The 56,317-nt window shown below is 61.3% G+C and carries 54 protein-coding genes, 1 tRNA gene, 1 pseudogene and 1 riboswitch (1 of these 57 cut by a window edge); of the genes and pseudogenes, 33 read left to right on the top strand and 23 right to left on the bottom strand.

The features are described 5' to 3' along the window. Positions 1-9 precede the first annotated feature (9 nt). The 3 genes from EEB13_RS24940 to EEB13_RS24930 all read left to right on the top strand — a co-directional run bounded on the left by EEB13_RS24940 (position 10) and on the right by EEB13_RS24930 (position 2,361). Positions 10-594 carry a class I SAM-dependent methyltransferase gene (locus EEB13_RS24940; protein WP_033232274.1) on the top strand — a complete coding sequence of 195 codons (585 nt, stop codon included), beginning with the start codon at positions 10-12 and terminating at the stop codon, positions 592-594. A gap of 178 nt (positions 595-772) precedes the next feature. Further along, the gene (locus EEB13_RS24935) at positions 773-2,119 is read left to right on the top strand and encodes a lysine N(6)-hydroxylase/L-ornithine N(5)-oxygenase family protein (RefSeq protein WP_045068727.1); all 1,347 of its coding nucleotides are present in this window, start codon (positions 773-775) and stop codon (positions 2,117-2,119) included. Further along, entirely contained in the window at positions 2,116-2,361 is a 246-nt protein-coding gene (locus EEB13_RS24930; RefSeq protein ID WP_033232272.1) for an MbtH family protein, read from the top strand. Before EEB13_RS24935 ends, EEB13_RS24930 begins: the two co-directional genes overlap by 4 nt. A gap of 70 nt (positions 2,362-2,431) precedes the next feature. Here EEB13_RS24930 and EEB13_RS24925 read toward each other — a convergent pair whose 3' ends face one another. After that, entirely contained in the window at positions 2,432-3,859 is a 1,428-nt protein-coding gene (locus tag EEB13_RS24925) for a threonine/serine exporter ThrE family protein (RefSeq protein ID WP_033232271.1), read from the bottom strand. A gap of 138 nt (positions 3,860-3,997) precedes the next feature. On the opposite strand from EEB13_RS24925, the gene EEB13_RS24920 reads away from it, so the two are divergent. After that, positions 3,998-4,072, top strand: a tRNA-Thr gene (locus EEB13_RS24920). Positions 4,073-4,128: 56 nt separating this feature from the next. Here EEB13_RS24920 and EEB13_RS24915 read toward each other — a convergent pair. From EEB13_RS24915 to EEB13_RS24905, 3 genes are all read right to left on the bottom strand, one after another. Further along, positions 4,129-4,941, bottom strand: coding sequence for a GAF and ANTAR domain-containing protein (locus EEB13_RS24915; RefSeq protein WP_052683578.1), 813 nt, complete (start codon positions 4,939-4,941; stop codon positions 4,129-4,131). A 501-nt stretch (positions 4,942-5,442) separates the two neighbouring features. Continuing rightward, entirely contained in the window at positions 5,443-6,258 is an 816-nt protein-coding gene (locus EEB13_RS24910; RefSeq protein WP_092806344.1) for an ABC transporter, read from the bottom strand. A 67-nt stretch (positions 6,259-6,325) separates the two neighbouring features. Continuing rightward, entirely contained in the window at positions 6,326-6,640 is a 315-nt protein-coding gene (locus EEB13_RS24905; RefSeq protein ID WP_033232602.1) for a DMT family transporter, read from the bottom strand. Positions 6,641-6,651: 11 nt separating this feature from the next. Then, a riboswitch (guanidine-III (ykkC-III) riboswitch) is annotated at positions 6,652-6,714 on the bottom strand. A gap of 130 nt (positions 6,715-6,844) precedes the next feature. Between EEB13_RS24905 and EEB13_RS24900 the strand changes: the two genes are divergently transcribed. Both EEB13_RS24900 and EEB13_RS24895 read left to right on the top strand, forming a co-directional pair. Beyond that, a complete protein-coding gene (locus EEB13_RS24900) occupies positions 6,845-7,552 on the top strand; it encodes a response regulator transcription factor (protein WP_141486705.1) in 708 nt (235 codons plus the stop codon). After that, positions 7,549-9,000, top strand: coding sequence for a sensor histidine kinase (locus EEB13_RS24895; protein ID WP_141486494.1), 1,452 nt, complete (start codon positions 7,549-7,551; stop codon positions 8,998-9,000). The genes EEB13_RS24900 and EEB13_RS24895 overlap by 4 nt, the downstream gene beginning before the upstream one ends. A gap of 283 nt (positions 9,001-9,283) precedes the next feature. On the opposite strand, the gene EEB13_RS24890 is transcribed toward EEB13_RS24895, so the two are convergent. Together EEB13_RS24890 and EEB13_RS24885 are read right to left on the bottom strand one after the other, a co-directional pair. Then, entirely contained in the window at positions 9,284-9,919 is a 636-nt protein-coding gene (locus EEB13_RS24890; RefSeq protein WP_033232267.1) for a ScbR family autoregulator-binding transcription factor, read from the bottom strand. 212 nt (positions 9,920-10,131) lie between these two features. Next, a complete protein-coding gene (locus EEB13_RS24885) occupies positions 10,132-10,560 on the bottom strand; it encodes an HIT family protein (protein ID WP_033232265.1) in 429 nt (142 codons plus the stop codon). 140 nt (positions 10,561-10,700) lie between these two features. Here EEB13_RS24885 and EEB13_RS24880 point away from each other — a divergent pair, with 140 nt between their 5' ends. The 4 genes from EEB13_RS24880 (at position 10,701) to EEB13_RS24865 (ending at position 17,224) form a co-directional block, all read left to right on the top strand. Further along, positions 10,701-11,942 carry a bifunctional glycosyltransferase family 2/GtrA family protein gene (locus EEB13_RS24880; RefSeq protein ID WP_141486493.1) on the top strand — a complete coding sequence of 414 codons (1,242 nt, stop codon included), beginning with the start codon at positions 10,701-10,703 and terminating at the stop codon, positions 11,940-11,942. Next, a complete protein-coding gene (locus tag EEB13_RS24875) occupies positions 11,939-14,017 on the top strand; it encodes a glycosyltransferase family 39 protein (protein ID WP_141486492.1) in 2,079 nt (692 codons plus the stop codon). The genes EEB13_RS24880 and EEB13_RS24875 overlap by 4 nt, the downstream gene beginning before the upstream one ends. Before the next feature lie 134 nt (positions 14,018-14,151). Continuing rightward, positions 14,152-15,408 (top strand): phosphoribosylamine--glycine ligase, encoded by a 1,257-nt coding sequence (purD, locus tag EEB13_RS24870; RefSeq protein WP_045068740.1) that lies wholly within the window; start codon positions 14,152-14,154, stop codon positions 15,406-15,408. Positions 15,409-15,565: 157 nt separating this feature from the next. Further along, positions 15,566-17,224: a GMC oxidoreductase gene (locus EEB13_RS24865; protein ID WP_033232261.1), complete on the top strand. Its 1,659-nt coding sequence runs from the start codon at positions 15,566-15,568 to the stop codon at positions 17,222-17,224. 55 nt (positions 17,225-17,279) lie between these two features. Here the strand turns inward: EEB13_RS24865 and EEB13_RS24860 are convergent, their stop codons facing one another. The 3 genes from EEB13_RS24860 to EEB13_RS24850 form a co-directional block, all read right to left on the bottom strand. After that, on the bottom strand, positions 17,280-18,518 hold the full coding sequence (locus tag EEB13_RS24860; RefSeq protein ID WP_141486491.1) for an HNH endonuclease signature motif containing protein: 1,239 nt from the start codon (positions 18,516-18,518) through the stop codon (positions 17,280-17,282). A 167-nt stretch (positions 18,519-18,685) separates the two neighbouring features. After that, positions 18,686-19,642 carry an esterase/lipase family protein gene (locus EEB13_RS24855; RefSeq protein WP_052683579.1) on the bottom strand — a complete coding sequence of 319 codons (957 nt, stop codon included), beginning with the start codon at positions 19,640-19,642 and terminating at the stop codon, positions 18,686-18,688. Between the two features lie 215 nt (positions 19,643-19,857). Next, entirely contained in the window at positions 19,858-20,469 is a 612-nt protein-coding gene (locus EEB13_RS24850; RefSeq protein WP_162487754.1) for a TetR/AcrR family transcriptional regulator, read from the bottom strand. Positions 20,470-20,587: 118 nt separating this feature from the next. Here EEB13_RS24850 and EEB13_RS24845 point away from each other — a divergent pair, with 118 nt between their 5' ends. The 4 genes from EEB13_RS24845 (at position 20,588) to EEB13_RS24830 (ending at position 26,076) form a co-directional block, all read left to right on the top strand. Beyond that, positions 20,588-21,790: a CaiB/BaiF CoA transferase family protein gene (locus EEB13_RS24845; RefSeq protein ID WP_141486490.1), complete on the top strand. Its 1,203-nt coding sequence runs from the start codon at positions 20,588-20,590 to the stop codon at positions 21,788-21,790. 55 nt (positions 21,791-21,845) lie between these two features. Then, a complete protein-coding gene (locus EEB13_RS24840) occupies positions 21,846-23,306 on the top strand; it encodes an aldehyde dehydrogenase family protein (protein WP_141486489.1) in 1,461 nt (486 codons plus the stop codon). A gap of 35 nt (positions 23,307-23,341) precedes the next feature. Next, positions 23,342-24,388, top strand: coding sequence for a zinc-binding dehydrogenase (locus EEB13_RS24835; protein ID WP_095888289.1), 1,047 nt, complete (start codon positions 23,342-23,344; stop codon positions 24,386-24,388). A gap of 77 nt (positions 24,389-24,465) precedes the next feature. Further along, positions 24,466-26,076: an ABC transporter substrate-binding protein gene (locus EEB13_RS24830; RefSeq protein WP_141486488.1), complete on the top strand. Its 1,611-nt coding sequence runs from the start codon at positions 24,466-24,468 to the stop codon at positions 26,074-26,076. Between the two features lie 223 nt (positions 26,077-26,299). On the opposite strand, the gene EEB13_RS24825 is transcribed toward EEB13_RS24830, so the two are convergent. Next, positions 26,300-27,133 carry a phosphatase PAP2 family protein gene (locus EEB13_RS24825; protein ID WP_141486487.1) on the bottom strand — a complete coding sequence of 278 codons (834 nt, stop codon included), beginning with the start codon at positions 27,131-27,133 and terminating at the stop codon, positions 26,300-26,302. A gap of 106 nt (positions 27,134-27,239) precedes the next feature. Here EEB13_RS24825 and EEB13_RS24820 point away from each other — a divergent pair, with 106 nt between their 5' ends. Continuing rightward, positions 27,240-27,917 carry a response regulator transcription factor gene (locus EEB13_RS24820; protein WP_033234324.1) on the top strand — a complete coding sequence of 226 codons (678 nt, stop codon included), beginning with the start codon at positions 27,240-27,242 and terminating at the stop codon, positions 27,915-27,917. A gap of 3 nt (positions 27,918-27,920) precedes the next feature. On the opposite strand, the gene EEB13_RS24815 is transcribed toward EEB13_RS24820, so the two are convergent. Then, a complete protein-coding gene (locus EEB13_RS24815; protein ID WP_045068756.1) occupies positions 27,921-29,306 on the bottom strand; it encodes a sensor histidine kinase in 1,386 nt (461 codons plus the stop codon). Positions 29,307-29,427: 121 nt separating this feature from the next. Here EEB13_RS24815 and EEB13_RS24810 point away from each other — a divergent pair, with 121 nt between their 5' ends. Then, entirely contained in the window at positions 29,428-29,955 is a 528-nt protein-coding gene (locus tag EEB13_RS24810; RefSeq protein ID WP_162487755.1) for a hypothetical protein, read from the top strand. A 43-nt stretch (positions 29,956-29,998) separates the two neighbouring features. Here EEB13_RS24810 and EEB13_RS24805 read toward each other — a convergent pair whose 3' ends face one another. After that, positions 29,999-30,541 (bottom strand): putative immunity protein, encoded by a 543-nt coding sequence (locus tag EEB13_RS24805; RefSeq protein WP_141486486.1) that lies wholly within the window; start codon positions 30,539-30,541, stop codon positions 29,999-30,001. Between the two features lie 93 nt (positions 30,542-30,634). Here EEB13_RS24805 and EEB13_RS24800 point away from each other — a divergent pair, with 93 nt between their 5' ends. The 5 genes from EEB13_RS24800 (at position 30,635) to EEB13_RS24780 (ending at position 35,366) form a co-directional block, all read left to right on the top strand. Next, the gene (locus EEB13_RS24800) at positions 30,635-31,795 is read left to right on the top strand and encodes a pyridoxal phosphate-dependent aminotransferase (protein ID WP_033233918.1); all 1,161 of its coding nucleotides are present in this window, start codon (positions 30,635-30,637) and stop codon (positions 31,793-31,795) included. A gap of 64 nt (positions 31,796-31,859) precedes the next feature. Then, positions 31,860-32,465: a TetR/AcrR family transcriptional regulator gene (locus EEB13_RS24795; protein WP_141486485.1), complete on the top strand. Its 606-nt coding sequence runs from the start codon at positions 31,860-31,862 to the stop codon at positions 32,463-32,465. A gap of 40 nt (positions 32,466-32,505) precedes the next feature. Further along, positions 32,506-33,927, top strand: a complete 1,422-nt coding sequence (purB, locus tag EEB13_RS24790) for an adenylosuccinate lyase (protein WP_116102244.1) — start codon at positions 32,506-32,508, stop codon at positions 33,925-33,927. 66 nt (positions 33,928-33,993) lie between these two features. Beyond that, the gene (locus EEB13_RS24785) at positions 33,994-34,410 is read left to right on the top strand and encodes an HIT family protein (protein WP_033233921.1); all 417 of its coding nucleotides are present in this window, start codon (positions 33,994-33,996) and stop codon (positions 34,408-34,410) included. 296 nt (positions 34,411-34,706) lie between these two features. Further along, positions 34,707-35,366: a response regulator transcription factor gene (locus tag EEB13_RS24780; RefSeq protein ID WP_141486484.1), complete on the top strand. Its 660-nt coding sequence runs from the start codon at positions 34,707-34,709 to the stop codon at positions 35,364-35,366. A 55-nt stretch (positions 35,367-35,421) separates the two neighbouring features. Here the strand turns inward: EEB13_RS24780 and EEB13_RS24775 are convergent, their stop codons facing one another. After that, on the bottom strand, positions 35,422-36,339 hold the full coding sequence (locus tag EEB13_RS24775) for a tyrosine-protein phosphatase (protein ID WP_092806376.1): 918 nt from the start codon (positions 36,337-36,339) through the stop codon (positions 35,422-35,424). Positions 36,340-36,632: 293 nt separating this feature from the next. Between EEB13_RS24775 and EEB13_RS24770 the strand changes: the two genes are divergently transcribed. Then, complete coding sequence (locus tag EEB13_RS24770) at positions 36,633-37,526, top strand: phosphoribosylaminoimidazolesuccinocarboxamide synthase (protein WP_045068766.1); 894 nt, start codon at positions 36,633-36,635, stop codon at positions 37,524-37,526. Further along, positions 37,523-39,640 carry a S9 family peptidase gene (locus EEB13_RS24765; protein WP_033233925.1) on the top strand — a complete coding sequence of 706 codons (2,118 nt, stop codon included), beginning with the start codon at positions 37,523-37,525 and terminating at the stop codon, positions 39,638-39,640. The genes EEB13_RS24770 and EEB13_RS24765 overlap by 4 nt, the downstream gene beginning before the upstream one ends. Here the strand turns inward: EEB13_RS24765 and EEB13_RS24760 are convergent. Then, positions 39,637-40,326, bottom strand: coding sequence for a response regulator (locus EEB13_RS24760; RefSeq protein ID WP_033233926.1), 690 nt, complete (start codon positions 40,324-40,326; stop codon positions 39,637-39,639). The two genes, EEB13_RS24765 and EEB13_RS24760, sit on opposite strands and share 4 nt — an antisense overlap. Continuing rightward, complete coding sequence (locus tag EEB13_RS24755; RefSeq protein WP_141486483.1) at positions 40,323-41,903, bottom strand: sensor histidine kinase; 1,581 nt, start codon at positions 41,901-41,903, stop codon at positions 40,323-40,325. Before EEB13_RS24755 ends, EEB13_RS24760 begins: the two co-directional genes overlap by 4 nt. Before the next feature lie 117 nt (positions 41,904-42,020). Between EEB13_RS24755 and EEB13_RS24750 the strand changes: the two genes are divergently transcribed. Together EEB13_RS24750 and EEB13_RS24745 are read left to right on the top strand one after the other, a co-directional pair. After that, a complete protein-coding gene (locus EEB13_RS24750) occupies positions 42,021-43,433 on the top strand; it encodes a cation:dicarboxylate symporter family transporter (protein ID WP_033233928.1) in 1,413 nt (470 codons plus the stop codon). A gap of 273 nt (positions 43,434-43,706) precedes the next feature. Continuing rightward, positions 43,707-44,246, top strand: coding sequence for a hypothetical protein (locus EEB13_RS24745; RefSeq protein ID WP_261984643.1), 540 nt, complete (start codon positions 43,707-43,709; stop codon positions 44,244-44,246). Positions 44,247-44,437: 191 nt separating this feature from the next. Here the strand turns inward: EEB13_RS24745 and EEB13_RS24740 are convergent, their stop codons facing one another. After that, positions 44,438-45,310 (bottom strand): pentapeptide repeat-containing protein, encoded by an 873-nt coding sequence (locus EEB13_RS24740; protein ID WP_141486481.1) that lies wholly within the window; start codon positions 45,308-45,310, stop codon positions 44,438-44,440. Between the two features lie 285 nt (positions 45,311-45,595). Between EEB13_RS24740 and EEB13_RS24735 the strand changes: the two genes are divergently transcribed. The 3 genes from EEB13_RS24735 (at position 45,596) to EEB13_RS24725 (ending at position 48,465) form a co-directional block, all read left to right on the top strand. Beyond that, complete coding sequence (locus EEB13_RS24735) at positions 45,596-46,093, top strand: glutathione peroxidase (RefSeq protein WP_141486480.1); 498 nt, start codon at positions 45,596-45,598, stop codon at positions 46,091-46,093. Positions 46,094-46,163: 70 nt separating this feature from the next. After that, positions 46,164-46,868 (top strand): DUF2334 domain-containing protein, encoded by a 705-nt coding sequence (locus EEB13_RS24730; RefSeq protein WP_033233929.1) that lies wholly within the window; start codon positions 46,164-46,166, stop codon positions 46,866-46,868. 229 nt (positions 46,869-47,097) lie between these two features. Further along, positions 47,098-48,465 (top strand): Ig-like domain-containing protein, encoded by a 1,368-nt coding sequence (locus EEB13_RS24725; protein ID WP_141486479.1) that lies wholly within the window; start codon positions 47,098-47,100, stop codon positions 48,463-48,465. A 26-nt stretch (positions 48,466-48,491) separates the two neighbouring features. Here the strand turns inward: EEB13_RS24725 and EEB13_RS24720 are convergent, their stop codons facing one another. Further along, positions 48,492-49,139: an MBL fold metallo-hydrolase gene (locus EEB13_RS24720; RefSeq protein ID WP_033233931.1), complete on the bottom strand. Its 648-nt coding sequence runs from the start codon at positions 49,137-49,139 to the stop codon at positions 48,492-48,494. Positions 49,140-49,278: 139 nt separating this feature from the next. Here EEB13_RS24720 and purS point away from each other — a divergent pair, with 139 nt between their 5' ends. Continuing rightward, complete coding sequence (gene purS, locus EEB13_RS24715; protein WP_003945817.1) at positions 49,279-49,518, top strand: phosphoribosylformylglycinamidine synthase subunit PurS; 240 nt, start codon at positions 49,279-49,281, stop codon at positions 49,516-49,518. Beyond that, entirely contained in the window at positions 49,515-50,192 is a 678-nt protein-coding gene (gene purQ / locus EEB13_RS24710; RefSeq protein WP_033233932.1) for a phosphoribosylformylglycinamidine synthase subunit PurQ, read from the top strand. Before purS ends, purQ begins: the two co-directional genes overlap by 4 nt. Positions 50,193-50,248: 56 nt before the next feature. On the opposite strand, the gene EEB13_RS24705 is transcribed toward purQ, so the two are convergent. After that, positions 50,249-51,337 (bottom strand): sensor histidine kinase, encoded by a 1,089-nt coding sequence (locus tag EEB13_RS24705; RefSeq protein WP_141486478.1) that lies wholly within the window; start codon positions 51,335-51,337, stop codon positions 50,249-50,251. Continuing rightward, positions 51,334-52,053 (bottom strand): response regulator transcription factor, encoded by a 720-nt coding sequence (locus EEB13_RS24700; RefSeq protein WP_033233934.1) that lies wholly within the window; start codon positions 52,051-52,053, stop codon positions 51,334-51,336. Before EEB13_RS24700 ends, EEB13_RS24705 begins: the two co-directional genes overlap by 4 nt. A gap of 210 nt (positions 52,054-52,263) precedes the next feature. On the opposite strand from EEB13_RS24700, the gene EEB13_RS24695 reads away from it, so the two are divergent. Both EEB13_RS24695 and EEB13_RS24680 read left to right on the top strand, forming a co-directional pair. Continuing rightward, entirely contained in the window at positions 52,264-52,905 is a 642-nt protein-coding gene (locus tag EEB13_RS24695; protein WP_116102232.1) for a DUF305 domain-containing protein, read from the top strand. A 364-nt stretch (positions 52,906-53,269) separates the two neighbouring features. Continuing rightward, positions 53,270-53,638: pseudogene (locus EEB13_RS24680) on the top strand (heavy metal translocating P-type ATPase); the annotation flags it as partial. Here the strand turns inward: EEB13_RS24680 and EEB13_RS24675 are convergent. Beyond that, entirely contained in the window at positions 53,622-53,912 is a 291-nt protein-coding gene (locus EEB13_RS24675; RefSeq protein WP_033233936.1) for a YiaA/YiaB family inner membrane protein, read from the bottom strand. The pseudogene EEB13_RS24680 and the gene EEB13_RS24675 sit on opposite strands and share 17 nt — an antisense overlap. Positions 53,913-54,217: 305 nt before the next feature. On the opposite strand from EEB13_RS24675, the gene EEB13_RS24670 reads away from it, so the two are divergent. Beyond that, positions 54,218-54,655: a hypothetical protein gene (locus EEB13_RS24670; protein WP_033233937.1), complete on the top strand. Its 438-nt coding sequence runs from the start codon at positions 54,218-54,220 to the stop codon at positions 54,653-54,655. A 10-nt stretch (positions 54,656-54,665) separates the two neighbouring features. On the opposite strand, the gene EEB13_RS24665 is transcribed toward EEB13_RS24670, so the two are convergent. The 3 genes in view from EEB13_RS24665 to EEB13_RS24655 are tightly spaced (at most 29 nt apart) and all read right to left on the bottom strand, a layout consistent with a single transcriptional unit that may run on beyond the window. Further along, a complete protein-coding gene (locus tag EEB13_RS24665; protein ID WP_033233938.1) occupies positions 54,666-55,076 on the bottom strand; it encodes an arsenate reductase ArsC in 411 nt (136 codons plus the stop codon). A 29-nt stretch (positions 55,077-55,105) separates the two neighbouring features. Continuing rightward, complete coding sequence (gene arsB, locus EEB13_RS24660; protein WP_033233939.1) at positions 55,106-56,215, bottom strand: ACR3 family arsenite efflux transporter; 1,110 nt, start codon at positions 56,213-56,215, stop codon at positions 55,106-55,108. Beyond that, positions 56,212-56,317: the final stretch of an ArsR/SmtB family transcription factor gene (locus tag EEB13_RS24655; RefSeq protein ID WP_033233940.1), read on the bottom strand. It continues 272 nt past the right edge of the window; the window shows 106 of its 378 coding nt (coding positions 273-378); its start codon lies off the right edge, out of view; it ends in the stop codon at positions 56,212-56,214. Before EEB13_RS24655 ends, arsB begins: the two co-directional genes overlap by 4 nt.

Genomic DNA, 56,317 nt, shown 5'->3' with positions numbered 1-56,317 from the left:
GAGACGCGCATGGATGCATCGGATTGGGACGAGCGGTACAGAGCAGTGACGCAGCCGTGGGGGATCGACCCGGCCGGAACGGTGGCTACGCGTGTGGCCGACCTGGACCCGGGAACTGCCGTCGACCTGGCGTGCGGCGACGGGCGTCATGCCCGCTGGCTGGCGGAGCACGGTTGGTCGGTGACCGGTGTCGACTACTCGTCGGTGGCGATCGACCGTGCGCGGTCGGCGGACGTGGACAGTGCCGTCAAATGGGAAGTCGGTGATGCGACGTCATGGACAACGGAAAGTGACGTTGACCTGGTTCTGGTGAGCTTTCTGCATCTTCCGCTCGCTGAACTTGTCGACACTTTGCGACGCGTCGCCGGGTGGGTCGCGCCGGGTGGGCGAGTGATGTACCTCGGGCATTCGATCGAGAACTATCACCGAGGGGTCGGCGGTCCGCCTGAGCCGGACATCCTGCCGGGCATTTCCGATCTAGCGCGAGCTGCCGAAGGCTTCCGCGTCTATGCGCTCGAACATGTGGTGCGTGCCCAAGATGACGGCTTTGCGATAGATATTCTGCTCGAGTTCGGTCCGTGGGACCGGCGCTGAACAGGCGATTCGCACCCTGGCCGACAAACTATGACGTGCGTCGCATTGTGGCAGGGCGCCAAGCGCTATGCGATGGGTCGACATGTTGATACCCTCACCTAATTAAGGATAGCCTTTGCTTCTGACTTGGGATCGATGATCGGCCGCCTGGTCGTGATGTCGGGGATGGACAACCTGTATGAGTGAATCACCGAGTGACTTCAGTGCTGCATCTCTCACTGTCGATATTGTCGGAATCGGGTTCGGCCCCGCCAACCTCGCCTTGGCAATCGCAATCGAGGAACACAACGCAAACTGTGCAGCAGTTGATCGTGTCACCGCACGATTCTTCGAGAAGCAGGACGAGTTCGCCTGGCACCCGGGAATGCTCCTCGACGGAGCCACTATGCAAATTGCCTTCCCCAAGGATTTGGTGACGTTCCGCAATCCCCAGAGCGGATACAGCTTCTTCTCCTACCTTCACGAGCACGGGCGCCTCGTCGATTTTGTCAATCACCAGACTTTCTTCCCGACGCGTCACGAGTTCAACGATTACCTGTGCTGGGCCGCTTGTCGGGTTGATGCAGACGTGAGTTTCGGAACCGCGGTCGAAGCAGTCGACGGAAATCGAAACGGCGACGGCATTGTCGACCGTTTCGACGTTCGGCTAGACGATGGGACCGTGGTCACTGCGCGAAACGTCGTGGTCGCTGCTGGTCTGGTGGAGCGGATTCCCGACTGGGCGCAACTGTCCTCCCGCTGTTTCCACAACCATCAGTTCCTGTTCCATCTCGACGCGATGCCGGCACCGACACACAACCGGTTTGTTGTCCTCGGCGCAGGCCAGAGTGCCGCGGAGATCGTCGACTACCTGCATTCCCACTACCCGAACGCAGAAGTGCACAGTGTCTTTTCTCGTTACGGATACAGCCCCGCCGACGACAGTCCGTATGCCAACCGCATCTTCGATCCGGAAGCCGTCGACGCTCTGCACGGTGCAAGTGCCGCCGAGCGTGAGCGGATTCTGGCGCTGCACCGCAGTACCAATTACTCGGTTGTCGACATCGAATTGATCAACAGCCTCTATGCCACCGAGTATCAGGAAATGGTCCGCGGTCCGCGCCGGTTGTTCATGCACAAGGCGTCGGAGATCACGAGTGCCACCGAATCCGAATCCGGCATCGAACTGACCGTTCGTAGCAATCTCGACGGACTCACCGAGACACTCGAGTGCGACGCACTGGTCCTCGCTACCGGCTTCACTGCGGCCCCGCTGGATACGTTGTTGGGCGATCTCGTGTCTGATTCGTCCGTTCCGCGTACCGTAAGTCGGGACTATCGTATGGCTGTAACGGATGACGTGACGGGCGGTATCTACCTGCAGGGTGGTACGGAACGGACACACGGACTGACGTCGTCGCTGTTGTCGAACGTCGCGGTACGTGCAGGCGAGATTCTGGCGTCCGTTCTGAGCAACCAGAAGACGACCGGTGCGCTTGCTAGTCTGAGCGCACAAGAAACGTACGTAACAAGTGAGGCGAGATGAGCACTAATCCTTTCGATGACGAAGACGGACGCTTCTACGTGCTGGTGAACGACGAGGACCAGCATTCGCTGTGGCCCACGTTCTCCGAGGTCCCTGCGGGCTGGCGTGTGGTGTTCGGCGAAGAGAGCCGGGCAGCGTGCCTCGAGTACGTGGAGAAGAACTGGACCGACATGCGTCCCAAGAGTCTGCGCGAGGCGATGGAAGCAGACCAGGCTGCAGCAGGACGCAGCTCGGAGAGCTGATCCGTTCCTGGAACACGCGACAAAAGCTGGGCACCGACATAGGTGCCCAGCTTTTCGCGTTCGGCTAGTTCTACCTGCTGGCTGCCGGCGTGCGGCGTTTCCGCTTTCGGACCATGGGACGACGCAGTGAGTCCACACGCATGAGAATCCGGGGGCGTCGTAGCGTACGGGCCACCCACTCGCCGAGTGTGACGCCCGCGGCCAATGCGCAACCGATACCGAAGGCCGACAACAGGGCAGTCAACCCGACCAGCACCTGATCGTTGAGCAACGAATAGAGCCCCTTGTACAGCGAGAGACCGGGAAGCAGTGGCGTAATGCCTGCGACGGCCACGACAAGCGGCGGAGTCAGTGCCCGGCGCGCCATCAAACCACCGGCGAGGCCGACGACCGTCGCTGCGATTGCAGCCGCGATGACTGGCCCGACGTCGAGTGTCTGCACGTAGATCGAGACACCACTGCCCGCCGCGCCGCCGAGGAAGGCGGCTGTCAACGCTCGCCTTTCCGCATAACAGGCAAGTGCGTAGAACACCGACGCGAATGCGCCGGAGAGCATCAGCACCGGAAGCTGGGTGATCGGGGAGGCTTCGACGTTGATCGGTGGCAACGTCGAGCCCAACATTCCGGTGACGCGCAACGAGATCGCGACGCCGGCGATGATGCCGCCCGTCATCATCACGACTTCGAAGAAACGTGCCACTGCGGTGATGGGCGCGCCCATGATTGCGTCCTGCACCGAGCCGACCAACGACAGCCCCGAGAGCAGAACCACCACCCCGGCCGCGATGATCAGCGACGGTCTGATGCTGATCCCCAACTGTTCCTGAAAGGTGTACAGGGTTGCGGCCGGGGCAGCGGCGATCAGGCCGCCCATCACCTGCTGGAAGAAGAACGGCAATCCGAAACGGTTGAGAACCCGGTTAACTCGGTCGATCACCATCGTCGTCAGGAATGACACCGTGGCAACCAGGAGTCCGCCGCCGAGGAGCACGGACACCGACGCGGCCATCGCAGACCACGCCAGAGTTGCGGTCCAGCGACTGTACGGATGGGGCGCGGTTGTGATCGTCGTCAGTGCCTCGTGGGCCTGATTCGGGGTGATGGCCTCGCGTCTGATGCGACGCGTCAGACGGTCCACCGCAGCGAGGCGGGTGAAGTCCATCGAGCGGTAGTGGACGATACGCATCGTGCTGGCCGGCGGGCGGGTCGGTCCTCGATACGCGGACAGAACGATCGAGTTGTACGTGACATCGACATCGCACTGAGCCAAACCGTAGGTCGCTGCGATGAACTGAACCTGTTCGGCGGTGTCCATCGCCGCCGTTCCCGATGCGAGGAGCACCTCGCCGACCCGAACTGCCAGGTCGAGGACTTCGGCCACCACTGCGTCGTCGGTCAGGTCGATCGGTTGTAGAGGCGCGGGTGCCGACGTGACCGTGTCCAGCGTGGCCTGGCGGTGGCCGGTCAAACGGTCGAGGGCCTCGGCGAGTTTCGACATCAAGGGCGGCGCGTCGGTGGTCGACTCTGCGGGGTGCTCATGGGGCCCACGGTATCTAATGTGACCCGCGCGCGGCCACCGTGACGGCTTGGATATGATGGCTCCGCAAAGATCGTTCGCGGCGACGCGTGCGACTTCGCCTCCTTAGCTCAGTGGTAGAGCACTCGCCTTGTAAGCGAAAGGTCGTCGGTTCAATCCCGACAGGAGGCTCCAATACAGAGGGCGTCCACCCGGCAATCAGCCGAGGGGCGCCCTTTTTGGTGGTGGACCTAGTTGGCGGACGGCCTGGTGTCGTGGGTATCCGCGTTGGCCTGGCTCGGGTTGATCGCAGCGGCGATGTGTTGTTGCGCGACTACACGAAGTTTGATGTTGCTCGTCTGGGATTCTTGGATGAGGAGCGAGAAGGCGTCGTCGGCGGTGACGTGTCTGGTGCCCATGATGATGCCTTTTGCCTGCTCGATCACGCCTCGGGATTCGAGGGCGAGTTCGAGGTCCCTCGTGCGTGCTCGGGCAAGCTCGAGTCGATGCGAACTGCGCAACGCGAAGTACGCCGTGAGGGCAAAGAGTTCGATGATTGCAGCGTCGGCATCGGTGAATCCGTACTGGTCGCGGCTGTACAGATTCAGTGTCCCGAGCGGTTGCCCCTGTCCGGGGAGTGGTGCGGAGAGGAAGCTCGATACTCCGGCACGCCGCGCCTCACCGGCAAATTGCGGCCAGCGACGGTTGGCTTCGCTGGAGTGTGCGTGCACGACACATGAGGCGTGGGCGGATTCCACGGCGGGCCCGACTCCGAGCTGAAATTGCAGCTCGTCGACCGAGTGGACGAGATCGTCGGTCGCGGCGACGGTGCGATGGGTGGAGTCGGACTCGGCGACGGTGATGCCGGCATGGTGGGCGCTGTCGATAATGTCCACGGCATGGTTGCAGATTTGCTCGAGGAAGTGCCCGTCATCTGTGTGCTTATCGGGTTGCGCATAGAGTGAGCGCAGGGCGTCGGTGGTTGCCCTCAATCGGGCTGGAAGTACGAAAGTGCCTGCACTGTAACCGGTTCCATGGCAAATATCGGCGTGTGGCGGCGTCATAACTTGCACACCCTTCTTCCAGGCCCGCAAATTCGGGTGATTTGTCCCATTCTCGCACCTGGATACCTGGTCTGCAGTCTGTTTAGTCGCGGAACGAGTGGATTGCCGTCGGATTCGTTACCTTTGTCACGAATCAGACATCGAGCATATTGGCTGGTGACGTTTGGCGACGCGCAGAAATGGGTATGCGCCAGTTCGCTCTAAATCTGTTGTGCTGCAACACATCCGTAAGAAGTTGCGACTGTAGTACAAGATTCTTCGTCAAGTCCCCGGATGCTCCGTGCATGGCCTATTCTCAGCGCCAGCGCACAAACTTGTACGTGTAACCCGAAGACAGTGAAGGGGATACGACAATGAATGGACTTATTGCCGCATTGAACAGCGGATTCACCCTCGGCCTGGCGAACACGATCCTGACTTTCGGCGGAATTATCGTCAATCTCAATATCGTGATCAATAACTGACTCCGCGAAACTACTCTGTTATGCAGGTAAGAACCCGTTATGCGGGTTCGATGCCTACATCGGATATCGGCCGCTCGCTCTTGCCTTTGAGCCATCGGTTGGGGAGCTTTCCGGCAAGTTCTCCGAGTGGGCCCACCGCAGCACTCAGTACCGCGACGGTGTCCTGAAGTATCTCGATGCTCGCACTCATGCGTTCGAGGTTGGGGGCCAATGACGTCAGAGTGTCGGAAAGGGCAACAATCTGATCGAGTGGACCACCCTCGGCGATAAGTCTTTCGAATGCGCCGTTCTCTGCGAGCAGCGTTTCGAGGATTCCGTTTTCTGCCAGTGCGCGATCGATGACGCCGTTCTTTGCGGTGAGGCGCTCCACCGCGCCGTCCTGGGCCGTCAATCTTTCCAATGGGCCGTCTTCGGCCGTCATCCGGTCGAGTAGCCCACCGGGTGCAAGCAGTCGCTCCAACGCGCCGTCCTCGGCGAGCACTCGGTCCAGCGGGCCGCCCGGCGCGAGCACGCGTTCGAGCGGGCCACCTGGAGCTAGAAGGCGTTCAAGTGTTCCGTCCGGTGCAGTCAACTTGTCGACAGGACCGCCGGGGGCCAACAGTCGATCGAGTGGCCCGCCGGCGGCGAGAGCCTGCCCGATGGGACGGTCGTCCGCTGTCAGTGACGACAACTGTTGAATCATCTGCAACGGCCCGCGCGGATTTGCCAGAGATGCCGCGCCGACCGTCGCGGCGCTTGGGTTCGAGATGACAACTCGTACGGTTGTCACTGTCAGTTCGGCAATACCCAGGCTGATTTCTGCGGCGGCGATGCCCGCGCGCACGGGTAGCGTGAGTATCTCGACCAGTCTCATTGAATAACTGTAACCGGTCACACACAAATACTCGCCCGGATAATGCGAGCGTCAGTGCAGAAGAACGTCAGTGCAGAACCTTGAGGCCGACCACCGCTCCGATGATGACCAGAATCAACAGGACTTTGACGATCGACGAGGACTCGGTACCCGTGATCATGGCGTATCCGACGGTCAGCGCGGCGCCGATGCCGACCCAGATTGCGTACGCAGTGCCGATCGGAAGCGTCCGCATTGCGTACGCAAGACCGGCCATGCTGACGATCAGACCGAGTATGAACACGATGGTGGGTGACAGCTTGCTGAATCCATCGGATTTGCCCAGTGCGGTGGCCCACACAGCTTCGAAGATTCCGGAAATTACGAGCACGATCCATGCCATGACGAACACTCCTAACACCGTCTTGTCGCTGGCCGGGTACGGTGTGCTCGTCCGGATGTCGTTACCGACTTACTTCACGATAGCAACGGAACGCAGGTCGAAGGCTGATTCGGGCGGTCAGACCAGTCACATCCGAAACCGTTCACAGGAACTTCCCAGGGAACACGCAGCGTGAATCCAGTAGGAGGGGAGAAGATCGTTTTTGTGATCGATAAGCCAAGTGAAGCCCGCATCCTCGTTGTCGACGACGAGCCCACCATCGTGGAGTTGCTCTCCGTGAGCCTCCGTTTTCAAGGTTTTGAGGTTGCCACCGCATCCAGTGGTGCCGAAGGTCTCGACGTGGCGCGAACATTCCGTCCCGACGCGATCATCTTGGACGTCATGATGCCCGGAATGGATGGCTTCGGACTGCTGCGACGGTTGCGTGCGGACGGCGTCGACGCACCGGTGCTTTTTCTGACAGCGAAGGACGCGTTGGACGACAAGATTACCGGCCTCACGTTGGGTGCTGATGATTACGTGACCAAGCCGTTCAGCCTCGAGGAAGTGGTGACGCGGTTGCGCGTCATACTGCGCCGAGCAGGGCGCGGAGTTGCGCCGGAGCAGTCCCCTCGGGTTACGTTCGCGGACATCGAACTTGACGACGACACGCGTGAAGTGTGGAAGAACGGAGAGTTGGTATCGCTGTCTCCGACGGAGTTCACTCTGCTGCGGTACTTCATGGTCAATGCCGGCACTGTCCTGAGCAAGCCGCGCATCCTCGATCACGTCTGGAACTACGACTTCGGCGGCGAGGTGGGTGTGGTCGAGTCCTATGTTTCCTACCTTCGACGCAAAGTCGACACGGGTGAGACTCCGTTGATCCACACGTTGCGTGGCGTCGGGTACGTGATGCGCGAACCTCGGCGATGACTTCGCAGTCGCAGACCGAAAAGCCTTCCTCGGGAGGGCGATTCCGTGTGCATGCGCTTCCGCTCCGATTCACGCTTGTAGCCGCGCTACTCATTCTGGCTGGAATGGGTTTGCTCGCATCCGGAGTGGCGGTGACGTCTGCGCTCGAGAACTCGCTGACGCAGCGTACCGATCGGACTCTGTACGAGGCCATCGACGGTTGGGCAAAGCCGCATTCGCGAGATGTCCAGCCGCCCAGCGCCGTCGGCCCGAATACCCGTCCGCCGAGCCCGTTCTTCGTGCGCACGGTGACTGCGGACGGAAAAATCATCACCCTGAACGACCAATCGTCGTCGACCACGCCGGACCTGTCTGTCGACGCGACGAACGGGCCGGTCACGACAGGTTCGACGGACGGTTCGGATGTGAAGTGGCGCGTGCTCTCCACTGTTCGAGACGGAACAACCACCACAATCGGCGTCCGCATGACGGATATCGAGCAGACTGTCGACGACCTGATCGGTCTCCAGTTCGGGATCGGTGTGGTGGTGTTACTCATACTCGGCGGTGCAGCCTACTTCGTCGTCCGTCGTAGTCTTCGGCCTTTGGTAGAAGTTGAGGAAACTGCAGCAGCCATTGCCGCGGGCGATCTCCACCGACGTGTTCCAGAAAGGGACGATCGTACCGAAATCGGTCGATTGTCGGTGGCGCTCAACGGAATGCTGGCCCAGATTCAGCGGGCCTTTGCTGCAACGGAGGCGTCAGAAGAATCGGCACGCCGCTCGGAAGAGCGTATGCGACGTTTTGTCGGCGATGCGAGCCATGAATTGCGCACTCCGCTGACTACCATCCGCGGGTTCTCGGAACTGTATCGCCAAGGTGCCATGACGGATACGGCCACACTGATGAATCGCATCGAAGGGGAAGCGTCGAGGATGGGCTTGCTGGTCGAAGACCTCCTGATGCTCGCGCGACTCGACGAGCAACGTCCACTGGACAACAAGACGGTGGATCTCCTTGCCGTTGTGGCAGATTCGATTCAAGCGGCGCGGGCCATCGCGCCCGATCGGAGCGTCACACTGGCGATGACGGGTGGGCCGGGGACCCCCGAGGTTGTCGGGGATCAGGCCCGCCTGCGCCAAGTAGTCGCGAACCTGGTCGGAAATGCAGTCAAGCACACTCCGCCGGACGCTGAGATCGTCATTCGATTGGGGACTACCGAAGACACTGTGGTCATCGAGGTTTCGGATACCGGCCAAGGGCTCAGTGAGGAAGACGCGGCACGAATTTTCGAAAGGTTCTATCGCGCGGACACGTCCCGCACGAGGGAAACCGGCGGTGCGGGTCTCGGTCTGTCGATCGTGTCCGCGTTGGTCGCTGCGCACCACGGAACCGTCTCGGTGACCAGCGCGCCCGGCGAGGGTGCGACCTTCCGGGTCGAACTGCCTCGCGAGCCCCACGAAGACTGACCTGGAGAGAAAACTGTGTAGCATCCACTGCGCAACACCACTCGAACGTTGTTGGCGCCAGACCGGTCACGAGGTAGTTCCGGGGCGACAAGATCGTGAAAACTGCTGCCGCCGAAGGTGAAAAAAGAACGATTACCTGCGTTATCTTCGAACAAGTCCAGCGACAGGCACTTCTCGACGAACTTGCACGCTTGTACGAGACAAGTGGTAATCGACGTTCGGCGTGTCGAGTGCCACACGCGGAGTGCGCGACCCACCGCTGCCGAGTTCGAGGAAAGTCCGGTCAGGCGACGTAGGACTCGAGGCGGGTTCTCACCAGGGTGTCGATGTCGCCGCGACGCTTCTCCGAGACCACACCGGCAAGGAGCAGTACGAACAACTCGTCGATGCGCTCCGAGAGATCCGCTCGACGCGTCAGCACGTTCGAGACCATTTGCACGCCCGTGAATGTCGCCGTGACAACACGACCTACGGATTCGGGTGTGACGTCTTGCCGGATATCGCCTTCTTGCTGCGCGATGTCGGCCAGCCTTTGAAGTTCTCGAATCCAGGTGAGATAGGGCTCGAAGGGGCCGTCGGCAGTATTGAGCTCCAAGGTGAGTCGGATGCCGGCGCGAACGACTGGATCGGAGATCAATTGTCGAGCGATCTCGTTGCAGACCATGATGACCTGCTCCAATGCCGGGGCGCCGGTAGACGCAGCTGCAGAGAACGATGCCAGGGAAATGCGATGCTGCTCGTCGATGACGGCCTGGGCAAGTTCGTCTTTGGAGGAGAAGTGAAAGTAAACCGCGCCCTTGGTCATCCGTGACGCGGACACGATGTCATTCATGCTGGTGCTGCCGTACCCAGAGATTTCGAAACGGTCAGCCGCGCCGCGGAGAATCTGCTGGCGACTGATTTTGGCGCGTTCCTGCATTGCTTCCGTTCCTCCGAATGGTCCCAACTGGTGTGTCCCGTTGGGCGCTGGTCCTGCGACCAGCGCTCAACGGTAGCAGCGAAACTCGTTGTTGTGCGACAACGTAAACGGACTGTTCGGAATGTGGAAGTGCAGGTCACCGTCAATAAACGGAATAAAGTGGACGGCCGCAACACTGGATCGGACATTGCGGCAACTCTCACAGTTAACCGTCAGCGCGCTGAAACGTTGCTCGTATGTCCGATTTCGCGAAGTGCTGCCTTCAGACGTGCTTGGGCGTCTTCGAGAGATTCAGGCGACGGCGACGGATCGGCGCCACTGATGTCGAAATTTCCCATTGTGTATGCGGGAAAAACATGGACGTGCAGATGCGGCACTTCCAAACCGGCGATCAGGAGCCCGGCGCGCGGCGCGTCGAACGCTTTGCGTACGGCCTGTCCCATCGTGCGTGCAACTGTGGTCACTTTGGCAAAAAGTTCGGGATCGACGTCCTGCCACTGATCTACCTCGGTACGAGGAACTACCAGTACATGGCCCTGTGTCACCGGCGCGATAGTAAGGAAGGCAACGACGTCGTCGTCCTCCCACACAAAACGGCCAGGTAGGTCCCCGTTGATGATGGCGCTGAATACTGAAGGCATAGGTCAAAGGCTATCCCGCACAGTGTTTGGCAGGAAACCCGTCGGTTGGCAGGAAAGCTCGTCGACTGGGAATCTGGTTGCCAGGAAACTCCCAGCCCGTGTCCAGAGTGATCACGGCGTAGCGGGCGATTCTGAGACGCATGACGACAGAAGCCATGCAGACCGTGGGCGCCACGGACGCTGGGGGACGTTCCACGACGGCGGTAGTGCTGGACGTGGTGGTCCCGGTGTACAACGAGGAAGCCGGCCTCGCCACGTGCGTTCGGCGGTTGCGCCACCACCTACGAACCCACGTTCCCTATCCGGCGCGGATAACAATCGCCGACAACGCCAGTGTCGACGGAACATTGGCAATCGGACGCTCTCTCGCCGAGGAATTCGACGACGTCCGAGTTGTGCACCTGGACGAGAAGGGGCGGGGTCGGGCGCTGCGGCAGGTATGGAGTGCGTCCGACGCCGACATTGTCGCGTACATGGACGTGGATCTCTCCACCGATCTCAATGCATTGATGCCGCTGATCGCACCGTTGGTGTCCGGGCATTCGGATATCGCGATCGGATCCCGGTTGGCACGTTCGTCGCGGGTCGTTCGCGGCCCCAAACGTGAGTTCATCTCACGCAGTTACAACCTCATTCTGCGCAGCGCACTGCACGCCCGGTTCTCCGACGCCCAGTGCGGATTCAAGGCGATGCGCCTCGATGTTGCGCGCCAACTGCTTCCGTTGGTGGAGGACACAGGATGGTTCTTCGACACGGAACTGCTCGTATTGGCCGAGCGGTCCGGGATGCGAATCCACGAGGTACCGGTGGACTGGGTCGACGACCCCGACAGCCGAGTCGACATCGTTGCCACCGCAGTTGCCGATATCAAAGGAGTAGTGCGCGTGGGCCGAGCACTGTCGAGCGGATCTCTGCCGCTGGCGGACCTTCGGGCAAGCTTCGGACGGGAGCCGCTGGTTCCCGGTGTGCCACGCGGGATGGTCGGGCAGTTGGCCAGGTTTGCCGTTGTCGGTGTTGTCTCGACCCTGGCCTACGCACTCCTGTACCTCGCACTGCACTCGGTGATGGGTGCCCAGTGGGCAAACGCAGTTGCACTGCTGGTGACTGCGGTATTCAACACCACGGCCAATCGTGCCTTCACCTTCGGTATCCGAGGTTCGGAAGGTTCCGGGCGCCATCAGGCACAAGGTCTGCTGGTATTCGCGTTCGGGCTCCTTCTCACCAGTGGATCGTTGTTCGTGCTGCATTCCGCGGCCCCTGGCGCATCCAAACATATCGAGTTGGCCGTCCTGGTCATCGCCAATCTTGTTGCCACAGTGAGTCGATTTGTTGCACTTCGCTGGGTATTCCGTTCCGCACAACCTGTAGGAGTTACTCGATGACCGCCACTGTCGAACAGGAGAGTGTCGTCGCGCCTCTTCCCGAACCGCCACGTTCCGTGCGCTGGGAGCCGTGGGCTTTGGGTGCGCTTCTTGTGGGTACCGGTGTTGCCTACATCTGGGGGTTGGGAGCTTCCGGTTGGGCGAACTCGTTCTATGCCGCTGCGGTGCAAGCTGGTTCGGTGTCGTGGAAGGCTTTCTTCTTCGGCTCTTCGGACGCGGCCAACTCGATTACCGTCGACAAGCCGCCGATGTCGCTGTGGCTCATGTCGTTGTCCGTGCGCATCTTCGGGCTCAGTTCGTGGGCGATGTTGGTGCCGCAGGCGTTGCTCGGTGTCGGTTCGGTCGCGCTGTTGTGGGCTACCGTTCGCCGGTACTTCGGCGCCGCCGCGGGACTCCTCGCTGGGCTGGTTCTGGCGCTCACTCCTGTTGCCGCACTGATGTTCCGGTTCAACAACCCCGACGCGCTGCTGGTTCTCCTCATGATCGCGGCAGTATGGGCGATGATGAGAGCCGTCGAAGACGGCCGAACCCGGTGGCTCGTGCTGGTCGGTGTGTTCTGTGGCTTCGGCTTCCTGACCAAGCAGTTGCAAGTCATGCTTGTCGTCCCGCCGTTGGCGTCGACCTACCTGATCGCGGGTCCTCCGAAGTTGGGCAGGCGGGTTCTGCAACTGTTTGCCGCACTCGGCGGTCTGATCGTTTCTGCCGGTTGGTGGTTGGCGATCGTGGAACTGTGGCCGGCTGATTCGCGTCCGTGGATCGGCGGTTCGCAAAACAACTCCATTCTCGAATTGACGCTCGGCTACAACGGATTGGGCCGATTGAGCGGCAACGAGACCGGCAGCGTCGGCGGGGGTGGAGCGGCACCGGGTGGCGCAGGCGGCGGTGGCGGCATGTGGGGTACCACTGGCATCACGCGGCTTTTCGAATCGGCCCAGGGCGGCCAGATAGCCTGGCTGATTCCGGCAGCACTCATTTTGCTTGTTGCCGGAATCGTAGTGCGGGGTAAGGCACCTCGTGTCGACACGCAGCGCGCGTCGTTCATCGTGTGGGGTCTCTGGTTGCTGGTAACCGGACTGACCTTCAGCTTCATGGCCGGAATTTTCCACGCCTACTACACGGTCGCGCTGGCCCCGGCGATTGCCGCGCTGGTCGGATCGGGCTCCGTGCTCTTGTGGCGTCGCCGCGAAACTGTGTGGGTTCGTATCGTCCTGGCTGTTTCACTGGCGGCAACTGTGGCGATGGCATGGGTATTGCTGGGACGCGCACCGTCGTTTGTCCCGTGGCTGCGGTGGACCATTCTTGCGGTCGGCATTGTTGCCGCGGCGGCGATGCTGATTCCCGCGATCACTCGGGGACGACTGGCAGTAGCGGTGGTACTCGCGGCGCTGTTCACGGGACTCGCCGGGCCGAGCGCCTATGCGATCGACACGATCAACACTCCGCACACCGGTTCGATAGTCTCCGCCGGCCCCGGTGTTCAAGGTGGAATGGGTGGACCGGGTGATGGTCGCGGGGGATTTGGTGGAGCAGGCGACGGTGGCACCCGACCTACTGGCGGCGCGGGCGCCACCCGACCTACTGGCGGCGCGGGCGCCGCCATGGGTACACCGCCCACCGGAATGGGTCAGGCCCCAGGTGCCGGCGCAACCCCGGGAGTTGCTGTCACGCCGGGGACTGCAATCGACGGCGCTCGAGGTGGCATGGGCGGTTCGGCAGGTGGGCTCCTGCGGGGCAGCACCCCCGGTGCGGCTGTGGTGGAGAAGCTCGAGGAGAACGCCGACCAGTTCACCTGGGTAGCGGCGGCAATCGGGTCGAACAGTGCGTCGGGATACCAACTCGCGACGGAGTCTCCGGTCATGGCGATCGGCGGCTTCAACGGTAGCGATCCGTCGCCGACGCTCGAGCAGTTCAAGCAGTACGTGGCGGACGGGAAGATTCACTTCTTCATCGCAGGCGGCGGAATGGGCGGCGGTATGAACGCCGAAGGAACGGCCACCGCGATCTCGACATGGGTGACCGAGAACTTCACGGCGACCACAGTGGATGGAGTGACTCTCTACGACCTGACGGTCTGACACGCACCGTCGGCGGGGTCGCGCAGTCCGGTCAACCCGATCGGACTGCGCGACCTTGTTCTGTCTTGTGTACCGGGAACCCCCAGGTGGCACACGCTGCGAGACGCACCGGTGTGGGGCCGTAGTCTGTTCACGTGCGCGTACTCGTAATCGGCTCCGGAGCCCGTGAACATGCCCTCCTTCTCTCTCTTGCTCGCGATCCAGGTGTCACGGCCCTGATCTGCGCGCCCGGTAATGCCGGTATCGCCAAGATCGCCGAGCAACACCCGGTCGACGTCGCGTCGGGCGAGGCTGTCACTGCGTTGGCGAAAAAGGTCGAGGCAGACCTCGTTGTCATCGGTCCTGAGGTTCCGCTGGTACTCGGTGTCGCCGATGCGGTGCGAGCAGCCGGTATCGCCTGCTTCGGGCCTTCTGCCGACGCAGCCCGCATCGAAGGTTCCAAGGCTTTTGCCAAGGACGTCATGGCTGTTGCCGGTGTCAAGACCGCTCACAGTGAGATCGTCGACAATCCCGCCAAGCTCGACGAGGCCCTCGATCGTTTCGGCCCCAACTGGGTGGTCAAGGACGACGGACTGGCCGCTGGCAAGGGCGTCGTAGTTACGACCGACCGCGGCGCAGCGCGTGACCACGCTGCCGAACTGCTCGAGAGTGGCCACCCGGTCTTGCTCGAATCATTCCTCGACGGACCCGAGGTGTCGCTCTTCTGCCTCGTCGACGGAGAGACGGTTGTTCCATTGCTGCCCGCGCAGGATCACAAGCGCGTCGGCGACGGTGACAGCGGACCCAACACCGGCGGCATGGGTGCGTACACCCCGTTGCCGTGGTTGCCGGACGCGATGGTCACGCAGATCGTCGACGACGTCGTGAAGCCTGTCGCCGCGGAGTTGGTTGCACGGGGCAGCGGTTTCACCGGCCTCCTCTACGCCGGCCTCGCGATGGGTGTCAACGGACCGGCCGTGGTCGAGTTCAACTGCCGATTCGGTGACCCGGAAACGCAGGCAGTTCTGGCGCTGCTCGAAACGCCGCTGGGCGGATTGCTCAACGCCGCGTCCACCGGCACGCTTGATTCCGTTGGTCCGTTGCAGTGGCGCGACGGCAGTGCCGTCACAGTCGTGATTGCCGCAGAGAACTACCCGGCGACGCCGCGCACAGGTGACGTGATCACCGGAGCGGACGCCGAGGGCGTTCTCCATGCCGGCACAAAAAAGCGTGACGACGGCGCCGTGGTGTCGGCCGGCGGTCGTGTGCTGAGTGTTGTCGGAGTGGGTAAGGATCTTGCCGAAGCACGCGACGACGCCTACGCGAAGATTGCACTCGTGAAGCTTCCCGGTGGGCATTTCCGAACCGATATCGGCCTCGGTGCCGTCGAGGGGCGTATCGCTCTTCCCTGATCCACATCTTCCTTAAGTGACCGGTGAACCGTGTGTTCACCGGTCACTTTTGTTTGAAATGAACGACTGCTCGATGTTACCGACGGGTATTGCTCATCGGAGTTGTTCGGGAACGGTATATCTCTGCGCGGGGGCCAACCGAACAAGAAGGAGTCACTTGAGCATTCGAGCTGGATCCAAGGACCGATACGCGCGTACCACTTCCGGGCTGACGCGTAGAAACTTCCTTGCCGCAACAGGATTAGCTGTAGGCGCTGCCGCATTGTCTTCGTCGTGGACGACGGCAGCGGCCTCGCCCCGACGGGCGCTGAGTGACGGTGACCGCGTTCCGGCCCTGGTGATAGGTAGTGGCTACGGCGGAGCAGTCGCAGCACTGCGATTGACGCAGGCCGGTATCGACACGCACATGGTCGAGATGGGCCGATCCTGGACCACCCCGGGATCCGACGGTAAGATCTTCTGCCCGACGCTCTCGCCGGATGGTCGTTCATTCTGGCTCAGAGATCGCACAGTACAACCGGTTTCGCACTTCTCGGGCGGTTCGATCGACAAGAACATCAGCCGATACGTCGGCGTTCTCGACGCCGAGGACTTCGGTGGGATCAAGGTCTACCAGGGTCGCGGGGTGGGCGGCGGATCGCTTGTCAACGGCGGAATGGCGGTGACGCCGAAGCGCAACTACTTCGAGGAAATCCTTCCCGGTGTCGATTCCGAAGAGATGTACTCGACCTACTTCCCGCGGGCCAACGCTGCGCTGGGTGTGAACAATATCGATCCTGCCTGGTTCGAGTCGACCGAGTATTACGCATTCGCGAGAACCGGCCGGAAGACCGCCGAGAGATCGGGTTACACAACAACATTCGTTCCTAACGTCTACGACTTCAACTACATGAAGCAGGAGGCTTCGGGGGCGGTTGCCAAGTCCGCCCTGGCGTCCGAGGTCATTTTCGGAAACAACGCGGGCAAGAAGTCCCTCGACAAGACCTACCTCGCGGCGGCGTCGGCAACCGGACGCCTGACGATTTCCGCACTGCACGTCGTGACCAGTGTGTCGCCGGCAGCAACCGGCGGTGGGTATCAGGTAGTGATGAACCAGATCAACGAGCAGGGAAACACCGTCGGAACCAAGACGGTTGTTGCCGACAAGGTCTTCTTTGCAGCGGGCAGCATCGGAACCAGCAAGTTACTCGTGTCGATGAAAGCGCAAGGGCAACTTGCGAACCTACCGGGAGCCGTCGGCCAGGAATGGGGCCACAACGGTAACGTGATGGTGGCCCGCGCCAACCACATGTGGGACGCGACAGGGGCAAAGCAAGCGTCGATACCGGTGATGGGTATCGACAACTGGGCCGATTCCACAGCACCTGTATTCGCGGAGATTGCACCGTTCCCGGCCGGGACCGAGCTATGGGTGAGCCTGTACCTGGCAATTGCCAAGAATCCCGAACGTGCGCAATTCCAGTTCAACTCCACCACCGGCAAGGTTGGACTGAATTGGCAACGCTCCCAGAATCAACCGTCGATCACCATGGCCAAGAAGGTGTTCGACAAGATCAACAAGAAGGAAGGCACTATCTATCGCACCGATCTTTTCGGTCCGGTCCAGACGTGGGGCGATCAACTGACCTACCACCCGCTCGGCGGGTGCGTGCTGGGTAAGGCGACCGACAATTACGGCCGGCTTCCCGAGTATCCGGGACTCTATGTCATGGATGGCTCCCTGGTTCCAGGCAACGTCGGTGTGAATCCGTTTGTCACCATTACCGCTCTGGCGGAACGGAATATCGAGAACATCATCGCGAACGACATGCACTAGCTCAGCAGCAATGTGCACCGGGGCATGTTTCTGCCCCGGTGCACACGTTGGTTTTTCAGGCCGCTGTTGGCGGTGTGTTCCCGGGAACGGGAACTTGATACGGATCCACGGACATTGGCGGATAGAACCGGGTTTTTCGGTCGTCTCCGATGTCGACTCGCCACTCGGTGTGATGCATCATCCGATGGTGGTGACCGCACAGCAGGATCAGGTTGTCGAGGTCCGTTGGGCCGTCATCGAGCCAGTGGATCAGATGGTGGGCGTCGCACCAGCCTGGCGGGGTGCCGCAACCGGGGAAGGCACATCCGCCGTCCCGAACTGTCAGGGCCCGCCGCTGCGGGACGCTGGCAAGGCGCGCTTTCATGCCGTGATTGAGCGGAACACCGTTGCTATCGAGGAGGATTCGGGTGACCTCGCAGTCGCAGGCCAGCATTCGGGCGGTGTCGAGGCTGATGGGGCCGGCCCAGTTGGTGATCGCGTACCCGAGTTCCTCGGTGGAAGGCAACATGTCTTTGAGGGCCTGAAGATCGGTCATGTCTTTTGCGGTGGCGGTGATCGTCAGGTGCGGTTTCACGCCGCCTTCGACGGGACCGAGACCCGCGGCTTCGTAGCGGCGCAGCATTTCACAGAATCCGTCGGCGCGTCGAAGTGCCGGGGTGCGTTCGTCTTTCACGCCGTCCTTCTCCGGGGTGGGCGCCGAGAGGGCGGACAGTAGTGCGATGAGACGGGCGCCGTTGACGGCGTCGAGGTCACCTTTCACGCTGACTCGCCCGTACAAACCACGGGAGGCGTAGAACTCGTTGAGCTCGGAATCTTCACCGGCCGGCACTCCGTCGGCACGGTTGCCGTACTGCTTCTGAATCCGCCGGATCGCGGCGCGGACGGAATCGCAGTCGGTGACCTTTTTCGAGGCGAGGGTCAGGAGGATCTCGCGGGCTTTCTCGACGTCGGCGAGGCTCATGTTCTTGGGCGGGTGCTGGCAGAAGTGGGCGACCTGACGCGCTTTCAACGCGTCGATGTCACCGTCGTGAAAAGATTGTCCGACAACAGGTTCGAGCATGAACAACCGCGCCAGGCCCACCAACTGGCCGCATTCACCGATCTCGAGATTCGTGGACAGGTGCAGCCACTGCGCGATGGCCCGGAATCCTTTGCCGCCGAGTGTGTCGCGGGTGAACATTTCCGTGATCATCACGACCATGCGGGACTGCATTTGGTGCCGGGCGCGCGCGAGGTCGAGTACCTCGGTCTTGAGGCCCCCGCCGTCGTATTGCCACGCCTCCCGACTGTCCATGAACTAATTTTAGTCGAACATAATTTCGATTCCTAGGGACATATCGGACAGGTTTGACGGAGATTTGATCGAAAACCATGTATTTGCACTGCTATTCAGCTCTTCGGCGGGAATCGATAAGTTCAAAAGCTTGATCGGATAATGTTGTCGGTGAATCCGCGAGCGAATCAACCCCCGTGAAACGGAGTCACCAATACGCAGGGCACGGCGCGGGTACTCTCCGAGTCCAAGGCGTTGAGCACGTGCCCTGTCGCAACCCGTGATGCCGCAATGGCAAGATGGTCCGAGAAGTCCAGCGAACATTCATCCTGCACAAAGATATTCGTAGCATTAGGAGCCTCGGCATATCCACTGGTGTACGGGATCACCAGTTGGTCGTACCGGGTCATGATGTTGGTGTACGTTACGCTTGGCGCGTAGAGGCCTGCATAACTCCCTGCGTCACTCGCCCACAGTTTCGCCAGGAAATCTGACGCCGGAAGCCCTTGTGGGCAACCAGCGCAGAACGGAATCAAAGTCCGTGCGTCGTCGGGGGCCAAATCAAGGATCCACTGGCCGTCGCCGTTCGGACCAGTACCCAGAGTTCCCCTCCAGGCTGGACCCAGTGATACAAATTTATCCACAACGTGCGCTCCGCCAAAGTATTTGACGTAATAGTTGCCAACGAGGGTGCCCTCGGAAACGCCAACAATGCTGACCTTCTGCGCGCCTGTGGCAGTGCGAACACGCTCGACGAATTCCCCAACCTCTGCGGCGCTGTCCTCGAGTCGTCCCAGGCCGCCCACCGAATCGAACGGCGCCGGTAGGCTCGCGTTTTCCCCGAACGTCGGCGCAAAAACGCAGTATCCCTCGTTGGCTAGCAACGGTGAGATTGTGGTGAACATATTGAACCGGTTGGCACCCAATCCGTGTAGAAGAACCACAGGCTCTGGATGTGCGGCCGAAGGTACACAGTTCCAATCATTCGAGCCCGCCGCGGATCCGTATGGATCGCGGACCGAGTCCTGAACGAAGAGGTCATAGGGAACGGGATACTGAGGCTCAGCTGTCGCAGTGGCACGGGATGAGCCGATCAGTAGTGCCAGGCCAGCCACCACAACCAGCATGGATCGAAACGCCGACATGCTCACCTCCGGCAATAGCGGACAATTGAATTCACGCTAACTGCCTTTGGTTGACAATGCGGAGGAATGATCAATACGTCTGGGTTATGGAATGACCTTGGTTTCTATGGGGTACGTGGCGTTTGCGACCCTCGCGTCATCGGTAACGGTGGCGGGGGAGGGTCTGTCGTGTCGATGTCGTCCGGCGCGAGACGCGACAGTTCTCCGGCGATACGTTATTGATGGCCGCCGCGTAGCCCGTCGAGCATCAGGTCGAACACCGCGGAAGCGCGGCTGTCGAGCTCGACGGCGTCGATCCCGAGGTCGCGGGCGATACTCTCACGAAATATGCCGTATCCGAGATACGTTGCAGCACTGAGCGCGTGCATCACATCGCCGTCCGCGTCGGCAGGGAGTTCGCCCGTCTTCTTGTCCCGTTCGAGCGCAATACGAGTGGCGTCGAGACCCGGGAAGATCTGAAAGTCAGGATCCTCGTCGAGGGCGAGGAGCGCCTCGAGCTTGACGAAATCGCGCTTGGACAGGGCGATCTGCCACATGGCCCGGCGACGGTCTGCAAATGGTTGGTCCCAGTGCGTTTTCGGGTCCGGGCGATTGCCTTCGAGTAGTCGCATAATCGCGGCGCGCAGCAGTCCTCGGCGGGTGCCGAAGTAGTGATAGATCTGCCCGTGGTTGACCCCGGCCTCTTTAGCGACCTCGCGCAGCGTGATTCCTGCCAGAACGCCATCGCGCTTGAGCAGTCGCAGCACTGCGTCGATCAGCTCGTTCTCGGTTTCTTCTCTGGTGCCTCGTGGGCGCCGGATGGGGGTCGAAGCATCTCTTTCGGACATGTTCTCCATGCTCCCAGCCTTCCTCGAAGCGTTCACGAGCACCGCTTGCCGTGACTCACTTCACAAGATACAGTCCACACCTACCAAACGTTAATAACGAACCGTTAATAGGTGGAACATGACCGAAACTGCGCTACCCCTCAAGGGAATCCGCGTCCTGGATATGGCAACGGTCCTGGCTGCGCCAGTGACCGCCACGTACCTCGGCGACTTCGGCGCCGAGGTCGTCAAGATCGAGGAACCCGGCACAGGTGACTTCATTCGTGGAGGCGGCGAGAGTAATTCCCTGCGATCACTGCAGTGGGTGCAAGAAGGACGAAACAAGAAATCGGTGACCGTCGACCTGCGCACCGAGCGGGGTCGTCAGCTGATCCGTGGGATGCTCCCGCATTTCGACGTGATCGTGACGAACTACCGTCCCCCCACACTGGAAAAGTGGGGATTGAGTCCCGAGACGATGGCCGAGATCAACCCCCGCGCCATCATTGTGTGCATCACCGGCTACGGCCTGACCGGGCCATATCGCGACCGGGGCGCATTCGATCGCATCGCGAGCGCATTCTCCGGACTGACCTACGTCACCGGAGAACCCGAGCGAGACCCGGTGCGGTCCGGCTACTCGGTGATCGATTACATGTCCGCATATCTCGCCGCGTTCGCTGCCGTAACCGCCCTGTATCACCGCGACCAGCACGGTGGCCCCGGACAGATCATCGACCTAGGCCTGTACGAAGCAGGGTTCCGCGCGTGCGAGAACGCACTGCTGACCTACGGCGCTGAAGGACATGTACGTGAACGCGCCGGCAACCGCAATCTCGGCATCGTGCCGGCCAGTGACTTCGACACGGCCGACGGTCGCCGCATATCACTGCACGCCGGCACCGACGCCCTCTTTCGCAAGTTCGCCACGGTGATCGGCCAACCCCACCTCGCGACCGATCGACGGTTTGCCACGAGAGCGGACCGAGTCGCGAACCAACAGCACTTGTATCCGATCATCGCCGAATGGGTCGCTGGCCAGACTGCCGACGGCGCAGTCAAGTTACTCAGCGACGCTGATGTGCCTGCGGCGCCGCTCATGAGCATCGCCGATATCGCGTCCGACCCGCACTATCGCGAACGCGGCACCATCGTGACCGTCGACGACATCGAATACGGCGAGCTGCCGATGGCCGCTCCCTTTCCCAAAATGAGCGCCACCCCGGGCACGATTCGCACTCTGGGGCCAGGCCTCGGGGAACACACCGACGAGATTCTGGCCCAGCTTCTACACCTGGACGACAGTGAGCTCGCTGGCTTGCGCGCCGACGGAGTCATCTGACGTCTGCGTCGAATTCTCGTAACCCACTGCCTTACAAGCTTATTCGATCACCGAAATGAACGACGCACAGAAAGTTGGTTCGATGTCCCCCATCTCCACCGTCCCTGACACCCTGAGGGTGATCAATCCGGCCACCGAGGAGGTTGCAGCCGAGCTCACAATTGACGGCGCGGACGAATGCGCTGCCGCCGTCGACCGCGCAACCGAGGCGCAGCGGGTGTGGGCTGCGATGGCCGGTGAACAGCGCAGCGAGCTGTTGTGGCGCTGGGCCCAACTGGTCGAGGACGACTGCGCCGAGCTCGGACGGCTCGATACCGAGGACACCGGCAAAGTGCTCTCCGATGCACGTGCTCAGGCCCGCCGTGGCGCCCGCCACGCCCGGTACTGGGCAGGCAAGGCAGACAAGCTTGTCGGTCAGCAGTTCGGCGATGTGCCCGGCCAGTTCTCCTACACGCGGCTCGAGGCCCTCGGTACCTATGTGGTGGTGCTGCCGTGGAACGCGCCGGCTCATTCGTTCATGGCGCGGGCCTGTCCACCTCTTGCCTGCGGTAACTCCGTCATTGTCAAGCCGTCAGAGCTCTCCCCGCGCTCAGCGATCCGGTTGGCCGAACTTGCCGTACAGGCGGGCATACCGACCGGCGTTCTCCAGGTGGTCGTCGGAGGCGGCGCCACCGGCGGCGCCCTGTGCTCGGACCCGGACGTGGCCGGGATTTCGTTCACAGGGTCCGTCCCGACCGGACAGCACATCGCCCGCGCGGCCGCCGATACATTCAAAAAGCTCACCCTCGAGATGGGCGGAAAATCGCCGATCATCGTATTCGACGACGCAGACCTCGACTCGGCTGCTCGCGCAACGGTCCTCGGCATCTTGAACAACGCAGGCCAGGTGTGCGCCGCCGGCAGTCGGCTCCTCGTCCATGCTTCTATCGCGAAGGATTTCGTGGCAGAAGTGGCCGCGCGTATGAGCAAGGTGCGTGTCGGTGATCCACTCGATCCGCAAACACAGGTCGGCCCCGTCGTCAGCAGCGGTCAGCACGAAAAGATCCTCGGATTCCTTGACACCGCGCGCAGCGAAGGAGCGCGGATCGTGCTCGGCGGCGACCGGGTGACAACACAGCAACGTGGGTTCTACATCGCCCCGACGCTGATCGACCAAGTCGACCCTGCGATGACAGTCGCGAGCCAAGAGATCTTCGGTCCGGTGCTCAGCGTGCTGACCTTCGAGACCGAGGCGCAGGCACTCGAACTCGCGAACGCCACAGAATTCGGGCTCTCGTCCTATGTGTGGACCCGCGACCTGGGTCGGATGATCCGGATGAGCGAGGGAATCGAAGCCGGTGTCGTGCACGGTAATTCGAATCTCATGCTGGACTCGGGGCTGCCGTTCGGCGGTTTCAAACAGAGCGGTCTCGGTGGCGCCTATGGCGATGATGCGGTCTCTGGCTGCACCCGAACAAAACGCGTCACGCTTCGTACCGCCAATACCCCCCTGCCCGGGCCGTGGCCGGGAATCTGACGTCATCCCTCCCACCCCAACTTTGGAGACCACTCATGCCAATGAACACCCGCATCATCGTCCAAGACGCGACCGACGGCCCCCTCGCTCTACGCGAGGTGACGCTGCCCGACCCCGGCCCGCATGACGTTCTCGTGCAGATCCATGCCACCGGCGTGTGCCAAAGCCAGCTGTTCTGGATGCACGCCGATCACGCCGAACCGATGTTGTTCGGACATGAGGGGTACGGCACCGTCCTCGCCACCGGATCCGCCGTCACCCACATCGCGGCCGGCGAGGCCGCGATGATCACGTGGGTGCCCCGCACCGACGACCGCATTCCCACCCGCGCTTCGATCGATCTTCCCGACGGACGCACAGCTCACTCACCCAACGTCTACACCTGGGCCGAACACGCACTGGTCGACGAACTGTATGTAATGCCGTTACCTCCCGAATCGCGTGAGGACGTCGTCTCGGTTGTCGGCTGTGCGGTTGTCACCGGTGCGGGCGCCCTCTGCAATGCTGCCCCCGTCGAACCCGGCAACACGGTCGCGGTGTTCGGCGCCGGTGGAGTCGGCCTGTCCGCCGTCGCCGCTGCATCGATCCGTGGCGCGTCACGCATCGTTGCAGTCGATCTCGATGCCGAAAAGCTCGCCTTCGCCAAACAATTCGGAGCCACCGACACCATCGATGCTTCGGTGACGGACAACCCCGCCGCAGCTATCGTCGAACTGACGGGAGGGGTCGACATCGCCGTGGACTGCGTCGGGCTCACCTCCACCACCGTGCAAGCCCTCGACAGTGTGCGCGCCGGTCGAGTCGGCGGTCGGCGAGGTGGCACGGTAGTCCTCGTCGGACTCCCCAAGGGCCTCACCGAACTCAACCTCGCCGGTCTCATCGGCGGTCAGAAGCAACTTGTCGGAACCACCGCAGGCGGCTGCGGCCAAGACGACATCGGGACGTTCCTCGACTGGCACACCGAAGGCCTGCTCGATCTCAACACGCTCGTCACCAACCGCTACATCCTCGAGGACATCGACCGAGCTGTCAGTGACCTCGCAGCCGGCAGAGTTCTCGGCCGCGCAATAGTCACGATGTGACGGGCGTTCAGAACCAGGTGTCATCACCGCCAAATTCCCTGTCGCTCCGCGACTTTCGAAAAGAAGGTTAGAAAAAGATGAGACGACCGTCTCTTGCACGTGCAGGCACCATGTTCACTGCGTTGGCAGCTACCGTGGTGCTGCTTTCCGGATGTGCCGCTACCACTGATTCGGCGACCGATGCGTCCGGTGTGACGTCCGGCCTGGTCGGCAAACAACCAGACGGCGGCGAACCTACCTCCGGTGGCACGCTGTCCTATGCCACGCTCTCCGGAATCAGCAGCCTGGACCCGGTCAACCGCCAGGACAGCGGGGCAACCGGAGGTAGTGAGATGGCCGCCATCTACGACCTGTTGATTCGCTACGACACGGACGCCAAGGAATACAAGCCCCAGTTGGCGCAGTCTCTGGCAGTGAATGGCGACAACACCGTCTGGACATTGAAGCTGCGACCCGATGCGAAATTCAGCGACGGTACCCCTCTCGATGCGGACGCGGTGCAATGGAGCATCAATCGCTACCTGGAGAAGAACGGTCTGCAGACACAGGTATGGAAGGCTTCCGTCGCAGACATGACATCACCGGACCCGGCGACGGTGGTCTTCACCCTGAAGCAGCCCTGGAACGAGTTCCCGATCATGTTCACCACCGGACCGGGCATGATCGTCGCGCCCTCGTCCATGGCGACCGGGACGTTCACCCCTGTCGGTGCAGGGCCGTTCACCGTGGAAAAGTTTGCATCCCAGGAAGAATTGGTTCTCGCGGCGAGTTCGACTTACTGGAACGGACAACCTCGCCTGGCGAAGTTGCGCTTCCCGGTTATCCAGGGCGAACAAGCCAAACTCGAAGCGCTCCACAGTGGCGGCATCGACGCAGCGTACGTTCGACGATCAGAGGCCGTCCACAACGCACTGGCTGCCGGCGACATCGGCTACATCCACACCGTCAGTCTGGGAACCATCGGTCTGATCAACCAGCGAGAGGGCCGCGCAGCATCCGACGAGCGAGTGCGCAAGGCGATCGTTGCCGCGATCAACCCCGCCGTCTACAACGAGCGGGCCGAGGACGGCTACGGCATGCCCGGTAGCGACATGTTCCAGTCGTGGTCCCAGTGGCACGGCACGGTTGCAGCTGCCGGCTACGATCCCGAAGCCGCGAAGAAATACCTCGCCGAGGCCAAAGCCGACGGCTACGACGGCAAGCTCACTTACGTCGGATCGAACAGTGCCGAGACCCAGCGAAATGCCCTCGCCTACCAGTCCATGTTGCAGGCCGTCGGGTTCACCGTCGAAATCTCTTACAGCCCAAGCATTACCGACCTGGTCAAGAGACTGTATGCCGACCACGACTTCGATGTCGCTCACGGGGGATTCAGTGTTCTCGAGGAGTCGCCGTTCGTGAGAATGTACGGCAATTTCCACAGCGAGTCCCCGTCGAACGTACTCGGCTACAAGAACGCGGAGATGGACCAGCTGCTCGCCCAACTGCAGACTGCGCCCAACGACGCCGACCGACTCGCCGTTCTCGAGAAGGTCCAAACCCTCGTCAACGACACGGCGCCCTTGGCCACTATCGGTGCCGGTAAGGTCCTCGTCACGTGGAGAAAGAACGTGCACGAGATCACGCCGAGCGCGGACGGAATCATGCTCTTCGGGAACGCCTGGCTCGCTGCCGATTCCGGGTCGTGAGCATGCCGCCACTTCACCCTTTACCCGCAGTCCGTCGGTTGCCCCCGGACAGGGAACGCCTGAAAGACACACCGCAAGAAATGAACTGGTTCCTGATTGGGATTATCCGAATAGGAACCTGAGCGGCAAGAGCTTGGACCCGGTGTTGCATCGGGTCCAAGCCTCTGGGGCGGTGCCTGAACCTGCTGGTGGCACATCGTCGACATGATTCTTCATGCCGTGTTCACAACGTGCGATATTCCGCAGCAGCAATTCTCGGGTCCGCCGAAGTCGACGGTGTGAGGGCGTCGTGTTTCGGGCGTGATCGGTTGTCGAGATACCGGAACGCCGCGCCGCCGATCGTGACGGCGAAAGTCGCGAGAGCTGCGCCGGCAACAACATCGGTGAGCCAGTGCACGCCCAGGTACAACCGAGTGAGCGCCACGACAAGAGTGACAACGACAGCCACGAGCATCAACAGCCGTTTGACTGAAGGTGTGTGCTGCATCGCAACAAGTAGAACAACGATGCCGATCAATGCCCCAGTGCCCGTTACATGTCCGGAGGGAAAGGAATGATCGGTCTCGAGGAGAACCTGAGAAGCTGTCGGGGGTCGCTCGCGAGCGACTACGGCCTTCATCACGGTGCTCGCCACCGCGGCCGAACCGACGGTGCCGACTACGACGATCCCGGGAATCACCGAGCGGGCCTGCCACGAAAGAACGGCGCCGGCTCCGATCCCGAGAATTGCTGTCGCAACTGGACTTCCGAGATCGGTCACGGCCACTGCAATCTGGTTGAGTCCGTGGCTTCGATGCGCGATCATCCATTCCGTCACAGGGCCGTCGAATCGGGACAACCACCCGTTGTGCATCACGGCAACGGAGAGGGTTACCAGAGCGACTTTCAATCCGGTTGCGCGAATGACGCTCGATCGCAGCGTCGACGCCTGGTAGATCGAACCGAAAGCGAACAGAGCGGAAGCCAAGACGACAGCAGTCACAGCAATTTCTGCGCTGGAGCTTTCGGTCAGCACTTCGGTGACCGCGGTTCGCACGGCCGAGACAGTTGCAGGCATAGCCCGAAGTCTGCCGAGACGATGCTGAAGAAACGCTGAATGCACATTCGGTAACAGTGCGGGATCTGGTCTACTGGTTTCGGTATCGACGGAAATGGAGCCTGTGGTGCGAGTGCTGGTGGTCGAGGACGAGGTGCGCCTGGCTGAGACGATTCGGCGGGGGCTAGTGGCCGAAGGCTTTGTGACCACTGTCGAACACAATGGTGACGACGGGTTTGTCACTGCGTGTAGCAACGAGTTCGACGTGATAGTTCTCGACATCATGCTCCCCGGGAAACACGGTTACGACATTGTGCGTGACCTGCGCGCGCGTGCGGTCTGGACTCCGATCCTCATGTTGTCGGCGAAAGACGGGGAATACGACCTGGCCGACGCATTCGACCTCGGTGCCGACGACTACCTGGTCAAACCTTTTTCCTTTGTCGTGCTTCTCGCGCGCCTGCGCGCTCTGGTACGGCGCGGTGCTCCACAACGCCCGACGGTACTGACCGTTGGCGACCTTGCGCTCGATCCAGCTCGCCACCAAGTGAGCCGGGGTGCAACCGAATTGACGCTCACACCACGCGAGTACAGCGTTCTCGAATTCCTGATGCGTAACAGCGGAGTTGTCGTGACGAAGCGCGAGATCGTCAGATCCGTCTGGGATATCAATTACGAAGGCGACGAAAACATCGTCGAGGTCTACATCGGATACTTGCGTAAGAAGGTTGACGTACCGTTCGGGAAACACAGTATCGAGACGGTGCGAGGTGTCGGGTACCGATTTGTGAGCGAATCGGACTGAAGGTCAGTCTTCGGTCTTCGGGATCACAATCTCGAATCTACTTCCACCACCGAACCTTTCACTCATTGTGATAGTTCCACCATGCGCGGCGGTGATATCCGACGCGATGGCCAATCCCAGGCCGGTGCCGCCACCCTGCCGCGAGCGCGGGGAATCGAGCCTGACGAACCGGTCGAATATTCGCAGACGTTCGGCCTCGGGTATGCCCGGTCCGTCGTCCTCGATCACGATGTGTGCGCCGTCCTTGCTGTGGAAGCAGTGCAGCCACACCTGCGACCCAGCATGTCTGATGGCATTGTCGACGAGGTTGCGCACCAACCGGGTCAGCGAACGTGGGTCACCGCTGACTCGAACCGGCGCAATCTCCACTGTCACTGTGAGGCTCGAGATCCCGGCGATTCGGGTCTTTTCGGTGAGAAGGATGTCATCCAAATCGACATCGACTACGGCCCATGGGTGTTCGGCGTTGCTCTCGTCGGAACGGGCAAGTGTCAGAAGGTCGTCGATGAGTTGGCGCATTCGACGGGCCTCGGGCAGCAATGCATCTTCGATCAAGGCATCGTCGAGTAGTTCGGGGCGTCGATGTGCAAGTTCGAGAGCAGTTGTGATGGTGGACAACGGGCTTCGAAGTTCGTGGGAGGCGTCGCTGACAAACCGTTGCTGTGCTTGTGCGCCTTCGTCGAGGCGGGCCAACATGTCGTTCATTGTCCTTGCGAGGCGGGCAATCTCGTCGTTTCCCGACGGAACTGGCACTCGTTCGCCGCGGCTTCCGCTCGAGATCGACGCCACCCTGGATCGAATACGTTCCACGGGGGCCAGTGCTGAACCCACGAGGCGGTACGTCGCGAAAGCGGCCAACCCGAGAACAAACGGTCCCACCACCGCCAAAAGTATTGCCACAGCGGTCACTACGGATTCGACGGGTTCTCGGTCCGCCCCGACAAAGACGGTGACAGGCCCGGTAGGTGTCGCGACGCCGCGGCCGATAAGCCAGTAGTCGCCGTTGTCGTCCACTTCGACGCGACCGAGCGACGCAGCGTCTCCGGGTTCGAGCGTCTTTTGGGAAAGTCGTTGGTTTCCGGTACCGGGGGACTGCACCAGAACTCGATGATCCGGACCGACGATCTGAACGATCCCGACCTGGCTGTCCGTCGAGAGCAAGGACGGATCGAGATCGGCTGCGCTTTCCGCTGTGAGTTCCTGTACGAGTTGAGTGGCGCGAGTGTCCGCGGTGTCCTGCGCCGACAGTTGAAGCGAGTGTGCGAGAAGAAGTATGAGCGCGCACCCCGCTGCTACCAGGCAGAACGCTATGACCAGCGTCGACGCCACAGTCGAGCGGATACGAACACTCCACTGTGAGGGATGGAGAATCGACGACGCGAAGTTCATGCCGTCCAGTCTCGCCCAGGGAAGGAAGTATGCAAGATCCTTCTCAGCATCCTTTCAACTGAGGATCACTTATCGTGTGGTGTCGTTGGTGTCCGATAGTCGGGGGATTGCAATGGGAAACGTGCCAAGTGGTTCGCAAGACCTTCGTGTGGTCGGTGAGATTCAGGTGGACGAAGACGGCTTCTTCGCGTTGGTGAACGCTTCGACCTACGAGGGTTTTGTGGACGAGGACTGGAGCCTGCCGCAACTGTTGGAGCATTTTGCGGCCGCGCGTCGGCTCGCGTCGGCATTTGTTGTATTCGTGGGCCCGGAGGCCGATGGCACAGAGGTGAATGTCAGGCTCGGTCACCCGAAACGTGTTCCCGACGACGGCGCATCTGCCCGGATCGATGTTACCGATGGAGTGCTTTTTGTCCCGTCGTTCACGGATCTGACGATGGCGGCCCAGTTCGCGGACAGCGCCGTCGTCGAGCATCCGGAGCGCACCACTCAGGTACACGTTCCGGGTGGAACTTACGAGATCCTTGCTTGGCGAACTGGGGAGTCGTTGCATGTCTCGCTGGAGCGGGTGGGTGAGCAGCATCTTGCTGTACCGACAGATCAGTGGGATGGCACGGTTGCGTGGTTTTCCGCACAACTCGGAAATTAGCTTGATTGAATCGAAAAATGTTTTAGGAGAGAGTGATTCGTCGCTAGGTTTCGAGGTGGCGTAGGGAGCTGTCGAGCGTGCTCATGAGTTGGGCAAGCCTGTTCTTCCCTATCGGGGCAGTCGGGTATCGCCCGAGGACGTCGACCAGCACAGAGGTCGCGCGATCGCAGGTCGACTTTATGGACTGTGCTGCGGCGGCTTCATCGCCGCCCGCCTCGAGTTCGGCTACTCGGGCGGCACACGCCGCCGCTCGCAAGATGTGGCCGACTTGCGTCGCTCTCGCGATGGGGTGCAGGTAGGCAGCAGCTGCGGCGTCACCGCAGGCCCGTGCCGCGAGCTGCCCGGCCTCGCTCGTGATCTCCTGTGCAGCCCGGTGTGCATCGAGGGCGGCGACGCGCTGCAAGATCGTTCTCGGCGCTCCGTCGGCGAAAGCCCGTGCGGCGTCGAGTGCAGCTCGCGGGCGTGGGTCGTCGGGTGCTTCGGCCTCGAAATAGGGCAGTAGCTGTTGAGCGCTTTCGGCGGCGAACCTTGCCACTGTGCGTAACTCGTCTGCCGTCAATGGGAAGTCGCTGTGTGCCTGTGTCATCGCTTCGATTCTCTCAGGTGGCTTTCCAGACCGTAATGCTACTGATCGAGAACCCGCTGACACCCGATTGCCCGTACCGACTACCGTCGAGGTGTGCGCTCAGAATCTCGTCGATCGAACATCCAGACTTTCCACGTCATGGACGTGTGGAAAGCTGCCACCGAACGTCAGCGGACTCATGGTGACGTCCTGACGCTGGCGGCCGGCCAGCCGTCGACGCCCGCGCCCACCCCGGTGCTGGCCGCAACGCGCGAGATCCTCGGCACAGAACTGTTGGGATACACCGAGACGTTCGGCATCCTTCCGCTTCGTGAGGCCATCGCCCGGTACCACGCGCAGAGTTCGGGAATCACCGTCGACGCCGATGACGTCGTTGTCACCACCGGATCTTCGGGTGCATTCACCTTGCTGTTCCTGGCGGCGTTCGACGAGGGCGATACCGTCGTCGTGGCGCGTCCAGGGTACCCGGCCTACCGCAATACGCTTGCGGCGCTGGGATGTAACGTCGTGGAACTCGATTGTGGCCCAGCTACCAGGTACCAGCCGACCGTCGAGATGCTCGACGCGCTGCCGACGCCGCCGGCCGGACTGATCGTTGCCAGCCCCGCCAACCCGACGGGTACCGTCATCGCACCCGAAGAGCTTGCCGCACTGGCGAAGTGGTGCGACAAGAACGGAACATTGCTGATTTCCGACGAGATCTATCACGGCATCGGCTACGGAGACCAGCAGACGTCGAGTGCCTGGGAGACGTCCCGCGAATCCGTAGTCATCGGCTCGGTGTCCAAGTACTTCTCCATGACCGGGTGGCGTCTCGGCTGGATGCTGGTGCCCACTTACCTGCGTCGCCCGCTACAGAGACTGGCGTCGAACATGACCGTGTGCCCGCCCGCAATTTCGCAGTACGCCGCAATCGAAGCGTTCTCGGCGGAAGCGAAGATCGAGCTGGACGGCCACGTCGAGCGGTACGCGCTCAACCGTGAACTTCTGCTGACAGGCCTGCCGAAGCTCGGCATCACCGAACTTGCTCCTGCGGACGGCGCTTTCTACGTGTACGCCGATATCGGGCATCTGTGCGGCGACGAGGGCGCAACTGCCTGGTGCTCGCGGTTGCTGACAGATACCGGAGTTGCGCTTGCGCCGGGAATCGACTTCGACACGGTGCACGGAGATCGGATGGTTCGTCTCTCGTTTGCCGGTGCCACGGCGGATATCGAAGAGGCGCTGCGACGCCTCGAAACGTGGCTCACGTAACAATCAACAGGACGTTCGGGCTGTTTTCCGGTGCCGACACTGCTGCTCCTGGCACGATGGAAACGTGTCGGGAGCCGCAACACCCAAGGGAGCAAAACGCCGCCAAGCGTTGGTGGCGTCTGCTGCTGAACTTTTGCTGGAGGGTGGATTCGACGCGGTTCGTCATCGCGCGGTCGCTGCCAGGGCCGGTCTTCCGCTGGCCTCGACAACCTATTACTTCGACTCACTCGACGATCTCATTGCGTGTGCCGTCGAGTTGAACGGCAACGCGGACATGGATGCCGTGCGCGCCCGGGTTGCCGCGGTGACTCAGCGTCGCCGGGGCCCGGAGTCCACCGTCGACCTGCTGGTGGAGGTGCTACTCGGCGAGGACGAGAAGCGGCCGGAGAGCCGGGAACGTTTGATCGCGCGGTACGAGAGATTTGTGGCGTGCGCCCGCCACCCGGCACTGCGTGAAGTGCAGTTGCGACTTCGCGCGCAACTGGACGAGGCGCTCACCGAGGCATTGGCACGGTCAGGTCGCACCAGCTCGGAAGGGCAGTTGCGACGCCTTGTTGCGATGGTCGACGGCGCCATGATCTCGGCCCTGGGGGAGTACGACCCCGACCCTCGTGGATTGGCGCGCGGAATGCTCCTCGAATCCATCGACGTGATGGCCCCACCTGCGTAGGGGTAACAGCACTGTTCACGCACCGTTAGACTGAGGCCTCGTGAGCCGCATCCCGAATGTCCTTGCCAACCGTTACGCCAGCCCGGAGCTTGCAGCTCTGTGGTCTCCCGAGTACAAGATCGTGCTCGAACGACAGTTGTGGGTGGCGGTGTTGCGGGCACAGGCTGAGCTGGGCATCGACATTCCGGCCGACGCTATTGCCGATTACGAGCGAGTCATCGACAACGTCGATCTTGCGTCCATCGCGGATCGTGAGCGCGTCACCCGCCACGACGTGAAGGCACGTATCGAGGAGTTCAACGCTCTTGCCGGTCACGAGCAGGTTCACAAGGGCATGACCAGCCGCGACCTCACCGAGAACGTCGAGCAGTTGCAGATCGTCCGCTCACTCGAGCACGTCTACAGCCACGGCATCGCCGTCGCCGCCCGTCTGGGTGAGCGCGCTGCCGAGTACTCGTCCATCGTGATGGCCGGACGCTCGCACAACGTCGCAGCTCAGGCGACGACATTGGGCAAGCGTTTTGCTTCCGCAGCCGACGAACTGTTGGTCGGGCTGACCCGTCTGCGTGAGCTGATCGACCGTTACCCGCTGCGCGGAATCAAGGGCCCGATGGGTACGGCTCAGGACATGCTCGACCTTCTGGACGGTGATGCGGCGAAGCTCGAGCAGCTCGAGACGAAGGTTGCCGAGCACCTCGGGTTCACCAACGTTCTCACCAGCGTCGGCCAGATCTACCCGCGCTCGCTCGATCACGACGTCATCTCCGCGCTCGTTCAGGTGGGCGCAGCGCCGTCGTCGTTCGCTCACACCATCCGTCTGATGGCCGGCCACGAACTGGTGACCGAAGGATTCCAGCCGGGCCAGGTCGGCAGCTCCGCGATGCCGCACAAGATGAACACCCGCTCGTGCGAGCGCGTCAACGGCCTACAGGTCATCCTGCGCGGCTACGGGTCCATGGCTGCCGAGATGGCGGGCGCTCAGTGGAACGAAGGCGACGTCTTCTGCTCCGTCATTCGCCGAGTCGCATTGCCTGACGCATTCTTTGCGATCGACGGCATGTTCGAGACGTTCCTGACCGTGCTCGCCGAAATGGGCGCGTACCCGGCCGTCATCGAGAAGGAACTGACCCGCTACCTGCCGTTCCTCGCAACGACGCGTGTACTCATGGCAGCAGTTCGCGCCGGTGTCGGACGTGAGACCGCGCACGAAGCCATCAAGGAAAATGCTGTCGCCGTGGCACTCGCGATGCGTGAAGAGGGCAAGGAACCCGATCTGCTCGATCGCCTCGCTGCGGACGACCGCCTTCCCCTGGATCGCGCTGCCCTCGACGAGGCACTCGCGGACAAGGCGGCCTTCATCGGTGCTGCGTCGGCTCAGGTCGACGCCGTAGTGGCCGAGGTACAGAAGCTTGTCGACGCCAATCCTGAAGCTGCGGCATACGCGCCGTCGCCGATTCTGTAGGGGCTACGCCCCCGTGCGCCTTTCTGGTAGTGACCACTGCCGAAAAGGCGCACAGGGTCGAAGACCATGAACTGCATCTTCTGCTCCATCATCGCCGGCGAAGCCGAGGCAAGTGTTGTCTACGACGACGCGAATGTACTTGCCTTCATGGATATTCGGCCGTTCACGTCGGGGCATCTCCTGGTGGTGCCGAAGCGTCATGCCAGCGGCTTGTCGACCCTCGATTTCGACGAAGGTGCCAGGATATTTGCAGTCGCGCAAAAGATCGCCACAGCGATGCGTACCGGACATCTGCCCGTCGACGGGGTGAACCTGCATCTCTCCGACGGAGCCGTTGCAGGGCAGGAAGTTTTCCATGTTCATCTGCACGTCATTCCGCGCAATCGGGGCGACGGTTTCGGGCTTCGTGCAATTCCGCGCACACCCACCAGGTCAGTTCTCGACAGTACGGCTGCTGTCATCCGAGACGCCCTGATCCAGTAGTTCACCCGACGTGGGTGCTTCGGGGACTTTGGTTATCGAGCTACCGTGGGGCCGACTGCTGGTGGTATCGCCGATGATGCACATCATGGTTCTCGTATTTCCGCTTCTACGGTCCGCTGGAACCCTATTTCGATCGAAGTCGGAAACTGGGAGATATCACTCTGGTCCGGTGAGGCCGAAATATACCGCGGTTATCGAACGTAAACGGGCAATCCGGCAAATCGGCGTAACTGTGCGTCTGTCATCATCGAGATCGATAACGTGGTTTAAATACCACCGAGCTGGAGGATGATCGCGTGATTAGAGTTCTCATCGCCGACGATCAGCAGGTTGTCCGTCAAGGGTTCGAGCTTTTCCTCACCGATCACCCTCGCATCGAGGTCGTCGGCCATGCGGCATCGGGATTCGAAGCACTTCAGCGAGTCCGATTGCTTCAACCGGACGTGGTTCTCATGGACATTCGCATGCCGCATGGTGACGGGCTGACTGCGACTTTCGAGGTTCTGAAGGAATTCCCGAAAACTCGCATTATCGTCGTAACGACGTTCGACCTCGACGAGTACGTTTTTGGTGCGCTCGACCTAGGCGCGGTCGGGTTCCTGCTCAAAGACACCGACCCGGACGATTTGGTGGACGCGGTCATTGCCGCCGCAGACGGTGGCTCGGTATTGTCGCCGAAGCTCACCCGCAGAATGGTCGCCGAATTCGCGCGTCGTAAACCGTCTGCCCCAGTCGAATTTCCCGACCACGGATTGAGCGTTCGGGAAATGGAAGTGGTCCAGCTACTTTCGAGTGGGTTGGGTAACGGTGAGGTGGCCGACGCGATGAAACTCGAACTGAGCACGGTGAAATCGCATATCGGCAATATCTGCCGGAAACTCGATGTCCGCACGCGGGTGCAGATTGTCATCTGGGCGTATCGGAACAATATGGTGAGAGATTCACGGGTTCGATAAGAGCACGTGGTGTCCGCCTGCGCGAAGCGGCGACGAACACCACGTGAGAGTGCACTTATCCGAGCAGCTTTGCCTTCAGCGTTGCGATAGTCGACCGACTGAGTCCGAGGCCCTCGGTCAGGTAGCGGTCGATGGTTCCGTACGAGGATTCCACTTGATCGAGTCCGGCTTCGATGTAACCGGCCTCGACTCCGAGGAGAGGCTCCATATTGGTTGCCACTGCCGGACCAGCCACGCTGGAGATGTACGCGAGTGTTGCCTTGATGCTTTCGGTCGAGTACTCGTTGGTCAGCATGTAATCACTCATGATCGTGGCGCGGTCGACGCCGGCGATGCTCAGAAGCAACATCGAGGCCCAGCCGGTGCGGTCCTTACCGGCGGTGCAGTGAAAGACCTGTGGCCCATCGGTTTCCGCGAGCGACGTGAGCAGTTGAGTGAATCCGGCCCGTTCTGCGGTGCCCGTGACGAACGCGCGGTTCGCATCCTGCATCAACGACCGGGCTTCTTCGGGCGACTTGATCTGGAATGCCATCTGGTAGATGTCGCCGGCCAGGACCGGGATGTTCTCGTAAGCGACCCCGGCAGGCAGAACATCCGGCTTGTCGGCGATTTCGGCTGCGGTTCGCAGGTCGTAGACCTTGGTCAATCCGAGTGACTCCAAGGCAGCCATGTCGGCGCCCTTCGGTGTGATGGCATTGGCTCGGTAGAAAACACCCTTGTTGACGTGTTGGCCGAAGGAGCCCGAGTACCCGGATCCGGTCCCGGCGACGTCGCGGAAGTTGTCGATACCCACCAGGCGCGGAGCATCGGCAACCTGCTGTGAGCTGCCGAAATCCAAAGAGCCGAAGTCGAGCGAGCCGACGGGCGGCTGGGGAGCAGCCTGGGCAAGTGCAGCGCCGCCTATCAGGAGACTGCTCGAGATCGCCAGTGCTGCGACGGCACGGACGCCGGTGTTGCGTGAAGTTCGTGACATGTGAAAGTCCTTCGTGGAGAGGGAATCTGAATTCGCGAGAGGCTCTGAATCGAGTGTGGACCCGCGAAACCCGCAAATTTGATGTGCCTCCCACCCAATGGGAGATCTGCTTCGGCGGGGTTGTCTGCAAACGGCAGTTCATCAACTGTGACGGCGGCCTCTCGCGCACCGGGCCTGGCTAGCTGCATTATCCGGTTAAGCAGGGCAGACGGCTCCCCGAACGGGGAGTCTCTGTACCCGTCCTGGCTACCAGGGTTCTGTACGAACTGCGAACGCCCGATAGGGTGATAAGCGTGCGTCCTACACTTGATTCCTACACTCATCTGGCCGGTGGCAAGGTCCGTGACCTTTACACGATCGACGACGAGCACTTGCTGCTGGTCGCGAGTGATCGGATCTCGGCCTACGATCACGTGCTCAGCACGCCGATTCCGGACAAAGGCCGCGTCCTCACCGCGATGAGCGTGTTCTTCTTCAACGTCCTCGGCGGCAACAATCACCTCGCAGGTGAGCCGGACGACGACCGCATCCCCGAAGAGGTTCTCGGGCGTGCGCTGGTTGTGCGCTCGCTCGACATGATTCCCGTCGAATGTGTGGTCCGAGGATTCCTCACAGGTTCCGGTCTGGTCGATTACCAGAAGACCGGCGCGGTGTGCGGCGTCAACCTTCCGGAGGGCCTCGTGGAAGCGTCACGCTTGCCCGATCCGATCTTCACCCCGGCGTCCAAGGCTGCTCTCGGAGATCACGACGAGAACATCAGCTTTGATCAGGTAGTGGAGAAGGTCGGTCAGACGCTCGCGATTCAGCTTCGTGAGGACACCCTCGACGTGTATGCGCGAGCATCCAATTTTGCCGCTGATCGCGGAATCATCCTCGCCGACACCAAGCTCGAGTTCGGTCTCGACGGGGGCGGCAATCTCGTGCTGGCCGACGAGGTGCTGACACCTGATTCCTCGCGGTACTGGCCACTCGAAGGCTACGAGCCTGGCAAGGTTCAGCCGAGCTTCGACAAGCAGTTCGTTCGCGACTGGCTGACCGGCCCCGAATCCGGATGGGATCGGGCGTCCGATACCCCGCCGCCGGCTTTGCCGCAGGAGATTGTCGACGCGACCCGTGCGCGCTACATCGAAGCGTACGAACGTATTTCCGGATTGTCCTTCGCAGATTGGGTCGGTCCCAGCGCATGAGCCTCGTCCCGCCGGTCGCGAAGAAGGTTCCCACCGAACGCACCCATCACGGACACACGTTCGTCGACGAGTACGAGTGGCTGCGGGACAAGGACAACGCCGAGGTAGTGGCGTATCTCGAAGCCGAGAATGCGTATACCGAGGAGCAGACGGCGCATCTGGAGCCGTTGCGCGAGAAGATCTTCCAGGAGATCAAATCGCGCACCCAGGAAACGGATATGTCGGTACCCACCCGGATGGGTAAGTGGTGGTACTACGCCCGTAGCGTCGAAGGTAAGTCGTACAACGTTCACTGCCGTTGCCCGATCGCCGACGACGGTGACTGGACGCCGCCCAACTTGACCCCCGGGGTTGAACTGGACGGCGAACAGATCCTCATGGACGGCAACCTCGAGGCAGAAGGGCACGACTTCTTCTCTCTCGGCGCGTTTTCCATCAGCGAGGACGGCACCCTGCTGGCGTACTCCGTGGACGTCGTCGGTGACGAGCGGTACACTCTGCGGTTCAAGAACCTCGAGACCGGGGAAATCCTCGGTGACGAGATTCCCGACACCGCTCCCGGCGCAACCTGGGCACTTGATCACAGCCATGTCTTCTACATGACTGTCGACGAATCCTGGCGTCCGGACACCGTGTGGCGCCACAAGCTGGGAACGCCGCAGAGCCAAGATGTTTCGGTGTTCCACGAACCGGATGAGCGGTACTGGGTGTCGGTCGGTTCGACGCGCAGCGAGAAGTACCTGGTGATCTGGGTCGGTTCCAAGGTGACCAGCGAGGGCTGGATCCTCGAATCGGCCAACCCGGAAGGTGACTTCCGTGTGATCATTCCGCGTCGTGAAGGCGTCGAATACGGCGCGGAGCATGCCGTGATCGGGGGAGAAGACCGCTTCCTCATCCTCCACAACGACGTAGTGGACGGTGTGAAGGCCGAGAACTTCGTGCTGGTGGAGGCTCCGGTATCGGATCCGACGAACATGACGACGTTGATCGCGCACAGCGACGACGTGCGGCTGGAAGAAGCCGAGGCTTTTGCCGGCCACATCGTGCTGAGTTACCGCCGCGAGGCGTTGACCCGAGTTGCCGTGTGGCCGTTGACAGCCGACGGCTACGGCGAGCGTCACGAGATCGATTTCGACGAAGAGCTCTTCAGTATCGGAATGGGATCGAATCCGGAATGGGCGCAGCCCACCATCCGGTTGGGCTTCACGTCTTTCATCACTCCCGGTCAGGTGTACGACTACTACGTCGCCAGTGGTGAACTGGCGCTGCGGAAGTCGCAGCCCGTGCTCGGCGATTTCGACGCGAAGAACTACGTGCAGCGACGCGATTGGGCAGTGGCCGAGGACGGTACCCGCATTCCGCTCTCGATCGTTCGCAAGGCCGGCGCCCCCGAAGGTCCGGCGCCGTTGCTGTTGTACGGCTACGGTTCCTACGAGGCCAGCATCGACCCGTCGTTCTCGGTTGCGCGGTTGTCGCTACTCGATCGCGGTGTTGTGTTTGTTGTCGCGCATGTACGCGGCGGCGGTGAGATGGGCCGGCATTGGTACGAGAACGGCAAGACTCTCACCAAGAAGAACACGTTTACCGACTTCGTCTCCTGTGCACGGCATTTGATCGATACCGGCGTCACCGCCGCCGATCGTATGGTTGCCGACGGTGGTAGCGCGGGTGGCCTACTCATGGGTGCTGTAGCCAACCTCGCACCGGAACTCTTTGCCGGCATTCTTGCGAATGTGCCGTTTGTGGATCCGCTGACGTCCATCCTCGACCCGTCGCTGCCGCTGACGGTCATCGAGTGGGACGAGTGGGGAAATCCCTTGCACAACAAGGCCGTCTACGAGTACATGCACTCGTACAGTCCATACGAGAACGTGGAAGCCAAGGACTACCCGGCGATTCTGGCGATCACCAGTATCAACGACACCCGAGTGCTGTACGTCGAACCGGCAAAGTGGGTCGCGAAACTGCGTGCCACCAAGACCGGCGACGCTCCACTACTTCTCAAGACCGAGATGAGCGCAGGACACGGTGGTGTCAGCGGTCGTTACGAGAAGTGGAAGGAAGTTGCCTTCGAGTTCGCGTGGGTCCTCGACACTGTCGGGGCGGCGAACTAGCTTCTGCGGTAACGGACCTGGGGGCGCCCAGCACGTCCGTATTCGGTTTCCCGGGTGAGCAGACCGTCGTCTGCCAGTTTTTCGAGGTAGCGCCACGCTGTCACCCGGGATACGCCGACGGAAGCGGCAACTTCTGCTGCGGTGAGCGGAGTGTCGGTATCCCGAACGCACGCCGATACGAGTCCGAGCGTCTGGGAGGCAAAGCCCTTCGCCGACGCGGCCCGATCGTCGGAGGTGCGTAGTGCGGCCATCGCGCGATCGATGTCGTATTGACTCGCTGCGGATTCGCCGGCGGGCAGCGCTGCGCGGTACTCCACATACCGTTCGAGCTTGTCGCGGAATGCCGCAAACGTGAACGGTTTGAGCAGGTAGAGAACAATTCCGCGGGCAACGGCGGTTCGCACCACATCGAGGTCGCGCGCGGAGGTCACCGCAATGATGTCGGGGCTCGGACGCAACCCACCGAGCGCCGATGCAACATCGAGTCCGCTTGCGTCCGGTAGGCCGATGTCGAGGAGCACCAGATCGATGGACTCACCCGCCGCGTGCGCTTCCGTGACCGCTCGCAGAGTGGCCTGACCGCTGTGAACCACACCGTGCACGACAAACCCCGGCACTCGCTCCACATAGGATCGGTGCGCCTGCGCGATCAGTGGTTCGTCGTCCACCACGAGTACCCGGATCACCGCTGTGCCTGCCGTAGCGGGATGCGCACGACCAGCATGGAACCCAGCCCAGGCTCGCTCACGAAGGTGCCGCCGTGGCGTTTCACGATCTGCGAAACCAACGCGAGGCCGATGCCGCGGGATCCGGATTTGGTGGAATATCCACGCTCCTTGGCCCTTTCGAGCGCATCGGGCGTCATGCCTGGCCCACTGTCGGCCACCGCAACCACCATTGTCGAATCCTCTTCCATGACCGTCACTTCCACCCACGGCTGCTCGCTGGTCCGCGAGGCGTCAATGGCATTGTCCACCAGATTGCCGACCAGTGTGACCAACTCACGGGACGTGAGCGGCGTGAGAGCACCGAGTGCGGTGTCCTCGGTGACGGTCAACTCCACTCCGCGTTCGGTCGCCTCACTGAGTTTTCCGAGCAACAGAGCGGCCAGAGCCGGTTCCTGAACGGCATTGACGAGACGATCGATCAACTGCTGAGACAGCCGTAATTCGTTGGTGGCAAAGGAAACCGCCTCGTCGTATTTTCCAAGCTCCACCATCGTGATGATGGTGTGCAGGCGGTTGGCGCTCTCGTGGGCCTGCGAGCGCAGCGATTCTGCAAAATCGCGAACCGAATCGAGTTCGCCGAGAACATTCTGCAATTCGGTGTGATCGCGAATAGTCAGAACTGTGCCAATTCGCTTGCCCTCCCACTCAACCGGGTGCTGATTGACCACGAGTATTCGTTGATCGGTGAGATGGACCTGATCAGTGGCTGAACTTGCGTCGACATCCCGCAACGTGGCCGGAATCGAGGACAGATCGACTCGGCCTTCCGGTAGATCGAGAAGGCGACGCGCTTCGTCGTTGACTATGTCCACCTGAGCCGTCCCGCCCCGTCCCCGACCGATGACCACCAGTCCCTCACCGATGCTGTGGAGAACGGCGTCGTGATGCTCGTACATCGTGAGCAGTTCGTCGGGTGCCAGACCCAGGGTCTGACGTCTGATTCGCCGACTTACCAACAACGAACTCAAAACAGCTGCAATCAATCCCGCGGCAGCAATTGTCAGGATGGTCGGAATGCTCTGGGCGAATTGCTTGCTGATCTCCTCTCGGGTGACGCCGACAGCCACCAAACCGACAAGCGTCCCACTCGCGTCGTACACCGGTGTGACCGCGCGAATCGACGGGCCCAACGAACCTGCGTACGTCTCGGTGAACGTCTCACCTGCCAGCGCCCGGTCGATGTTGCCGGTGAACAATTCGCCGATCAGTTCGGGACTGGTATGGGTGTACCGGGTGCGATCGGGCGCCATCACCACGATGAAGTCGACGCCGGTGGCCATGCGAATTTTCTCGGTCTGCGGTTGCAGAATCGCGGTCGGGTCGTCGCTGGAGAGCGCCTGCGCGGTGGAGTCCGTCAAGGCCAGTGTCTCGGCGATCGAGCTCACCTGCCGACTAATGGCGTCGTCGCTGTCACCTCGCTCGTCCACTACGGCCAGTGCCGCTCCCGCGCCGATGACCAGCGACAACAGTGCAAGCTGCAGCAGCAGTATCTGCCGGGCGACGCTCATGCGTCGGCGACTGCGTCGTTGGACCATCGGTTACTCCTGAACGTTATGAACACAAACTTCACGCCCTACACATTTCCAACAAGAATTCTCCACGAACTCGAGTGATCCCCATCACTTCACTGATTTCCATCAAAGGACATCCCCATGAGCGTCACGGCAACAGGGACAGTAAACGATTCACCCCAGCCGAAGGGCACTCCGGCAAAGCGCGACAAGACGCATTGGCTCTACATGAGCGTCATCGTCGCCGTCATCGGAGGCATTCTCGTCGGTTGGCTCGCGCCCGAATTCGGCAAGTCGGTCGCCGTGTTGGGCACGTTGTTCGTCAGCTTGATCAAGATGATGATCAGCCCGGTCATTTTCTGCACCATTGTGCTCGGCATCGGCTCGGTGCGCGCAGCAGCCAAGGTGGGCAAGGTCGGCGGACTGGCGCTCGCCTACTTCATCGGTATGTCCACTGTTGCCCTGGCGATCGGCCTGGGTGTCGGTAATCTCCTCAACCCGGGCAGCGGCCTGAACATCGAGCCGAACCCGGCGTCCGTCGAGAAGCTCACCACGGCAGCGCACAGTGCCGGTGGAACGTGGGACTTCGTCGCGTCGATCATCCCGACGTCGTTGCTGTCGTCCCTGACCGCGGGCAGCGTGCTGCAGACACTGTTTGTCGCCCTGCTCGTCGGCTTCGCGATCCAGTCGCTCGGCAAGTCCGGTGAACCGATCCTCAAGGGCATCGGTCACCTGCAGAAGCTGGTCTTCAAGATCCTGACCATGATCCTGTGGCTCGCCCCGATCGGTGCCTTCGGTGCCATCGCCGGCGTGGTCGGCCAGACCGGCCTGAATGCAGTGGTCCAGCTCGGAACACTGATGATCGGCTTCTACCTGACCTGCTTGATCTTCATCTTCGGTGTCCTCGGCACCCTGCTGCGCGCCGTCACCGGATTCAACATCTTCAAGCTGGTCAAGTACTTGGCCCGCGAATACCTGCTCATCTTCGCGACGTCGTCCTCCGAGTCGGCACTCCCGCGTTTGATCGCCAAGATGGAGCACGTGGGCGTCGAACGCTCCACCGTCGGCATCGTCGTCCCGACCGGCTACTCCTTCAACCTCGACGGAACCGCGATCTACCTGACCATGGCCTCCATCTTCATCGCCGACGCGATGGGTCAGCCACTCGCGTTCGGTGAGCAGCTCTCGCTGCTGGTGTTCATGATCATCGCGTCGAAGGGCGCAGCCGGAGTCAGTGGCGCCGGACTCGCGACCCTCGCAGGCGGCCTGCAAAGTCACCGTCCCGAACTACTCGACGGGGTCGGCCTGATTGTCGGTATCGACCGCTTCATGTCCGAGGCTCGCGCTCTCACCAACTTCTCGGGCAACGCAGTCGCCACCCTGCTCGTCGGCTCCTGGACGAAGACCATAGACAAGGAACGCGTCGTCGATGTTCTGGACGGCAAGATTCCGTTCAACGAGGCGACCATGCTGGACGACGAGGACGAAGCCGAACAGCACAAACTCGAAACCGCGCCGACTGGCACCCAGCAGTCCTTCGTGAGCCACCACTAGAGGTTTGACCCTTGCGCTGGAGCGGAACCCGTACTTCAGATCAGTGATCCTGGTCGGAGAATGACGAACGAGACCGTCGCACTCACCGTGCGGCGGTCTCGTTCCTCGTTCGTGGCAGGCTTTCCGTCATGTCGATTCGCCTTCCTGACATCGGTGGGTGCTTAAATCGCGATGCCGGAGCGGAGCACGGCTCATTCCCACAGACCGCCGTCCAGAATCGAACGTTTCCGACCGGCGCTAATGGTGCGAGACGGCCTGACCTACCGTGGGGCCATGTGCCTTCACCTCGACGCAACCGCCGCGCTGTCGATCGCAGGTTGGGTTCGCGAAGAACCTACTCGATCGGCCTCTGCCCCCGTTCCGCAACCGCTGGTCGGCGCTTGTGATCAACTCATCGTGTGGGCGAGTTCGTTCTCCGTGCTTGCCAGTTCCGACGACCAGGTGTGGTTTCTCTCGGCGGAGAACTATGCCGGCGGAGTTGGCATCAGCGATGAGGCCTTTCCCTGGGATGCGTTTCGGCATGAGAGTCTGGCGGGTGCTTCCGGGCCGGCTGAGCGCGTGGCGATCAACGCCTTCTGGTCCACTCACCTCCCGGTCCTGCTGTCGGTACGCGATGGGTACGAGTACCTGGCGATCGCACCGGACGGTCAGGTTGTCCGTGGGGGAGAGCCGGAGTTCGAGGAGGTCACCATCGTCGCCGCTGATTTCGACGCTCTGCTTCGGGGTGTAGCCGCAGGCGTCAGCACGGCAGACCCCCTCGCCGATGCACTGCTTGGAACAGTGGGTACTGCCCGGCCGGGCAGTGACCGGTAGCTCTGAGGGAGGCTGAGTTGATTGCTCGACTGTGTTCCCATCGAAGCTGCTGTGTCCGTCAACCGATCTTTTCTCGGACACTGATCGGTGAGAGAAACCCGAACGGTAGTCCTCCACCCCTACGGAAGGGTTTGGAGGACAATGTTTTTGAGGGGTAGCCTGCACTGATGACGCGTGCACTGTCGGGAAGGTCAGCTGCCGAAGAACGAGTTCAGAGAGCCAAGGGATCCGGTGACGGGTGGTTCGCCCCAGTTCGGTCCGGGGATGACGTAGACGGTGAAGTAGCCATAACTGCCGCTGGAGGAAGTGGCGACGTCGCATTTCACGACCGTGAGCTCGGTGGGAAACTTTGTCCCGGAGGGATAGTCACAGGCGCCGAATTCCACTCCGGTGGGCATACTGGGAGTGGCCCATGTTACGTAGGCCCCGTCGTACGACCATCCGGCATCCATAACGTCCACAGTGATGTCGGCAGGCACTAGAGCTGAGCCGGTCAGGTTCAGGTCGGTCAGGTTCGCGCCGGTCAGGTTCGCGCCGGTGAGGTTCGCGCGGGTCAGGTTCGCTTCGGTGAGGTTCGCGCCGGTGAGGTCAGCGTCGGTGAGGTTCGCGCTGGTCAGGTCAGCGTCGGTGAGGTTCGCGCTGGCCAGGTTCGCGCCGGTCAGGTTCGCTTGACCCAGGTACGCGGAGTCCATGTTCGCGCCGGTCAGGGTTGCGTTGGCCAGGTTCGCGTCAGCCATGTAGGCGCCGTGCAGGTCAGTTCCGGTGAGGTCAGTGTCGGCGAGGTTCGCTTCGGTCAGGAACGCCCAGGACAGGTCCACGCCGGACAGGTCTACGCCGGACAGGTCCGCCCCATCACAATGGCTTCTGGCGGCCTCGTAGGGTTGGGGGTTGGCGATGTAATTTGCGCACCGACTGGCAAGGAATTCGGCGGCGGTTTCTGCTGACGCAGGTCCGACCGCGGTACCGAACGTCATGGAAGCGGCAAGCGTGATCCCGCCGACCAGGGCGGCGAGGCGGGCGCTACCAAGGCGAGTCCACCCAGAGCGAGAATCAAGAGTCGTCATCTATTTGGCCTTCACAATTTGGTCCCCGCACCGTGCGGCATGGCACCAGAAAGTAACCACTTCGCGAACATAACGAACATTTGGGCATCAAACACCCCGAAGCGGTGGCCCCTTTAGGTCACTCTTCGGCAATGGACTTACGTGGCCGGAAGTGCCCTGGTCGACATGTCGTACTGGATCACCGGCGTCGGACCGCTCGGTGGGGCTCACCGTTCTGGACGACCTCGATCGCATTCTCGGAGCATCGACGTAGCGGTGGGCGAGATAGTCGCTAAGTTGGACATCATGACAACTCCAGTACAGAACATCGTGATCAACACCCTCGGCGGCGTACCCACTTCGCTGGGCGAATACGGCGGCCGGGCAGTGCTCGTTGTCAACGTCGCGTCCAAGTGCGGCCTCACCCCGCAGTACGCCACGCTCGAGAAGCTGGCGAGTGAGTACGCAGATCGCGGCCTGACCGTGATCGGTATCCCGTGCAACCAGTTCATGGGCCAGGAACCGGGCACCGCCGAAGAGATCCAATCCTTCTGCTCCACCACCTACGGCGTCACGTTCCCGATGATGGAGAAGATCGAGGTCAACGGCGAGAACCGTCACCCGCTGTACGCAGAACTCACCAAGACTCCCGATGCAGACGGCGAAGCCGGCGACATTCAGTGGAACTTCGAAAAGTTCCTCATCGCGCCGGACGGAACCGTCGTCAACCGTTTCCGTCCGCGCACCGAGCCGGACGCTCCCGAGGTCATTGCCGCCATCGAAGCGGTTCTGCCGCACAACTGACCACCACCTGCCGCCGGATGATCATCCGGCGGCAGTGTGTTGTTCACCCGGAGCTGCCACCATCAGAGGTATGTCTGCTGAACTGATCGTGTCAGTGTCCGGAATCAGAGACGAGACATGTTATCTCGCTGCGGGATTCGCAGACGAGATGGATGCAAGGGGAGTGCGGCTTTCCCTCCTCGTGGCACCCAGGCTCAAAGACAAATACCGACTCGCCGACGACGCCGTCACCGCGGCCTGGCTGCGTGAACGCCGCGAGCACGGGGATGCCGTCGTATTGCACGGTTACGATCAGGCGGCGACCAAGCGTCGACGCGCGGAGTTCGCGACGCTGTCCAGGCATGAGGCAAAACTCCGTCTGCTGGCAGCAGATCGAGTGTTGGAGCAGGCAGGATTGCGCACCAGAGTGTTCGCTCCGCCCCGCTGGGTGGCCTCCACCGGAGCGATGTCGGTGTTGCCGGAGGCCGGATTTCGCTCGATGGCCGGACTCGGCGCCGTGCACGACCTTGCGCGAGGAACATCGCAGCGAGGTCGTGTGCTCGGAATCGGTGAGGGTTTCAAAGTCGAACCGTGGTGGTGCCGAGCCCTGATCCTCGGGGCCGGCCGCAGCGCAAAGCGCGGCGGCCTTGTCCGACTGTCGATTTCGGCCAAGCAGTTGGGGAACGAAGGGCCGCGTCGGGCGATGCTCGACGCGATCGACCTTGCGCTCTTCCATGAAGCGACATCGAATGTGTACCGGTGGAACTCATCGGCGTCGGAACTGGGCGCAGCGTAGATTGCCTTCATGGCAACTATTGAGTAGCTGGATTGGTCAGTTGAGTTCTCGGCCGCGCGCCGGAATGTACGTTCAATACCTTTTATGTGATCAGCGACGGTATTTTCGGACTCTCAACAATTTGCGGGCAAAGTGGACAATCATTTTCGGGGGTGTGGTCGACGCCTCGGTTCGGTGCTACGGTGCTTCCAGTTAATTTACCGCTAGTAGATCGGGCTGGGATACAACCATGCGCGCACGAGTGTTCTCGAAGTCGACTAATCGACGTATTGTCGCGGCAGTGGGCGCACTCGCCTGCGCGGCACTGGTACCCACTGTGGCAACTGCGGCACCGGTCGACCTGGGTTCGCTGTCCACTGGCAGCCTGGATGGCGGATCGAGCGAATCGGGCCAGGGCGCCCTCGTTGCAACCGTCGATGATCAGGGCTCGTCCTTGACGTTGCGGTTGGACAAGGTAGATCTGCGCGGCAAGGATTTTCGTATGGCCGTGCAGAAATCCGGTGGCGCCCTTGTTGATTCGGAGTTGCCTGCACCACGTTCGTATCTCGGAAGCATCGACGGTCGTCCAGACGCAGTTGTTGCCGCCATCGTCGACTCCACCGGAACCCTTCGTGGACAGGTGATCTTCGATCGAGGCGCCTCTATCGATTTTGTCGGCTCGTCGGTAGTGGGCCGTACCTCCGCGCCGATCGACGCGGCCCCCACATGGCCAACCGCTGCTATCGCGCCCGCGTCGGCTGCATCAGTGGGAAAAACCATGAAGCAGTTCGACATCGGATTGGATCTGAGCGGGGAGTGGTACTCCGCTCACGGCAACGGCAGTCCTGCAGTTGCATTGGATCGCGTCGAGGAATCCATCGCGCGAACTGCAGTGATCTGGATGAGGGACGTGGGAATTCGGCCGGTCGTCGGTCAAGTCGTGCTGCGGGCCGATGCAGCCAGTGATCCGTACAAGACCTCCTGCGAAAACTTTGATGCTCTCGAGAGCGAGTGGTCCGACAAAGTCGGCACCACCGTCGATCAGGCGACAGTCGTGTGCAAGTCCGGTGGCGGAAACGCCTACTACTCCAAGTTCCTCACCGATCACAGCTACGCGCACGTCGGCGCGGAAGGCGACGGTAACTTCTCCCGGGTACTCCGTCACGAACTGGGACACAATTTTTACGCCGATGACTACCACGGAGGTAGCGCGGAGGGCCGCACGATCATGAACGGCAATGATCTGGCCCGCTTCGACGGAACAGAATTTGCTGCCATCGTCGATGCCGCCGAGGTCGCGTCAGCTCGACTCGATGACCTGGGCCGGTACACCGCGACCGCGTTGCCGCCCTACGCAGCACTCGACACCGCAGAAGTTCGATCCGGTGCTACGGCCACGATCGACGCAGTCGCGAATGATCATGACAGCAACGGAGATTCGATCTCCGTGACCGGCGTCGAGGCAACGTCACTGCTCGGTGGCACCGTGAAGCTCGAAAACGGCAAGGTGGTGTTCAAAGCCGGAACGAAGACGGGCACCGACAAGATTCTCTACACCCTTACCGACGCGAATGGTGGGACAAGCACCGGCTGGATCATCGTCAAGGTGAAGGCATAGAAGAAACTCGCCTCGGAAAACTCCAGCTACGCAATCTCGACGTCGGACTCCTCGTCGAGCACGCGGAACTCGGTGCCGGCGGGGGCCATGTCGGAGTAACGACCGTAGAAGATGCCCGATGCCTCCTCGCGGAGTATGCCCTGATGAATAGGCACCGCGACACGAGGAGCTACCGCTCGGAGATAGTCGACGGCTTCCCAGATCTTCAACCACGGCGCAGCGGCAGGCAAAGCAAGAACATCAACGGACTGCTCGGGCACGACCAACGAGTCACCCGGGTGCATGAACTGTGCCGGATTGACGGCATCGCCGAGTAGGAAAGCAGTGTTGTCGATCATCGGCAGATCGGGATGAATGATCGCGTGCTCGCCGCCTGCGCCGGTCACCTGAACCTCACCGATGCTGAAGTGCTCACCCGCCCGAACGGCATTCCACCGGCCACCGAGCTTGGCCGCAGTTTGCGGATCGCTGTACAAAGCCGCGTCGGGATTCGCGTCGACGAGAGCGGGCAGACGCTCTGGATCCGCGTGATCCGGGTGCTGATGCGTTACGAGAATGGCGTCGAGGCCGGTCACGCCCTCGAAACCGTGCGAGAAATTGCCCGGATCGAAGAGGATTTTCGAACCGTTCAATTCGACAAGTACACAGGAATGGCCAAAATGTGTCAGTCGCATGATTTCGAGTATGCCTTTTACAGGTGGTGGGCGTCACCCCAGCTCTCACTCGATGCGAAGGTTCCAGACTGCGCCCGGTAAACTCGTCGATACCCGGTGTTTCACTCTGGGTTCGCGCACTAGTACCGAGGAGCAGCACGTGGCCCGTGTCGTCGTCGAAGTCATGCCCAAGGCCGAGATTCTCGACCCCCAGGGACAGGCCATTGTCGGGGCACTGTCTCGCCTGGGCTTTGCAGGAGTATCCGATGTCCGTCAGGGCAAGCGGTTCGAGTTGGAAATCGACGGCAGCGTCGAAGATGCCGAGCTCGAGAAGATCGCCGAAGGCCTACTGGCCAACACGGTGATCGAGGATTGGACCGTCAGGCGAGTCGAGGCATGAGCGCACGAATCGGAGTCATCACCTTCCCGGGCACACTCGACGACGTCGACGCAGCTCGCGCGGTGAACTTGGCCGGCGGTGAAGCTGTGGCACTGTGGCACGGCGACGCCGACCTCAAGGGCGTCGACGCAGTCATCGTCCCCGGTGGATTCTCCTACGGCGATTACCTTCGCTGTGGTGCGATCGCACGGTTCGCTCCGGCCATGGGCAAGGTTGTCGAAGCAGCCAAGGGCGGCATGCCCGTCCTCGGCATCTGCAACGGCTTCCAGATCCTCTGCGAAGCTGGTTTGCTCCCCGGAGCCCTCACCCGCAACCAGGGTCTGCACTTCATCTGCCGCGACGAGTGGCTGACCGTCGAAGCCACCAACACGGCCTGGTCTTCACGTTACGAGGCCGGCGCGCAGATCCTCATCCCCCTCAAGTCGGGTGAAGGTCGCTTTCAGGCATCCGAGAACGTTCTCGACGAACTCGAAGGCGAAGGCCGCGTCGTATTCCGTTACTCGGAAGAGAACCCCAACGGCTCACAGCGTCGTATTGCGGGTATTTCCTCCGCCAACGGTCGCGTCGTCGGACTCATGCCGCACCCCGAGCACGCCACCGAGGCTCTCACCGGCCCCAGTGACGACGGACTCGGTTTGTTCTACTCGGCATTGGATTCAATCGTCAACGCCTGATACATCTTTTCGGCAGCGCCCGCCCACCAGTTCACCTGGTTGGCGGGCGCTGTTTTTCATGTGTCTGATGCGAGTTGCCCGGGCAGTGCAAGTTCGAGGATGGTGCCGCCGAGCGGATTCGGCCGAGCCGTCAACGAGCCGCCGTGGGCGCGTGCGAGACTCCGCGCAATGGTGAGTCCCAATCCGGAACCGTCGGAACTCTCGCCGCGATGAAACCTGTCGAACACAGACTCTAGTTGATCCTCCGGGATGCCCTCACCGGTGTCGCTGACAGCTACCGAAACGTGGTCGGGCGATTCTGTGACGGCTACGGCGACGCTTCCCCCGCCTGGCGTGTGCCGCAATGCATTCTCGAGAAGGTTGGTCAGAATTTGTTCGATCCGCTGGCGATCGACGCGAACTCTCACCGGGTGCGCAGGTGTTGCCGTGGACAGCGTCACGGCGCGTTCCTCGAACCGTGGTGCGACCGCAGTTGTTGTGCTGCAGACGATATCGCTGAGGTCGTCGGCTGCGAGAATGAGATCCAGGGCGTGCTCGTCGGCCGCCGAAACATCGGAGAGATCATGAGCGAGCCGTCGCAGTCGTTCCAGTTGATCGCGCATCACTGCCCATGACGTGCCATCGGCCTCGAGCACACCATCCTCGAGGCCGTCCACGTAAGCTGCCAAAGTTGATACCGGAGTGCGTAATTCGTGGGCCAGATCCGCCAACAGGCGCTTACGGACGCGATCGGAATGATCAAGTCGCTCGGCCATGTCGGAGAATGCGCCTTCCAGGCGCGTGAAATCCGAGTCGACATCCGAATGCTCGATGTGGACGTCGTACTTGCCTTCGGCGACGCTCTGCGCCGCGACCGCGAGTCGACTGATAGGTGCGGTAATCCGCCGAACGACGTACACCGCAGCGATACTCGCGCCGACGAGTGCAACCGCTATGCCGCTCAACAGTGCCACGAATATTGTTTGGCTGAAGGCTTCTTCGGTGTGCAGGCGGACGTTGTCGTCTTCGATCCCGGCCATCGCGAGGTGATTGTGGAACAGAGGAGCCGCGATTGCGACAGCGACCGCAGCGATCGTCACGCAACAGGCCAGCAGAACGACAATCTGAGCGACCAGCAACCTGCCGCGCAGGCCGAGGCGGTTCATGACGACCTCAATGCATAACCCATACCGCGCACGGTCCGGATGAAACGGGGATCTGCTGCGTCGTCGCCGAGTTTGCGTCGGAGCGCGCGGATGTGGACGTCGACGATGTGCTGATCGCCGAACCACGAGGAACCCCAGACTGCCGTGATGATGTCGCTTCGGCTCAGGGCGGCGTCGGGTCTGGTCGCCAGGGCAGTGAGAAGTTCGAACTCGGTGGGGGTGAGTTCTACGGGCGCTCCGTCGACGCGCACGGTCCGCGCGATGAGGTCGATATCGAGGCCGTCCGGCGTCGGCAACGGTTCGGACATCAGGCTCGACGCCCGGGGTCTACGCAGAAGCGCTTTGACGCGCGCGACAAGTTCGCGCGGTCCGAAGGGTTTGACCACGTAGTCGTCCGCACCGGCTGCGAGTCCCGCGACCTTGTCGGACTCGTCGCCGCGGGCCGACAACATCAGAATGTAGGCATCGGAGAAACTGCGGATTCGTCGGCAGACTTCCATGCCGTCGAATCCGGGAAGCATCAGATCCAGAACGACAAGCGAAGGTTCGAAATCATGGGCAGCCGCGACGGCGGTCGGACCGTCATGCGCGATGCGAACGTGAAAACCTTCGCGTGCAAGGTAATTGGCTACCACCTTGGCGAGTGCCGGTTCGTCCTCGACCACCAGGACGCGGTCGGCTCCCTCGGCGCGTGAGTGTCCGGATTCGGAGTTCATGTTGTCAGGTTAGCCCAGCAGCGAGGCGATATCGGCGCCTTCAGGTGGACTGTGAAGATTCGATGAAGGTACTCCGTTTCGATCGGTTATCACGGGCTTCGGCGCACTCTCGTCGGTAGGGTGGTGGACGCACGCTTCGAAGGTTTCAATTTCCGAAGCCGTTGCACAGTAATAAGTTTCGTGTGAAGTCGGATTTTCAGGAGTGTTGTCGTGGTGTTCTCTCTCAAGAGTGGTTATGTGAAGTTTGTTCCCGTCTTGGCAGCAGGTGCGTTGGTGATCGCCGGTTGTTCGGACGGCGGTGATTCGGCGCCCACAACTGCGGCGGAGACATCGATATCCGCCTCCCAGACTGCGGTCCCGCAGGGAGTCAACGCAGCGGACATCGAGTTCTTGGAGGGGATGTACCCGCACCACGCCCAGGCGCTCGACATGGCAAAAATGGTTGAGGGGCGGACGGATAACGCTGAATTGATCGCGCTGGCAGCGCAGATCGAAGCTGCTCAGGACCCGGAAATGCAGCAGATGTCGGAAATGCTGACACAGTGGGGGCGCCCCGACCCGGCGTCCAACCCCACAGGCGGCATGGACCATTCCGGTCACGGGGTAGGGATGGCAGACATGCCGGGCATGATGTCGGATGACGACATGGCCGCGATGATGGATGCCCAGGGTGTCGAGTTCGACAAGATGTGGCTGACCATGATGATCGAACATCACACCGGCGCGATCACCATGTCGCAGACCGAACTCGACTCCGGGTTGGATCCAACTGCCGAGAAGCTGGCAGAAGAGATCATCGCTGCTCAGCAGGCCGAGATTGTGCAGATGCAAGCGATGCTGGCCGCCTTGTAGCGGTGCCCGCGATTGTCGAGGTGTTGATTCGGGCATACGTTCAGGACATGGACGAGTCCATGATCACCGGTGAGTCGAAAACGGTGCGGCGCACAATCGGTGATCAGGTGGTTGCGGGCACTGTGGCCTGCGCATGTTCTCGAGCGCCATGCGGTCGGTAATCAGAATCCCCGCTCGCGCAGCATGTTCCGTGGCAATCGACCCTACTAACGGGATTGCCAGCCCCAGCGCGTGCGGACACGCAATCACCAGCACGGTGATGGTGCGGGTCGGAATCCGTGGCTGAGGTGATTTCAGGTAGCGATCACTGGTTGGGTGAAGGCTCGACGGTGCTGCATGTATTGAGGGACAACGTCGTGATGGGGCGTTGGCCCAGGCCGATGTCGGTATCGCCAGTGGCGCCGGCACTGACGTGGCGATCGCGTCGGGGGGAGTTGTTCTGGCGAGCGATGATCCGCGAGCGGTAGCCTCGGTTATCGAGTTGTCGCACGCAACCTACCGGAAAATGGTTCAGAACTTGTGGTGGGCAGCGGGTTACAACGCAATTTCGGTTCCCTTGGCTGCGGGTGTGCTGGCGCCTGCCGGGTTCGTGCTGCCCATGGAAGTGGGGGCAATCCTGATGTCGGTATCGACCGTGGTGGTTGCGGTCAACGCTCAATTGCTTCGACGGTTGGATCTGCGGCAACCACCCGTCCCCGCGGGGGAGTCGAAAGTCCTCACGCCGCAGCTTTGAATGGATCGTGTTCCGCGATCAGTTTGTCGAGCCTGGCTTCATCCATACGAACCCGGACGGTGGAGGCTTCCTGCTGATCGCGAATCACCTTTGCCAAGGTGAATGTGCTGGTCACCAGAAACAGTAGAGACATGCCGAGGAATCCGCGCTGCCAGGCGTCGATCGGTAGGTAGGCGATGCCCACGAGGGTGCCTACGAAGCTCACGGCAAACGCTATTCCGGCCTGTGCAAAAAATGCGGCGGTGCTCTTCGAGGGTGTTGTCGGTGTGCTCATGACAATAAGTCTGCAGGTCCGAGCGCCTTGGCTGGATGCGTAGTCCTACTCGAGTTCTCACGGTACTTACCCGGCAGGTACCGGGCATAGTTGTATACATACCAACCGGTACTTTGTTGTATGTAGATAGTTCACTACAAAAGAAGTTTTCGGGCGAATGTAACAAAACACTTGCCGTTTCTTTACAGATCTGGGTAACCTGTAACGGTAAGCCTGGTGGACAGGCTGAATGTCTACGGCATCCGATGGCGTATGGATGACCGTTGTGACAAGACCGTTATTGCGAAATCGGTGGAGGTAGCATCATGGAAGGCGTTCCCATGTCTCGTCAGGCAATCAGTCTCGGCAGCTCGAATGGGTTGTCCGACAATGACAATCGGCAATACGGCGGCGGGGGTTTAGCAGATCGCCTTGGTGTCCTGTTCCAATCGGCGGCCGAATCGGGGACGGTACTCACTCGTGGGCACCTTGCGGCAGTGTTGTCCTGCTCGGATGCTCAGTGGGAGATGGCTGGTGGAGTGCTGACCGATGGTCGCGAACTCCTGGGGCAAGACCCCCGGAAGATCGTCCTGGAATGGTTGGGCGAGATGGGTGGCAGCAACGAGGTCGAGGTATCGGACGTCTGGGCGCTGCGATTCATGCGTGTCGCGGAGGGGTTGTCCAGTGAGTCACTTGCACTGTTGGTGCAGGCGTGTGCTCACTTGGCGCAGTCGGAACGCAGCGAGAACCACACTGCAGTTTAGGTAGTAGCAGCTAGACCGGTTGGGCCGTGAGTTCGTCGACAAGTGCCTGTACATGGGCCTTGATCTTGTCCCGGATAGGTCGGACGGCGTCGATGCCCGCTCCAGCCGGATCATCGAGAACCCAGTCTCGGTAGCTTGTACCCGGGAAGACCGGGCAAGTATCACCGCAACCCATCGTGATGACAACGTCCGAATTCTGCACTGCATCGGCGGTGAGAATCTTCGGAGTTTGGTCGGAGATATCGATACCTAGCTCCGCCATCGCTTCGACCGCAGCGGAATTGACGCTCTCGGCCGGCGCGGATCCGGCTGAGCGAACCTCGATGGCATCGGCGGCGAAATGATTCAGGAATCCGGCCGCCATCTGTGACCGGCCGGCATTGTGGACGCACACGAACAGAACGCTGGGCTTGTCGGACATGAGTTTCGGGTTCCTTTCACGAAGCAACTCTAGGACGATGCGTTTGTAGAGTCGGCAGATTCGAGTGAAATATCCTGGGTGGCAAAGCGTTTACGTAGAGCGAGTGAGACGTAGACCAAGCCGACCAGCACCGGTACCTCGATCAGTGGGCCGACAACACCGGCGAGTGCTTGGCCGGACGTGGCGCCGTACGTGGCGATGGCAACGGCGATTGCCAATTCGAAGTTGTTGCCGGCTGCGGTGAACGCGAGTGTTGTGGTGCGTTTGTATCCCAATCCCATTGTGGCACCGAGGATGTAGCCTCCGCCCCACATCAGAGCGAAGTAAGCCAGCAGGGGAAGCGCTATGCGGACGACGTCCCACGGCTGCGAAGTGATCTGCTCGCCTTGCAGCGAAAACAGGACAACGATAGTGAACAGCAGACCGTAGAGCGCCCACGGGCTGATCTTGGGAATGAACGTGTTGTCGTACCAGTCTCGGCCTTTCGACCGCTCACCGAAAAAGCGGGACAGGAAGCCGGCGAGCAACGGGATGCCGAGAAAGATCAGCACGGATTTGGCGATCTGCCACGGTGACGTATCGATCGTTGTCTGCTCGAGGCCGAGCCACCCGGGCAGAACCGAGAGGTAGAACCAGCCGAGCACGGCGAACATGACTACCTGGAACACCGAGTTGATGGCTACCAATACCGCGGCGGCTTCGCGGTCTCCGCAGGCCAGGTCGTTCCAGATGATGACCATTGCGATACAGCGGGCCAGACCGACGATGATCAGACCCGTCCGGTATTCGGGGAGGTCGGGCAGGAAAAGCCAGGCAAGGGCGAACATCAGTGCCGGTCCGAGGATCCAGTTCAGGAACAGCGATCCGGCAAGGAGTTTCTTGTCGCCGGTGACGGTGTCGAGGCGGTCGTATCGGACTTTCGCGAGTACGGGATACATCATGATCAGCAAGCCCAGCGCGATCGGCAGCGAGATACCGTCGATCTGCACCTTTTCGATTGCTGTGTTCAAGCCTGGAACCCAACGGCCCAGGAGCAGTCCGGCAACCATCGCGACACCGATCCACGCCGGAAGAAATCGGTCGAGAGTGGAGAGTTTGCCGACAACGGCTGGATTCTTGGTTGTGGCAGCGTTGCTCATGCCGTGACCTCGGCGCATTCGTCTGCGGCGGATCCTTCGACCAGGAGAACCGCTGAAAGCTGTCGTAGTGCAGCAGGAACAACCCAGTAGTACACCCAGGTG

The organism is Rhodococcus sp. WS3, from assembly GCF_003797085.1.
GTDB lineage: Bacteria > Actinomycetota > Actinomycetes > Mycobacteriales > Mycobacteriaceae > Rhodococcus_F > Rhodococcus_F globerula.
This window is presented reverse-complemented; position numbering and strand designations above follow the sequence as displayed.

What these genes read in the sequence shown, in the direction of transcription:
- EEB13_RS24895 (WP_141486494.1), top strand. Translation starts at nt 7,549, where the DNA reads ATGACTTCGCAGTCGCAGACCGAAAAGCCTTCCTCGGGAGGGCGATTC.
- EEB13_RS24940 (WP_033232274.1), top strand. Translation starts at nt 10, where the DNA reads ATGGATGCATCGGATTGGGACGAGCGGTACAGAGCAGTGACGCAGCCG.
- EEB13_RS24785 (WP_033233921.1), top strand. Translation starts at nt 33,994, where the DNA reads ATGAACTGCATCTTCTGCTCCATCATCGCCGGCGAAGCCGAGGCAAGT.
- EEB13_RS24775 (WP_092806376.1), bottom strand. Translation starts at nt 36,339, where the DNA reads ATGTCACGAACTTCACGCAACACCGGCGTCCGTGCCGTCGCAGCACTG.
- EEB13_RS24910 (WP_092806344.1), bottom strand. Translation starts at nt 6,258, where the DNA reads ATGAGACTGGTCGAGATACTCACGCTACCCGTGCGCGCGGGCATCGCC.
- EEB13_RS24890 (WP_033232267.1), bottom strand. Translation starts at nt 9,919, where the DNA reads ATGCAGGAACGCGCCAAAATCAGTCGCCAGCAGATTCTCCGCGGCGCG.
- EEB13_RS24735 (WP_141486480.1), top strand. Translation starts at nt 45,596, where the DNA reads ATGACAACTCCAGTACAGAACATCGTGATCAACACCCTCGGCGGCGTA.
- EEB13_RS24935 (WP_045068727.1), top strand. Translation starts at nt 773, where the DNA reads ATGAGTGAATCACCGAGTGACTTCAGTGCTGCATCTCTCACTGTCGAT.
- EEB13_RS24840 (WP_141486489.1), top strand. Translation starts at nt 21,846, where the DNA reads ATGAACGACGCACAGAAAGTTGGTTCGATGTCCCCCATCTCCACCGTC.
- EEB13_RS24705 (WP_141486478.1), bottom strand. Translation starts at nt 51,337, where the DNA reads ATGAACCGCCTCGGCCTGCGCGGCAGGTTGCTGGTCGCTCAGATTGTC.
- purQ (WP_033233932.1), top strand. Translation starts at nt 49,515, where the DNA reads ATGAGCGCACGAATCGGAGTCATCACCTTCCCGGGCACACTCGACGAC.
- EEB13_RS24730 (WP_033233929.1), top strand. Translation starts at nt 46,164, where the DNA reads ATGTCTGCTGAACTGATCGTGTCAGTGTCCGGAATCAGAGACGAGACA.
- EEB13_RS24725 (WP_141486479.1), top strand. Translation starts at nt 47,098, where the DNA reads ATGCGCGCACGAGTGTTCTCGAAGTCGACTAATCGACGTATTGTCGCG.
- EEB13_RS24815 (WP_045068756.1), bottom strand. Translation starts at nt 29,306, where the DNA reads ATGAACTTCGCGTCGTCGATTCTCCATCCCTCACAGTGGAGTGTTCGT.
- EEB13_RS24925 (WP_033232271.1), bottom strand. Translation starts at nt 3,859, where the DNA reads ATGTCGAAACTCGCCGAGGCCCTCGACCGTTTGACCGGCCACCGCCAG.
- EEB13_RS24855 (WP_052683579.1), bottom strand. Translation starts at nt 19,642, where the DNA reads ATGTCGGCGTTTCGATCCATGCTGGTTGTGGTGGCTGGCCTGGCACTA.
- EEB13_RS24850 (WP_162487754.1), bottom strand. Translation starts at nt 20,469, where the DNA reads ATGTCCGAAAGAGATGCTTCGACCCCCATCCGGCGCCCACGAGGCACC.
- EEB13_RS24885 (WP_033232265.1), bottom strand. Translation starts at nt 10,560, where the DNA reads ATGCCTTCAGTATTCAGCGCCATCATCAACGGGGACCTACCTGGCCGT.
- EEB13_RS24905 (WP_033232602.1), bottom strand. Translation starts at nt 6,640, where the DNA reads ATGGCATGGATCGTGCTCGTAATTTCCGGAATCTTCGAAGCTGTGTGG.
- EEB13_RS24740 (WP_141486481.1), bottom strand. Translation starts at nt 45,310, where the DNA reads ATGACGACTCTTGATTCTCGCTCTGGGTGGACTCGCCTTGGTAGCGCC.
- EEB13_RS24720 (WP_033233931.1), bottom strand. Translation starts at nt 49,139, where the DNA reads ATGCGACTGACACATTTTGGCCATTCCTGTGTACTTGTCGAATTGAAC.
- arsB (WP_033233939.1), bottom strand. Translation starts at nt 56,215, where the DNA reads ATGAGCAACGCTGCCACAACCAAGAATCCAGCCGTTGTCGGCAAACTC.
- EEB13_RS24700 (WP_033233934.1), bottom strand. Translation starts at nt 52,053, where the DNA reads ATGAACTCCGAATCCGGACACTCACGCGCCGAGGGAGCCGACCGCGTC.
- EEB13_RS24825 (WP_141486487.1), bottom strand. Translation starts at nt 27,133, where the DNA reads ATGCCTGCAACTGTCTCGGCCGTGCGAACCGCGGTCACCGAAGTGCTG.
- EEB13_RS24880 (WP_141486493.1), top strand. Translation starts at nt 10,701, where the DNA reads ATGACGACAGAAGCCATGCAGACCGTGGGCGCCACGGACGCTGGGGGA.
- EEB13_RS24860 (WP_141486491.1), bottom strand. Translation starts at nt 18,518, where the DNA reads ATGGACAGTCGGGAGGCGTGGCAATACGACGGCGGGGGCCTCAAGACC.
- EEB13_RS24830 (WP_141486488.1), top strand. Translation starts at nt 24,466, where the DNA reads ATGAGACGACCGTCTCTTGCACGTGCAGGCACCATGTTCACTGCGTTG.
- EEB13_RS24675 (WP_033233936.1), bottom strand. Translation starts at nt 53,912, where the DNA reads ATGAGCACACCGACAACACCCTCGAAGAGCACCGCCGCATTTTTTGCA.
- EEB13_RS24765 (WP_033233925.1), top strand. Translation starts at nt 37,523, where the DNA reads ATGAGCCTCGTCCCGCCGGTCGCGAAGAAGGTTCCCACCGAACGCACC.
- EEB13_RS24915 (WP_052683578.1), bottom strand. Translation starts at nt 4,941, where the DNA reads ATGACGCCGCCACACGCCGATATTTGCCATGGAACCGGTTACAGTGCA.
- EEB13_RS24930 (WP_033232272.1), top strand. Translation starts at nt 2,116, where the DNA reads ATGAGCACTAATCCTTTCGATGACGAAGACGGACGCTTCTACGTGCTG.
- EEB13_RS24875 (WP_141486492.1), top strand. Translation starts at nt 11,939, where the DNA reads ATGACCGCCACTGTCGAACAGGAGAGTGTCGTCGCGCCTCTTCCCGAA.
- EEB13_RS24750 (WP_033233928.1), top strand. Translation starts at nt 42,021, where the DNA reads ATGAGCGTCACGGCAACAGGGACAGTAAACGATTCACCCCAGCCGAAG.
- EEB13_RS24665 (WP_033233938.1), bottom strand. Translation starts at nt 55,076, where the DNA reads ATGTCCGACAAGCCCAGCGTTCTGTTCGTGTGCGTCCACAATGCCGGC.
- EEB13_RS24805 (WP_141486486.1), bottom strand. Translation starts at nt 30,541, where the DNA reads ATGACACAGGCACACAGCGACTTCCCATTGACGGCAGACGAGTTACGC.
- EEB13_RS24670 (WP_033233937.1), top strand. Translation starts at nt 54,218, where the DNA reads ATGGAAGGCGTTCCCATGTCTCGTCAGGCAATCAGTCTCGGCAGCTCG.
- EEB13_RS24835 (WP_095888289.1), top strand. Translation starts at nt 23,342, where the DNA reads ATGCCAATGAACACCCGCATCATCGTCCAAGACGCGACCGACGGCCCC.
- EEB13_RS24745 (WP_261984643.1), top strand. Translation starts at nt 43,707, where the DNA reads ATGTGCCTTCACCTCGACGCAACCGCCGCGCTGTCGATCGCAGGTTGG.
- EEB13_RS24845 (WP_141486490.1), top strand. Translation starts at nt 20,588, where the DNA reads ATGACCGAAACTGCGCTACCCCTCAAGGGAATCCGCGTCCTGGATATG.
- EEB13_RS24755 (WP_141486483.1), bottom strand. Translation starts at nt 41,903, where the DNA reads ATGGTCCAACGACGCAGTCGCCGACGCATGAGCGTCGCCCGGCAGATA.